This window comes from Sphingopyxis sp., from assembly GCF_035686825.1.
GTDB lineage: Bacteria > Pseudomonadota > Alphaproteobacteria > Sphingomonadales > Sphingomonadaceae > Sphingopyxis.
In genome coordinates, this window is record NZ_DASRYZ010000004.1 from 395,488 (window position 1) to 451,488 (window position 56,001).

56 protein-coding genes and 1 tRNA gene (2 of these 57 cut by a window edge) are annotated in these 56,001 nt (G+C 66.3%); 40 read left to right on the forward strand and 17 right to left on the reverse strand.

Translation table 11 applies throughout. The features are described 5' to 3' along the window. Both VFG17_RS10645 and VFG17_RS10650 read left to right on the forward strand, forming a co-directional pair. On the forward strand, window positions 1-269 hold the 3' end of the coding sequence (locus VFG17_RS10645; protein WP_325029438.1) for a cation transporter. It extends 352 nt beyond the left edge of the window; 269 of the gene's 621 nt are visible here — the last part of the coding sequence; its start codon lies off the left edge, out of view; the stop codon is at window positions 267-269. Between the two features lie 135 nt (window positions 270-404). Next, window positions 405-1,793, forward strand: a complete 1,389-nt coding sequence (locus tag VFG17_RS10650) for an exopolysaccharide biosynthesis polyprenyl glycosylphosphotransferase (protein WP_325029439.1) — start codon at window positions 405-407, stop codon at window positions 1,791-1,793. A gap of 12 nt (window positions 1,794-1,805) precedes the next feature. Here VFG17_RS10650 and VFG17_RS10655 read toward each other — a convergent pair whose 3' ends face one another. Genes VFG17_RS10655 through VFG17_RS10665 form a run of 3 tightly spaced genes read right to left on the reverse strand, consistent with a single transcriptional unit; the run spans window position 1,806 to window position 5,036 of the window. After that, window positions 1,806-2,807 carry a polysaccharide pyruvyl transferase family protein gene (locus VFG17_RS10655; protein ID WP_325029440.1) on the reverse strand — a complete coding sequence of 334 codons (1,002 nt, stop codon included), beginning with the start codon at window positions 2,805-2,807 and terminating at the stop codon, window positions 1,806-1,808. Continuing rightward, window positions 2,804-4,285, reverse strand: coding sequence for a lipopolysaccharide biosynthesis protein (locus VFG17_RS10660; RefSeq protein ID WP_325029441.1), 1,482 nt, complete (start codon window positions 4,283-4,285; stop codon window positions 2,804-2,806). Before VFG17_RS10660 ends, VFG17_RS10655 begins: the two co-directional genes overlap by 4 nt. Further along, window positions 4,275-5,036, reverse strand: a complete 762-nt coding sequence (locus VFG17_RS10665) for a glycosyltransferase family 25 protein (protein ID WP_325029442.1) — start codon at window positions 5,034-5,036, stop codon at window positions 4,275-4,277. Before VFG17_RS10665 ends, VFG17_RS10660 begins: the two co-directional genes overlap by 11 nt. 228 nt (window positions 5,037-5,264) lie before the next feature. Here VFG17_RS10665 and VFG17_RS10670 point away from each other — a divergent pair, with 228 nt between their 5' ends. The 4 genes from VFG17_RS10670 to VFG17_RS10685 are packed head-to-tail and all read left to right on the forward strand — an operon-like array spanning window position 5,265 to window position 9,293. After that, window positions 5,265-6,134 (forward strand): glycosyltransferase family A protein, encoded by an 870-nt coding sequence (locus VFG17_RS10670; RefSeq protein ID WP_325029443.1) that lies wholly within the window; start codon window positions 5,265-5,267, stop codon window positions 6,132-6,134. After that, window positions 6,134-7,099, forward strand: a complete 966-nt coding sequence (locus VFG17_RS10675; RefSeq protein ID WP_325029444.1) for a glycosyltransferase family A protein — start codon at window positions 6,134-6,136, stop codon at window positions 7,097-7,099. Before VFG17_RS10670 ends, VFG17_RS10675 begins: the two co-directional genes overlap by 1 nt. Continuing rightward, window positions 7,096-7,998, forward strand: a complete 903-nt coding sequence (locus tag VFG17_RS10680; protein WP_325029445.1) for an endonuclease/exonuclease/phosphatase family protein — start codon at window positions 7,096-7,098, stop codon at window positions 7,996-7,998. The genes VFG17_RS10675 and VFG17_RS10680 overlap by 4 nt, the downstream gene beginning before the upstream one ends. After that, on the forward strand, window positions 7,995-9,293 hold the full coding sequence (locus VFG17_RS10685) for an outer membrane beta-barrel protein (protein WP_325029446.1): 1,299 nt from the start codon (window positions 7,995-7,997) through the stop codon (window positions 9,291-9,293). Before VFG17_RS10680 ends, VFG17_RS10685 begins: the two co-directional genes overlap by 4 nt. A gap of 6 nt (window positions 9,294-9,299) precedes the next feature. On the opposite strand, the gene VFG17_RS10690 is transcribed toward VFG17_RS10685, so the two are convergent. Genes VFG17_RS10690 through VFG17_RS10700 form a run of 3 tightly spaced genes read right to left on the reverse strand, consistent with a single transcriptional unit; the run spans window position 9,300 to window position 11,766 of the window. Continuing rightward, window positions 9,300-10,025, reverse strand: coding sequence for a serine acetyltransferase (locus tag VFG17_RS10690; RefSeq protein ID WP_325029447.1), 726 nt, complete (start codon window positions 10,023-10,025; stop codon window positions 9,300-9,302). Beyond that, window positions 10,025-10,588 (reverse strand): polysaccharide biosynthesis/export family protein, encoded by a 564-nt coding sequence (locus VFG17_RS10695; protein WP_325029448.1) that lies wholly within the window; start codon window positions 10,586-10,588, stop codon window positions 10,025-10,027. Before VFG17_RS10695 ends, VFG17_RS10690 begins: the two co-directional genes overlap by 1 nt. Beyond that, window positions 10,585-11,766: a glycosyltransferase gene (locus VFG17_RS10700; protein WP_325029449.1), complete on the reverse strand. Its 1,182-nt coding sequence runs from the start codon at window positions 11,764-11,766 to the stop codon at window positions 10,585-10,587. The genes VFG17_RS10695 and VFG17_RS10700 overlap by 4 nt, the downstream gene beginning before the upstream one ends. A 183-nt stretch (window positions 11,767-11,949) precedes the next feature. Here VFG17_RS10700 and VFG17_RS10705 point away from each other — a divergent pair, with 183 nt between their 5' ends. Continuing rightward, window positions 11,950-13,110 (forward strand): acyltransferase, encoded by a 1,161-nt coding sequence (locus VFG17_RS10705; RefSeq protein WP_325029450.1) that lies wholly within the window; start codon window positions 11,950-11,952, stop codon window positions 13,108-13,110. A gap of 38 nt (window positions 13,111-13,148) precedes the next feature. Then, window positions 13,149-13,430 (forward strand): hypothetical protein, encoded by a 282-nt coding sequence (locus VFG17_RS10710; protein WP_325029451.1) that lies wholly within the window; start codon window positions 13,149-13,151, stop codon window positions 13,428-13,430. Here VFG17_RS10710 and VFG17_RS10715 read toward each other — a convergent pair whose 3' ends face one another. The 3 genes from VFG17_RS10715 to VFG17_RS10725 are packed head-to-tail and all read right to left on the reverse strand — an operon-like array spanning window position 13,431 to window position 17,021. Beyond that, on the reverse strand, window positions 13,431-14,603 hold the full coding sequence (locus VFG17_RS10715) for a glycosyltransferase family 4 protein (RefSeq protein ID WP_325029452.1): 1,173 nt from the start codon (window positions 14,601-14,603) through the stop codon (window positions 13,431-13,433). Between the two features lie 55 nt (window positions 14,604-14,658). After that, a complete protein-coding gene (locus VFG17_RS10720; protein WP_325029453.1) occupies window positions 14,659-15,672 on the reverse strand; it encodes an NAD-dependent epimerase/dehydratase family protein in 1,014 nt (337 codons plus the stop codon). Beyond that, a complete protein-coding gene (locus VFG17_RS10725; RefSeq protein WP_325029454.1) occupies window positions 15,669-17,021 on the reverse strand; it encodes a UDP-glucose/GDP-mannose dehydrogenase family protein in 1,353 nt (450 codons plus the stop codon). Before VFG17_RS10725 ends, VFG17_RS10720 begins: the two co-directional genes overlap by 4 nt. Window positions 17,022-17,332: 311 nt before the next feature. On the opposite strand from VFG17_RS10725, the gene VFG17_RS10730 reads away from it, so the two are divergent. From VFG17_RS10730 to VFG17_RS10750, 5 genes are all read left to right on the forward strand, one after another. Further along, window positions 17,333-18,598: an aldehyde dehydrogenase family protein gene (locus tag VFG17_RS10730; protein WP_325029455.1), complete on the forward strand. Its 1,266-nt coding sequence runs from the start codon at window positions 17,333-17,335 to the stop codon at window positions 18,596-18,598. Between the two features lie 69 nt (window positions 18,599-18,667). Further along, complete coding sequence (locus VFG17_RS10735) at window positions 18,668-19,606, forward strand: hypothetical protein (RefSeq protein ID WP_325029456.1); 939 nt, start codon at window positions 18,668-18,670, stop codon at window positions 19,604-19,606. A gap of 172 nt (window positions 19,607-19,778) precedes the next feature. Continuing rightward, on the forward strand, window positions 19,779-20,636 hold the full coding sequence (locus tag VFG17_RS10740) for a UTP--glucose-1-phosphate uridylyltransferase (protein ID WP_325029457.1): 858 nt from the start codon (window positions 19,779-19,781) through the stop codon (window positions 20,634-20,636). Between the two features lies 1 nt (window position 20,637). Then, on the forward strand, window positions 20,638-22,815 hold the full coding sequence (locus VFG17_RS10745) for a GumC family protein (protein ID WP_325029458.1): 2,178 nt from the start codon (window positions 20,638-20,640) through the stop codon (window positions 22,813-22,815). 44 nt (window positions 22,816-22,859) lie between these two features. Then, window positions 22,860-24,233, forward strand: coding sequence for a hypothetical protein (locus VFG17_RS10750; RefSeq protein ID WP_325029459.1), 1,374 nt, complete (start codon window positions 22,860-22,862; stop codon window positions 24,231-24,233). Here the strand turns inward: VFG17_RS10750 and VFG17_RS10755 are convergent. After that, window positions 24,234-24,309: transfer RNA gene (locus VFG17_RS10755), tRNA-Thr, on the reverse strand. Between the two features lie 75 nt (window positions 24,310-24,384). Continuing rightward, window positions 24,385-25,257 (reverse strand): hypothetical protein, encoded by an 873-nt coding sequence (locus VFG17_RS10760; protein WP_325029460.1) that lies wholly within the window; start codon window positions 25,255-25,257, stop codon window positions 24,385-24,387. Between the two features lie 63 nt (window positions 25,258-25,320). Between VFG17_RS10760 and VFG17_RS10765 the strand changes: the two genes are divergently transcribed. From VFG17_RS10765 to VFG17_RS10815, 11 genes are all read left to right on the forward strand, one after another. After that, the gene (locus tag VFG17_RS10765) at window positions 25,321-25,893 is read left to right on the forward strand and encodes a NifU family protein (protein ID WP_325029544.1); all 573 of its coding nucleotides are present in this window, start codon (window positions 25,321-25,323) and stop codon (window positions 25,891-25,893) included. Between the two features lie 26 nt (window positions 25,894-25,919). Continuing rightward, window positions 25,920-26,513 (forward strand): malonic semialdehyde reductase, encoded by a 594-nt coding sequence (locus VFG17_RS10770; protein ID WP_325029461.1) that lies wholly within the window; start codon window positions 25,920-25,922, stop codon window positions 26,511-26,513. 19 nt (window positions 26,514-26,532) lie between these two features. Next, the gene (tsaB, locus tag VFG17_RS10775; protein WP_325029462.1) at window positions 26,533-27,153 is read left to right on the forward strand and encodes a tRNA (adenosine(37)-N6)-threonylcarbamoyltransferase complex dimerization subunit type 1 TsaB; all 621 of its coding nucleotides are present in this window, start codon (window positions 26,533-26,535) and stop codon (window positions 27,151-27,153) included. Then, complete coding sequence (locus VFG17_RS10780; RefSeq protein WP_325029463.1) at window positions 27,150-27,632, forward strand: GNAT family N-acetyltransferase; 483 nt, start codon at window positions 27,150-27,152, stop codon at window positions 27,630-27,632. Before tsaB ends, VFG17_RS10780 begins: the two co-directional genes overlap by 4 nt. 107 nt (window positions 27,633-27,739) lie before the next feature. Then, on the forward strand, window positions 27,740-28,174 hold the full coding sequence (locus tag VFG17_RS10785) for a MucR family transcriptional regulator (RefSeq protein ID WP_325029464.1): 435 nt from the start codon (window positions 27,740-27,742) through the stop codon (window positions 28,172-28,174). Window positions 28,175-28,310: 136 nt separating this feature from the next. Then, a complete protein-coding gene (locus VFG17_RS10790; RefSeq protein WP_167918807.1) occupies window positions 28,311-28,736 on the forward strand; it encodes a Fur family transcriptional regulator in 426 nt (141 codons plus the stop codon). Next, on the forward strand, window positions 28,708-29,493 hold the full coding sequence (locus tag VFG17_RS10795) for a lysophospholipid acyltransferase family protein (RefSeq protein ID WP_325029465.1): 786 nt from the start codon (window positions 28,708-28,710) through the stop codon (window positions 29,491-29,493). The genes VFG17_RS10790 and VFG17_RS10795 overlap by 29 nt, the downstream gene beginning before the upstream one ends. Before the next feature lie 7 nt (window positions 29,494-29,500). Continuing rightward, complete coding sequence (miaB, locus tag VFG17_RS10800) at window positions 29,501-30,850, forward strand: tRNA (N6-isopentenyl adenosine(37)-C2)-methylthiotransferase MiaB (RefSeq protein WP_325029466.1); 1,350 nt, start codon at window positions 29,501-29,503, stop codon at window positions 30,848-30,850. Between the two features lie 130 nt (window positions 30,851-30,980). Then, a complete protein-coding gene (locus VFG17_RS10805) occupies window positions 30,981-31,988 on the forward strand; it encodes a PhoH family protein (protein ID WP_325029467.1) in 1,008 nt (335 codons plus the stop codon). A gap of 472 nt (window positions 31,989-32,460) precedes the next feature. After that, window positions 32,461-34,677, forward strand: coding sequence for a TonB-dependent hemoglobin/transferrin/lactoferrin family receptor (locus VFG17_RS10810; protein WP_325029468.1), 2,217 nt, complete (start codon window positions 32,461-32,463; stop codon window positions 34,675-34,677). 20 nt (window positions 34,678-34,697) lie between these two features. Continuing rightward, window positions 34,698-35,675, forward strand: a complete 978-nt coding sequence (locus VFG17_RS10815) for a DUF6607 family protein (protein WP_325029469.1) — start codon at window positions 34,698-34,700, stop codon at window positions 35,673-35,675. 287 nt (window positions 35,676-35,962) lie between these two features. On the opposite strand, the gene VFG17_RS10820 is transcribed toward VFG17_RS10815, so the two are convergent. Next, on the reverse strand, window positions 35,963-36,340 hold the full coding sequence (locus VFG17_RS10820) for a DoxX family protein (RefSeq protein WP_325029470.1): 378 nt from the start codon (window positions 36,338-36,340) through the stop codon (window positions 35,963-35,965). A gap of 205 nt (window positions 36,341-36,545) precedes the next feature. On the opposite strand from VFG17_RS10820, the gene VFG17_RS10825 reads away from it, so the two are divergent. From VFG17_RS10825 to VFG17_RS10865, 9 genes are all read left to right on the forward strand, one after another. Next, complete coding sequence (locus VFG17_RS10825) at window positions 36,546-37,004, forward strand: carboxymuconolactone decarboxylase family protein (protein ID WP_325029471.1); 459 nt, start codon at window positions 36,546-36,548, stop codon at window positions 37,002-37,004. Then, window positions 37,004-37,879, forward strand: coding sequence for a sigma-70 family RNA polymerase sigma factor (locus VFG17_RS10830; RefSeq protein WP_325029472.1), 876 nt, complete (start codon window positions 37,004-37,006; stop codon window positions 37,877-37,879). Before VFG17_RS10825 ends, VFG17_RS10830 begins: the two co-directional genes overlap by 1 nt. 39 nt (window positions 37,880-37,918) lie before the next feature. After that, window positions 37,919-38,425, forward strand: coding sequence for an rRNA maturation RNase YbeY (gene ybeY / locus VFG17_RS10835; protein WP_325029473.1), 507 nt, complete (start codon window positions 37,919-37,921; stop codon window positions 38,423-38,425). A gap of 18 nt (window positions 38,426-38,443) precedes the next feature. Then, on the forward strand, window positions 38,444-39,391 hold the full coding sequence (locus VFG17_RS10840) for a hemolysin family protein (RefSeq protein WP_325029474.1): 948 nt from the start codon (window positions 38,444-38,446) through the stop codon (window positions 39,389-39,391). A 41-nt stretch (window positions 39,392-39,432) separates the two neighbouring features. After that, on the forward strand, window positions 39,433-40,590 hold the full coding sequence (locus tag VFG17_RS10845) for a glycosyltransferase family 1 protein (protein ID WP_325029475.1): 1,158 nt from the start codon (window positions 39,433-39,435) through the stop codon (window positions 40,588-40,590). Between the two features lie 7 nt (window positions 40,591-40,597). Then, on the forward strand, window positions 40,598-41,917 hold the full coding sequence (locus VFG17_RS10850) for a replication-associated recombination protein A (RefSeq protein ID WP_325029476.1): 1,320 nt from the start codon (window positions 40,598-40,600) through the stop codon (window positions 41,915-41,917). 85 nt (window positions 41,918-42,002) lie between these two features. Continuing rightward, window positions 42,003-42,749, forward strand: coding sequence for a hypothetical protein (locus VFG17_RS10855; protein WP_325029477.1), 747 nt, complete (start codon window positions 42,003-42,005; stop codon window positions 42,747-42,749). Between the two features lie 15 nt (window positions 42,750-42,764). After that, the gene (locus tag VFG17_RS10860) at window positions 42,765-43,118 is read left to right on the forward strand and encodes a hypothetical protein (RefSeq protein ID WP_325029478.1); all 354 of its coding nucleotides are present in this window, start codon (window positions 42,765-42,767) and stop codon (window positions 43,116-43,118) included. 37 nt (window positions 43,119-43,155) lie between these two features. After that, window positions 43,156-44,499, forward strand: coding sequence for a serine hydrolase (locus VFG17_RS10865; protein WP_325029479.1), 1,344 nt, complete (start codon window positions 43,156-43,158; stop codon window positions 44,497-44,499). On the opposite strand, the gene VFG17_RS10870 is transcribed toward VFG17_RS10865, so the two are convergent. After that, complete coding sequence (locus VFG17_RS10870) at window positions 44,481-44,897, reverse strand: GFA family protein (protein WP_325029480.1); 417 nt, start codon at window positions 44,895-44,897, stop codon at window positions 44,481-44,483. The genes VFG17_RS10865 and VFG17_RS10870 overlap by 19 nt on opposite strands. Window positions 44,898-45,081: 184 nt before the next feature. On the opposite strand from VFG17_RS10870, the gene VFG17_RS10875 reads away from it, so the two are divergent. Beyond that, window positions 45,082-46,092, forward strand: a complete 1,011-nt coding sequence (locus VFG17_RS10875) for a glycosyltransferase family 2 protein (protein WP_325029481.1) — start codon at window positions 45,082-45,084, stop codon at window positions 46,090-46,092. A gap of 65 nt (window positions 46,093-46,157) precedes the next feature. Here the strand turns inward: VFG17_RS10875 and VFG17_RS10880 are convergent, their stop codons facing one another. Continuing rightward, window positions 46,158-46,499, reverse strand: a complete 342-nt coding sequence (locus tag VFG17_RS10880) for a hypothetical protein (protein WP_325029482.1) — start codon at window positions 46,497-46,499, stop codon at window positions 46,158-46,160. Between VFG17_RS10880 and VFG17_RS10885 the strand changes: the two genes are divergently transcribed. The 4 genes from VFG17_RS10885 to VFG17_RS10900 all read left to right on the forward strand — a co-directional run bounded on the left by VFG17_RS10885 (window position 46,488) and on the right by VFG17_RS10900 (window position 50,610). Beyond that, entirely contained in the window at window positions 46,488-47,762 is a 1,275-nt protein-coding gene (locus VFG17_RS10885; protein WP_325029483.1) for a hypothetical protein, read from the forward strand. The genes VFG17_RS10880 and VFG17_RS10885 overlap by 12 nt on opposite strands. 586 nt (window positions 47,763-48,348) lie before the next feature. After that, complete coding sequence (locus VFG17_RS10890) at window positions 48,349-48,843, forward strand: hypothetical protein (protein ID WP_325029484.1); 495 nt, start codon at window positions 48,349-48,351, stop codon at window positions 48,841-48,843. Continuing rightward, complete coding sequence (locus tag VFG17_RS10895) at window positions 48,833-49,528, forward strand: class I SAM-dependent methyltransferase (RefSeq protein WP_325029485.1); 696 nt, start codon at window positions 48,833-48,835, stop codon at window positions 49,526-49,528. Before VFG17_RS10890 ends, VFG17_RS10895 begins: the two co-directional genes overlap by 11 nt. Beyond that, the gene (locus tag VFG17_RS10900; protein WP_325029486.1) at window positions 49,489-50,610 is read left to right on the forward strand and encodes a glycosyltransferase family 4 protein; all 1,122 of its coding nucleotides are present in this window, start codon (window positions 49,489-49,491) and stop codon (window positions 50,608-50,610) included. The genes VFG17_RS10895 and VFG17_RS10900 overlap by 40 nt, the downstream gene beginning before the upstream one ends. A 16-nt stretch (window positions 50,611-50,626) precedes the next feature. Here the strand turns inward: VFG17_RS10900 and ptsP are convergent, their stop codons facing one another. The 3 genes from ptsP to VFG17_RS10915 form a co-directional block, all read right to left on the reverse strand. After that, the gene (ptsP, locus tag VFG17_RS10905; RefSeq protein ID WP_325029487.1) at window positions 50,627-52,924 is read right to left on the reverse strand and encodes a phosphoenolpyruvate--protein phosphotransferase; all 2,298 of its coding nucleotides are present in this window, start codon (window positions 52,922-52,924) and stop codon (window positions 50,627-50,629) included. A gap of 86 nt (window positions 52,925-53,010) precedes the next feature. Next, window positions 53,011-53,769, reverse strand: coding sequence for a hypothetical protein (locus tag VFG17_RS10910; RefSeq protein WP_325029488.1), 759 nt, complete (start codon window positions 53,767-53,769; stop codon window positions 53,011-53,013). A gap of 31 nt (window positions 53,770-53,800) precedes the next feature. Then, window positions 53,801-54,805 (reverse strand): NAD(P)H-dependent flavin oxidoreductase, encoded by a 1,005-nt coding sequence (locus VFG17_RS10915; RefSeq protein WP_325029489.1) that lies wholly within the window; start codon window positions 54,803-54,805, stop codon window positions 53,801-53,803. Between the two features lie 190 nt (window positions 54,806-54,995). Between VFG17_RS10915 and VFG17_RS10920 the strand changes: the two genes are divergently transcribed. Together VFG17_RS10920 and VFG17_RS10925 are read left to right on the forward strand one after the other, a co-directional pair. Then, window positions 54,996-55,166 carry a YezD family protein gene (locus tag VFG17_RS10920; protein ID WP_325029490.1) on the forward strand — a complete coding sequence of 57 codons (171 nt, stop codon included), beginning with the start codon at window positions 54,996-54,998 and terminating at the stop codon, window positions 55,164-55,166. A gap of 90 nt (window positions 55,167-55,256) precedes the next feature. Then, window positions 55,257-56,001: the start of a TonB-dependent receptor gene (locus tag VFG17_RS10925; RefSeq protein WP_325029491.1), read on the forward strand. Its footprint extends 1,679 nt past the window's final position; the window shows 745 of its 2,424 coding nt (coding positions 1-745); it begins with the start codon at window positions 55,257-55,259; its stop codon lies off the right edge, out of view.

The following is a 56,001-nucleotide window of genomic DNA, read 5'->3' on the forward strand; positions in this document are numbered from 1 at the left end:
TCGGCGCGCTGGCGTTCGCCGCCAATGTCGCGGTCGCGCTGATGCTCTATCGCTACCGAACGGGTGACGCGAACATGCGTTCGGTCTGGATCTGCTCGCGCAACGATGCGATCGGCAATATCGCGGTGATGGGCGCCGCGCTCGGCGTGTTCGGCACGGGACGCAGCTGGCCCGACCTCGCCGTCGCGGCGATCATGGCCGGGCTCGCGATCTGGGGCAGCCTCGAGGTGTTCCGGCAGGCGCGGGGCGAGCTCGCGGCCAGCGCCTGAACCCCCGGGCCGGACCTCCTCCGCACGGATCATCCTGTATCCGGCACAAGCCCGCGCTGGCGGCTTGTATTTCTGGCTTCCCCGGACATGTTGCATCGCAACAAGATTAGGTAAATCCAGGGAGTCCCCCATCCCATGACCAAGATCGATCTGGCGCTCGATGGTGCGCCCGTCCGAAGACCGCTCGCAAAGGTGGCACGGCGCGATGCCAAGATATGGCTCTGCCTCGCCCTGATGGGGCTCGACGCGGTGGCGCTGATGGCGGGCTTTGCGGTGACGTTGATCATCGAGGCGCCGCGCAGCATCTCGGACGGACTGTGGACGGCGATGTTCGGCGCGCTGCTCGTGCATGCGGCGATCGCCTTTCAGAACCAGGCCTATAACCCGCGCTGCCTGACCAAGCCGCTCAAGAGCTGCCGTCAGACGATGATCTCGTTCGCGACGACCCTGCTCGTTTTCCTGCTCGCCGCCTTCTCGCTGCGGGTGACCGGACAGGTTCCGCGCCTCGCGCTCGGCATGGGCATGGTGACCGCGCTGATTCTGCTCGTCGCCCAGCGGCTCCTCGTCTGTCATATCGTGGGCCGCGTTTTCGGCGAGATGACGGCCGAACTCGTGATCGTCGACGGCGCGAATCTGCCGCCATCCTATCTGAAGCGCGATATCATCGACGCGCGCGCGTCGGGGCTCCGCACCGACCTCGACGATCCCTATATGCTCGACCGGCTCGGCACGGTGCTGCAGGATTACGACCGGGTGACGATCGCTTGCGCGCCCGAGCGCAAGGTCGAATGGGCCCGTGCGCTGAAGGGCGTGAACATCCTCGGCGAGATCGTGATGCCCGAGATCGCCGAACTGGGGCCGCTGACCACGCGGCAAGCGGACGGGGTGACGACGCTGGTGGTGTCGTGGGGTCCGCTCAACCGCGCCAACCGGGTCAAGAAGCGCGCGCTCGACCTAGCGGTGACGATCCCGGCGCTGCTGGCGCTGGCGCCGTTGCTGGCGCTGGTCGCGATCGCGATCAAGCTCGATTCGGCGGGACCGGTGTTTTTCCGGCAAGACCGGATGGGGCGCGGCAACCGCATTTTCCGGATCCTCAAGTTCCGCAGCATGCGCGTCGAGGCGACCGATGCCAACGGCGCCCGCTCGGCGAGCCGCGACGACGACCGGATCACGCGCGTCGGCAAATTCATCCGGGCGACGAGCATCGACGAGCTTCCGCAGCTGATCAACGTGCTGTCGGGCGAGATGAGCCTGGTCGGGCCGCGCCCGCACGCGCTGGGCTCAACGGCGGGGAACGAACTGTTCTGGCGCGTCGACCGACAATATTGGCATCGCCACGCGCTCAAGCCGGGCATCACCGGGCTCGCGCAGATCCGCGGTTTTCGCGGCGCGACCAACACCAAGCGCGATATCGTCAACCGGCTGGGCGCCGACCTTGAATATCAGCAGGGCTGGTCGCTGCTGCGCGACGTTTCGATCCTGGTGCGCACGGCGCAGGTGCTGATCCACCGCAACGCCTATTGAGGCGCTGAACCCTCAGCCGTCGACGATCTGCGGCGCGACGCTGGCGAGCGCGGTTTCGAACGCCTCGGCGCGGCCGGTCGCGCGCATCAGCCCGCCATAGTCGCCCGTCCATTGATCGGCGAAGCCCGCGACCTTGCCATAGCTGTTGTCGAGCAGCACGTGCGGGATATCGAGCAGCAGCGAGAGGATATGCGCGTGGAGCCGGTCGGTGACGACCAGTTCGCCTGCCGAGAGCATCGCGAGCCCGCGCTGAAACCGCCATTCGGCGAGGCGCTGCTGCCGCGCGGCGCGCTGCGCCATCGGATCGCGGTTGAAAAGGCGGCCGAGCTTGAGCGACAGGCGCAGGCGGCGCTTCTGCGCGGCATCTTCCTGGAGCCAGTCGTCGGCGACCACGCCGGCGGGGAGCGCGCCGGCGCCGCCGGGCGCGCGCTCATGATCGGTACGGAGCAGCGCGAAGACGGGCGTGGTAGCGGGGCTCCGCTGCTGGCGGCCCAGCATCAGCGCGGCATCGGGGCAGAGCCGGACCCTGCAGTCGAAATGCCGCTCGGCAAAGGCGAGCGAGCGGGCATCGCGGACGAGCAGGGTGAACTGGCCGTGATCGCGGATCGCTTCGGCCATCTCGGCCGCGGCGGCGGGGTCGGCATAGTGGATCGACTGCGGCATCTGCATGATCGGACGGCCTCGGTGCGTGCGAAGAAGGTGCAGACGGAACGCTTCATGCTTGGGCCACAACGTCCCCATATTGCCGCCGCCGTGGATCAGGATCGGCCCGTCGCCGATCGCCGTGCTGCAGGCTTCGTCGTCGAAATCGGCGATCGCCGAATAATAGGCGGGGAGGCGGCGCGCCTTGCGCAGATAGGCCATTTCGCCGAGCCAGATCGCCGAGTCTCCCACATTGGAATGGTCGGGAAAGTCGACGAGGGCGAGCCGGCCCGCCGGCAGCACGGCATCGAGGACGCGGGCAAAATGGTCGGCGAGTTCGCCGACGAGCAGGTCGGCGCTTTTCATGGTCATATCGGGCTCTTTCTGAGCTGTCTGGAGAAGGAGAGGAGGCGGCCGCGCCACGTCCCGGAGATGGCGAGTAGCGCGATACCGTAAAAGGTCGCCCCGACCGCGGTCAGCAGCAGCAAGGCTTGCCAGCCCGCGAGGTGCCCATCGAGCAGCCGCATCGCCACCGCGAGCGCGACGCCCATCAGCGAGGAGGCGACGAGAGGAGGGGCGACCGCGCGCAGGCTGTCGGTCGGCCGGATGCCCGAGGCGCGGCGGAGCAGCCAGATCTGCATCGGCAGCGTGAGATAGGCGCGTCCGACATAGGAAACCGCGACCGCGAAGAGCCCGAAGGGCAAAGCCGCGAGCGTCAGCGCGACGCCGAGCACGAGCTGGGTGGTCGAAAGCGAGATCAGGCTGCGCGACGCGCCGAGCACGCTGAGCGAGGGCGAAGCGAAGAAATTGAGCGTGAAGGGCACCGCCATGAAGGCGAAAATCTGGGCGAGCTGACCCGCCTCGGCCCATTTGGCGCCGAACACGGTCGGGATCGCGATCGGCGCGAGCGCGCCGAAACCGACCAGCGCCGGAAAGGACAGCGCCGAGGCGCGCGAAATCATCCAGCGATAGGCACGGCGCAGTTCGGCGGGATCGTCCTTGACGCGCGCGAGCGTCTGCACCGCGACCTGGGTGAAGGGCTGGATCGCGCCGCGGCCGATCAGCTCGACGGTGCGCCAGGCGGTGCGATAAATGCCGACGGCGGCGAGCCCGATTCCGGCGCCGATCGCCATTTCCTGCACGCGGACGGTGGCGAGGAAGGCGAGCTGGACATAGATCAGGCTGGCGTTGAGCATCAGATTGCCGCGCAATATGGCCCAGTCGAATTGCCAGCCGGGCTTCCAGTCATAGGAGGCGCGCGACAGGATGAGCCCGACGATCTCGGTGACGAGGCGCTGGATCACGAGGCTCCACAGGCCAAGCCCCGCAAAGGCGGCGACCACTGCGGCGGTCCCGCCGATCAGCCCGCCGACGACCGAGCGCAGCGCGGTGGTGCGGTGCCCGAACTCGCGCAGGCGCAGAGCCATATGCGTTGCGCCGAACGAGGAGATCGGCAGCGTCAGGCTCATCACCGCGAGCGGCAGCGCGATATCCGGCGCGCCCATCCAGTTGGCGATGGGTTGGGCCAGCGCCATGATCAGCAGGGCGGAGAGGAAGGAAAAGGCCTGCTGCGAGCGATAGATGGTGTCGAGGAAGGCCGGCGTGATGTCCTTCTTGCGCGCGATCGTCTGCACGAGGCCGGCGGTCGCGATGATGCGGAACGCCTCCGCCGTCACCGCCATCACCGCAAAGGCGCCGATGTCCGCTTGCGCCAGCAGGCGCGCGAGGATGACGAAAACGACGAAGGAGAAGATTTGGTCGGAGAGGAAACGCGTCACCGTCCAGCCGATCGAACTGCGGCTGCGTGCGCGTAACCCCGCGTCGAAGCGGGTGGGGAGGTCAGCGCTCAAGCAGGCGCCTCGCTTTCAGCATCCGCATGCGCGCGCGCTCGATATGGCGCCAGAGCTTTTGCCTTGCCGAATGATAGAGCGGGTCGTTCTTGGGAACGAAGCGCGAATTGCCGATGTCCGAGACGATCGCCGCCTCGAGGATTGGCGCCGGATAGAGCGCGAGATTGGGCAGGCCATGCGCCCACGACCGGTCCATCTCGTCGTCGATCGGGCGGCGGACGATGCGGCAATGCTCGACTAGTCGCCGCGCGCCCGCGAGCGTGATCGCATAGCCCTGCGTCCCGTAAGCGAGCCCGACCAGCTCGACGACCGCGCGCGAATGCTGGAGGAAGTCACGCTTGACCACGCGCTGCCACGTCGGCCGCTTGGCATAGAGCCGCAGATAATCGATGCCCTCGGCGTGAAGATCGGTGCGCGCCAGCGGCTCGAGATAGGCCCAGTCGACGACGGTATCGTCCTCGAGCACGATCGCCTGGCGCACGCCGCGGTCGACCATGTCCTGCCAGATCGAGAAATGGCTCGCGTAGCAGCCGATCTCGCCCTTGCTCATCGCGCGGCCCTTGTTGCGGCGGATCGCGGCTTCGTCGATCGTCATGCCCGGCGCGGGCCCCGTGCAGGCGTCGAAAAAGCGCCAGGCGAGCGACGTGTCCGCGGCGCGCGCGGCGAAGGCGGCCCGGCGGGCTTCGGCGGATTCGAGCGACACCACCAATATTTCGGCGGCTTCGCCCGATTCGGGCAGGAATTCACCCACGGATATACGTCTCCTATTCACCGCCGCCGCCAAGCCTGTGCGGTGCAGAACGGGCGACCGGCCCGACGCGATCCTTGGTAGCTGGCAATTATTTGCGAGCGAAGGCACCCCGGCTCCGGTCGTCCGGTCAACAGGGCGGCTCGTCTTCGCAGGTGCAGCATAAGGTTGACCTGAATGGGGCGACGACCCGATTGGGATGCCTGCGGGGGCACTGAAACAGGCGAATCCATGTTTGAAGTCGCAGTCGTCATACCCGTATGGAACGGCGAAGCGGTACTCGGCCGCTGTCTCGACGCGCTCGCGCGCCAGACATTGCCGCGCGAGGCCTATCAGATCATCGTCGTCGACAATGGGTCGAGCGATGCGACGCGCGAGGTCGCGCGGAGCTATGCCGGCGTCGAGCTGCTCGAAGAGCCGCAGCCCGGCTCCTATGTCGCGCGCAACCGCGGGATCGAGCGGGTTCGCGCACCGATCACCGCCTTCACCGATGCCGATTGCGAGCCGGCCCCCGACTGGCTGGAACAGGTGGTGCGCGCCGCGGGGATGAACCCCGGGTTCGGCGTGCTCGCGGGCAAGATCGAGCTGTTCGACGAAATCGCGCCCGAGCGCGAGGTGTTCGGCGATTATGAGCGGCTTTTCAGCTTTCCGCAGGCGCACGCGTCGCGCGGCAATTGCGCGACCGCCAACTGGGCGAGCGAGACGGCGCTGCTGAAGGCGCTCGGCGGGTTCGACGCGGCTTTGAAATCGGGCGGCGATCGGCAGATGGCGCTGCGCATCCGGGGCGCCGGCCGACCGCTCATTTATGTGCCGGCTATGGTCGTCCGCCATCCGGTGCGCGCGAGCCGCGCCGAGCTGGTGCGCAAGCGCCAGCGGCTGAGCGGCGGGCGCTGGGACCGTACCGTGGGGCGCCCGCGCCTCGTTCATGTGCTCGGCATAACCGCCGTCGATACGGTGCGGCGATTGCGCCGGGCGGCGATCACACGCGAGCTGTCGCTCCGCCGCCGGCTGGCGGTGATGCTGCTGACGTTGCAGCTCGCCGGGGTGGCGGTGAGCGAATTCCTCAATCTTGCGGGGGGACGAAAGGCAGCACGCGACTGATGACGATGTCCCGCTCCGCTCCGCGCTTTTCCGTGGTGATGCCGCTCTATAACAAGGCCGCGCATGTCCGCGCGGCAATCGCGAGCGCGCTCGCGCAGAGCTACCCCGCGCATGAGATACTCGTGATCGACAATGGCTCGACCGACGGCGGGCGCGAACTGGCGGCCGCGATCGGCAATGCGGGGATCAAGCTGCTCGATCTCGCGACACCGGGACCGGGCGGTTATGCCGGGCGCAATGTCGGCATCCGCGCGGCGACCGGAGACTGGATCGCCTTCCTTGATGCCGACGATCTTTGGGAGCCCGATCATCTCGCGGTGCTCGCCGAAGGCATCGCCGCCGACCCCGATGTGCGTGCGGCGGCGACGCGGTTCGACCATGTCTTCGAAGATCGCTCGCAGCCGCAGCGGATTGCGCCGCAGCTCGATCACGCGCGCAGCCTCGACTTGGCGGAGTTCCTTTCGGCCTGGCTCGCGGTGCGCGAATGCCCGATGTGGACCGGCGCGATCGCGATCCGCCGCGACACGCTGTTCGAGGCGGGGCTCTTTCCCGAAGGGCGCGCGGTGCGCGGGGGCGACAAGGATTTGTGGCTGCGCGTGCTTGCCAAGGGCGCGCTGTGTTACGACCCGCGTGTCACCGCGCGCTTTCACCGCGACAGCGACAACAAGGTCAGCAAGTCGACCACGACGCTCGACCTGCCCTGTCTGGTCGAAACCGCGCGGGGGATGCTTGCGGGCGCGCCGCCGCGCGAGGCCGCCCTGCTGCGGCGCCTCGTCAATCAGGAGATCGCGCATTACGCCCGCTATGCGATGAAATATCCCGGGCGGACGGCGATCCGGGTCGGCGATGTCTATCTGCCCGAGGGGACGGGCACGGCGGCGCTGCTGCTCGCCGCGAAACTGATCCCCGCGTCGCTCCGGCAGTCGGGCCATGCCCTGCGCAACCGGCTGCGCGCGCGCGCGTGAAACCGATCCGCGCCTTCGGCTCCCTGCTGACCGGCGGGGGGATCGTCGCTGCGTGGCTGTCGCTGGTGCCGGCGCTCGACCCGTTCGCGTCGTTCCTGCCGCTCTTTGGGGCGGCGATCATGCTGGGGCTGCTGTTCGCCCGGTGGCGACCGGGCCCTACGATCGCGGCCGCTTTGCTGGCGCTGGTGCCGGTCGCGATCGGCATGGCGCCCGAATGGCTGCGTTCGATTCCCGCCGCACCTTCGGACGCGCCGCGGGTTCATATGCTGACGCACAATGTCTGGGCGGGCAACACCGACCCCGCCGGCACCGCGCAGGCGATCATCGATGCGAAGCCCGATGTGGTGATGCTGCAGGAGGTGAACGGCAGCTTCCGGCCGATGCTTGCGGCGCTGAACCAGCATTTCGCTCATGCGACGCGGTGCCCGCGCGGCTGCGACCTCGCCATTTTTTCGCGCTGGCCGATCGCCGATGGCGATTATTTCCTGAAGGACGCGACCGGCCGCAAATTCGGCCCCGCGCTGCTCTGGGCGCGGATCGCGCCGCCGGCCGGGAATCCGTTCATGGTGGCGACGCTTCACTATCCCCGGCCGACGTCGCGCGATCAGGCGGTGCGCAGACACGACGTGGCGCGGGCATTGGCACGGATCGATCGCGACGCCTTGATCGTTGCAGGCGACATGAACCTGACCCCTTGGGCCGCGGCGATGCGTGAACAGGACCGCGCCCTTGCTCCTCTCACCCGCATGACGCGCGCGCCCAGCTGGCCGCGCGCGCTTCCCGTGCTGCCGATCGATCATCTTTACGCCGGCCCCGATTGGGGGCTGGTGTCGGCGCGGCAATTGCCCGCGACAGGATCGGATCATCGGCCGATTCTCGTGACGTTGGCGCGCCGGTGAAGCGCGCTCTTTCCATCGCGCTGCTCGGCAGCTGCGGCTTCGCCGCGCCCGCCCTCGCGCAGCAATCGGACGCGACCGACGGACTCGGTTCGGTGTCGAGCGAGAACAGCTTTGGGCGCGACCGCAATATCAGCGTGCTCGAACGTCGCCGCCCCGACTACACGGCGGAGCCGATCCGTGTCGGCTCGCTCGAACTGATGCCGCGCATCGCGGTCGGTGCGGGCTATGACGATAATCTCTATGCGCAGCCCGATGGCGAGATCGGCGACGCCTATCTGCGCATCCGCCCGCGCATCTCGCTGGTGCGGCCGTCGCCCGACCTCAAGCTGTCGCTCGAGGGCGAGCTCGACCTCTTGCGCTACGCCGACCGGTCGAGCGAAAATGCCACCCAATATGCGGTGAACGCCGGCGCGGCCTGGACGATCAGCAAGTCGGACACGCTCGACGTCACGCTGCGCAACGGACGCTATAGCCAGGAACGCGTCTCGCCCGATAGTCCGACGCAGGCGTCGCGGCCGATCCGCTTCACGCTGAACGGGGGCACGGCGACCTATACGCACGTCTTCAACCGGCTGCGCGTGCGCGGCGCGATCGATGTCGAGAACCGCAATTACAGCGACAGCGTGACCCCGGGCGGCGATCCGATCGACCAGGATTTTCGCGACCACACCAGCTACACCGGCACCGCGATCGGCGAATATGCGCTGAGCCCCAGCGTCGCGCTGTTCGTCGCAGGATCGCTGGGCAAACGCGACTATCGCGAACGCAGCGGCCCGGTCGCGGCGCGCGATTCGACCGGCTTCGACCTTGCCGCCGGGGCGAGCTTCGAACTGGGGCGCAAGGCACGCGGGTCGCTTCGCCTCGGCTATCTTCATCAGGATTATAAGGCGGCCGAGTTCGAGGATGTTTCGGGCTTCCTCGTGCGCGGCGAGCTCGCCTATTTCCTGACCCCGCTGGTGACGATCACCGGTACCGTCGACCGCGGCATCAAGGAAACGGGGGTCAACGGCGCAACGGGCTATCTTGCCACCAATATGACGCTGCGCGCCGATTACGAATTGCTGCGCAACCTGATCATCAGCGCGGGCGGCGAGCTGGAAAAGCGCGATTTCAACAATATCGACCGGCAGGACGACCGCTGGACCTGGCGCGCCAACGCGTCCTATCTGGTGAGCAAGCGGCTGGCGCTGCGGTTCGATGTGCAGCGGCGCACCCAGTCGAGCTGGGGTTTCAACGCGGGCCGCGAATTCACCGACAATCGCGTTTCGGTCGGCGTCACTTTCTCGGGTCTGTAGGCCCGATCAGCGGGGCCTCGTCCGTGACCCGTGGAGCGCGCCTTCGCAGGCGGCGAGCAATTCGGGCGGGGCGAGGCGGTTGATATAGCCCTCCGATCCCTGATCGGAGAGCAGTTTAGCGGGGATGCCGCCGACCACGCCGCGTTCGGGCACGTCCTTCGTCACCACCGCATTGGCGCCGATCGCCGCCTCCGCGCCCACGGCGATGCCGCCGATGACCTTGGCGCCCGAACCCAGAAAGCTGCGGTCGCCGATCACCGGCGCGCCGCGGCGGCTGCCGCGGTTCATATAGCCGAGCACGACGCCGTGGGTGATGTTGACATTGCTGCCGAGCACCGCGTCGCCGTGAAAATAGAAGCCGCCGAAACGGTTGAGGAACAGGCCCGGCCCGATTTCCATATATTCGGGAATCGCAAAGCCATATTTGTAGCGTGCGCGCAGCAGCAGCCACTTGGCGAGGGGGTAGAGACCGAAGGCCTTGGCGGGCTTCAGCTTGAGCCAGCCGGTCGTGCGCATCAGCACCGTATATTTATACCCGGGGGTAAAGGCATAATGGCGTGCAAAGGCGCCGAAGCCGGTGCGGCCGGCATACCGATAGAGGTCGGCAGCGAGCAGTGCCTTGAGCTTCGCGAAACTCACCGGACAACCGCGCAAATGCGGCTTGCCGGTCTCATCGGCGACGGGCTCGTCGAACGCCGGAGCGGGGGCGAGCGATGCGCTGGCCATATCCATCAGAAATAACGCTCGCCGAAACGGATCGTGTCGCCCGGAAGCACCGGGAAATCGGCGGTCATCTCATATTCGCGTTCGCCGGCCTCGCCCGCGCGCTTCAGGAAGACGCGCTTCTCGTTGGCGCGATAGGTGAAGCCGTCGGCCTTGGCGACCGCGCCGCGAATGGTGAGGCCCTGCGTATAGGGATATTCGCCCGGCTTATTGACTTCGCCGAGCACATAGACGGGCCGGAAGCTCGCGACCTGGACCGAGACTTTGGGCTCGAGCAGATAGCCTTCGCCGAGCTTCGTTTCGATCGTCTTCGACAGCTCGTCGGTCTGGAGTCCCGCGGCCTTGACCTCGCCAATCAACGGAAAAGCGATCGTGCCGGCGGGCGACACTTCGAAATCGCCGGTCAGCGTTTCTTCGCCAAAGGTCGCGATCTTGACCTTGTCGCCGGGCGAGAGGCGGAAGGCCTCGGCCGGCGGCGCCGCCACGCCACTGCCCGCGAGCGGCGCCTGCCCGGCGCACGCGCCGAGCATCGCGAGCGTGCCCGCCAAGGCGATCTGCTTAAGCCATTTCATGAAATCACTCCCGGACTTGATGCTGCAATGTCTTTGGATTCGGCCCCTGCGCGGGGTCTGACGAGCGCCTCCTCGATCCGCGCCCAATAATTCGCCGCGGCCTGCTCGACGCCATAGGCAAGCGAGCGGGTGCGCGCGCGCTTGCCGCATTCGCTGCGGTGCGGCTCGGTGAGAACGCGGCGCAAGGCGGCGGCGAAGGCTGGCACATCATCGGTCGGCACCAACGCGCCGGCTTCGACATCGATCCCGCCGCTGATTGTCTCGCGCGGCCGGTCGGCCAGAATCTCGGACGGGCCGGAGGCGCAATTGGTCGCGACGACGGGCACGCCGCACGCCATCGCCTCGACCAGCCCGTTCGGGAAACCTTCGGCGTTCGAAGGCATCGCATAGGCCTGTGCGCGCGCCACCACCGCGAAAGGGTTGGCGACGAAGCCGGGCATATCGACCCGGCCCGCAATGCCGAGCGATGCGGCGAGCGCCTCCAGCGCACCCCGCTCGGGCCCTTCGCCGAGGATGACGAGGCGCTCCGGCGGCGCGGCCTGGGCATAGGCGCGCAGCAGTAGCGGAAAATTCTTGTTGGGAACGAGCCGTCCGGCCGCGGCTATATAGGGCCCGGCGGGGTTAAAGGCGGGTGGCTCGGCCGCCAGTTCGGCGATGCGCCGATGGTCGACCGGATTGGCGATCGCCGACATGCGGCTCCGCGCGACGCCGAAATTGGCGGCGAGATCGTCGACGACGCCTTCGGACACGGCGATCACATGCGCGGCGCGCGGATAGACGAGGCGCACCATCGCCTTGGCGGCGAACGCGTTGCCGAGATGGGCGCTGGTGTTCACCCGTTCGCTGATCAGCCATGGCTGGCGGCGCCCCGCCATCGCCCAGGCGTTGGCGATATTGGCGCGGGTGAGGAAGCTGAGCGTCGCGTCGGGCTTGAGCCGTCCGGTGAGCGCGCGCAGCCCGGTCAGGCTCGGCCGCAATCTATGCCGCGCGTCGAGCTGATGGACCGCGACCCATTCGGGGACGTCATAGGCGCGCGGCTCGTCGTCGAGGAGCGCGAGATGAATGTCGTAGCGCGCGCGCCACGGCTCCGACCCGCCGAGCAAGGTCGCGAGCACGCGCTCTGCGCCGCCGCCCGCGAGCGAGTTGATCGCGAACAATATCCGCTTTCGGTGCAGCATGGATCCTCGCTGGAGTGGGTGCGGAATTCGCTTCGGAAGAACCCCTACCACGCCGATTTGTTGCAGTGCACACAGGCGCGCCCGCTTCATCGTCCGCGGGGGGCATCTGGCCGATTCGAGCGGGTTTTGCCCGGCGATATGTCTATCACCGGCGGCATCGATGAACGTTTGCGGAGGTGTGGTATGGACATTCGGCGGGTCGAGTGTCTGGACGGCTTGCGCGGCGTCGCGGCGCTCTGGGTGCTGCTCGGGCATATGATGATCCTCACCGGTTTCCGGCTGCCGCTGATGAGCAAGCCCGATCTCGGCGTCGACCTGTTCATCCTGCTCTCGGGCTTTCTGATGATGTTCCAGTATCGGCTGCGCGCGGACAGCGAGGACTGGACCGCGCCCGGCACCTGGGCCTCCTTCTGGACGCGGCGCTTTTTCCGGCTGGCGCCGCTTTTCTATGTGACGCTCGCCGCCGCGCTGATCGCGGGCCCGGCGATCTATGAGGGCCGCGTCGCGATCGACAGCTTCCTCGGCCAGTCGTTGCAGCCGTCCGAACGTTATCTCGACGGCAGCCTCACGAACATCGCGCTGCATCTGAGTTTCCTGTTCGGATTGCTGCCCGATTATGCCTTCCGCACGCCGCTGCCCGACTGGAGCCTCGGGCTCGAGATGCAATTCTACCTGCTCTTTCCTTTCCTGGTGCTGCTCGGACGGCGGCTCGGCTGGATCGCGTCGGCGCTCGTCGCGGCCGGCGGCGGAGTGGTCGTCGCGCTGCTCGCCGGCGCGGCGGGCCTCGACTATCCGATGCCGTCCTTCCTGCCGTTGAAGCTCCAGCTTTTCCTCGCCGGCATGTTGCTCGCCGCCGGTGCGGGCGAGGGCCCCGCGCGGCTGTGGATGCGCCTCGGCGCGGCGATGCTGCTCGCCGCGATCCCGATCGGCGGCGATCAGGATCTGCTCCATTTCGCGGTCCGCGAGTTGCTCGTCTTCGGCTTCTTCGCGCTGGTGCACCTGCGTTCGCTCGGCGTCATCGACTGGATCTCGCGGCTCTTCGGCAGCCGGCCCTTCTACTGGCTGGGCGAGCTTTCCTATGGCACCTATCTGATCCACCTCCTGATCCTGCAGCCCGTCGCGGCGGCGGTGATCGGACGGTTCGGCACCGGACTCGGCGCGGTCGAGCGCTTCATGCTGACGTGCGCGATCGTCGTCCCGGCGACCTATGCTCTTGCCTTTGTGACCTACAAGCTGGTCGAGCTGCCCGGGCAGCGGCTCGGGAAGGCTGTCATCAAACGAGCCGTCGGGCGCGGCACGACGCGCGCGCATCAGACCGTTCCCGAAAGGATCGCCGCGCCGTGACGGCTGGACTGCCTCTCGCTACCAATGGAGATTATCCGATGGACCGACGAGCATTGCTGACGTCAATTGCCGGCGCAGCCGCTGCCGGTGCCTGCACCCGACGCGATAACGACGACGCTGGGGCCGACTATTCCGGCCGCCCGACGCTGGCGATCGATTCCGAAGGGCCGGGGCGGTGGCGCATCCGCAGCTGGCAATGGCGCGCGAACGCGTGGCGGCCGCTGATCGCGCGGGCGCGGCGAACCGGCGGCAAGATCGAAATCGGCGGCGCGATCGACGCGGCCGACCGGGCCGAAGTGATCGCCCGGCTCAGCGCGTAACTAGCCCCCCGCCGTGCCCGGGGTGACCGAAGGACGCGGGACCGGCCGGCGCGGCGCAAGCGCGGCGCGATAGACTTCGAGCGTCTCCGCCGCCGCCCTGTCCCAGCTGAAACGCGCGCGCACGGTGTCGCGATCGACCTGGAAGTCGGCGCAATCGGCGTTCAGCCGCGCGGTGAGTTCGGCGACGTCGCCGACCGCGAAATAATTCACGCGATCGAGCCCGATGTCGAGATTGGCCGGAATGTCGCTGAGCAGCATTCGCGCTCCGCAGCTCGCCGCCTCCAGCGCCGCGATCGGCAGACCCTCATGATAGGAGGGCATCACGAACAAAGCGCAATGTTCATAAAGGCATTTCAGCGTCGCGCGCGACTGCACGCCCGCGAAGATCACGCGGTCGCTCGCGCGTTCGAGAAGCTCGCGGGCATATTCGCTTTCGTGATCGGCCGAGCCCGCGATCACCAGCTTGGCGGTGCAGTCGGACCTTTCATAGGCGTCGATCAGATCGTGCAGACCCTTTTCGGGCACAAGCCGCGCGACGGCGAGGAGGAAGTCGCTGTCCTCGATCCCCAGCCGCTCGAATATCAGCGCGGGATCGGCATCGCCGGGCAGGTCGGAGGTGCCGTTGGGGATATAGGAGACAGCCTGCGCGCGCTGCGGGAAACTCTTGCGCAATTGCGCGGCGAGCGAGGGGGAAACGGCGATGACCCGATCGGCGAAGTTGAGCGCCAGCCACTCGCCGGCGCGCAGCGCGCCGCGTGCGAGCAGGCCCCATTTGGCGCGGTGATAATCGGTGCCGTGGTGCGTCACGACGACCTTCAGGCCGAGCAGCCGCGCGACCGGCGCCAGCAATCCGGGACCGATCGCATGGATATGGATCAGCCCGGCGCCGCGCTTGCGCGCCGACAGCACGGCGAGGAAGGTCGACACGATCGCTTCGAAATGTTGCGAGCGCGGGCAGGGGATGCCCACGATCTCGACCCCGCGATGCTCGCCCACGGGCTCGGGCAGATAGGGCGCGCGGCCGAGCACGACCGAACGGTGGCCGGGCCACAGCGCCTTGATCCGCGGCAGCAGTTCCTCGCAATGGCTTTCGATCCCGCCCATGACATGCGGGAAGCCGCGCAGGCCCGTCACGCAGATCACGGGCGACCCCGCACGATTACCGGCAGACATATTTGTCCATTGCAGCATCATTAAACTCCAAAAGCGCCCGGCCGGATTTCCCGGCTCAGGCCACCGCTGCCATCGGCCCTCTTCCACCATTTTCTATTTCGCTGAGATACCAGTCGACGAACCGCTCGATCCCGCGGGAAAGCGGCACCTTGGGGCTGTACCCGGTGAGCGCGTTGATCGCCGAGATATCGGCATAGGTCGCGGTCACGTCGCCCGGCTGCATCGGCCGCATCAGCTTGACCGCGGGCCGGCCGAGCGCGCGCTCGAGCATGGCGATCATGTCCATCAGCCCGACCGGATTACAGTCGCCGATGTTGAGGAGCCGGTGTTCGCCGTCCGCCGGCGGCCGGTCGAGCACCCCGACGACGCCGTCGACGATGTCGTCGATATAGGTGAAATCGCGCGCCATCCGGCCTTCGCCGAACACCTCGATCGGTTGGCCGAGCAGGATCTTCTGCGCGAAGCCGTAATAGGCCATGTCGGGCCGGCCCCACGGTCCATAGACGGTGAAGAAGCGCAGCCCGCTGAGCGGCAGTTTGTAGAGCGTGGCATAGCTCTGGCTCATCAATTCGCAGCTGCGCTTGGTCGCGGCATAAAGCGAGACCGGCGCGGTGCAGGGTTCGTCCTCGCGGAACCCCGCGCCGCCGATCGGACGGTCGCCATAGACCGAGCTCGACGAAGCATAGACGAGATGCTCGATGTTGCCCGCGTGGCGCGCCGCTTCGAGCACCGCGAGATGGCCTTTGAGATTACTGTGCTCATAGGCGAACGGGTTTTCGAGGCTGTAACGCACGCCCGCCTGCGCGGCGAGATGGACGATCCGGCGAATGCCATTCGCCTCGACCAGCTCGCTGACCAGCCCGGGGCTGGCGATGTCGCCGTCGATCAGCCGGAAATTGAAATTGTCCGCCAGCCGCGCGGTGCGCGCTTTCTTCAGCGCGACGTCATAATAGTCGGTGAAGCTGTCGAGGCCGATCACGCGCTCGCCGCGCGCGAGCAGGCGTTCGGACACCGCATGGCCGATGAAACCGGCGGCGCCGGTGACGAGGATGGGGCTGTCGTCGGTCACGCCGCGCGCCTTTCGCTCGAAACGCCGGCATCGTCGTCGGGATCGCCCGGCCGCCCGATGCCGACATAGCGCAGGCCCGCCGCTTCGGCCTGCGCGGGGCGATAGATGTTGCGCAGGTCGACGAGCAGCGGATCGGCCATCGCTGCCTCGAGGCGTGCGAGATCGAGCGCGCGGAAGGCATCCCATTCGGTGATGATCACCGTCGCCGCCGCGCCCTGCGCCGCGGCATAGGCGGAGGCGGCATAGTCGACATCGCTCAGCACAGTCCTGGCCGCGTCCATGCCCTCGGGGTCATAGGCGCGAACCTTGGCACCGGCATCCTGCAGCGCCTGGATGATCGCGATCGAAGGCGCGTCGCGCATGTCGTCGGTGTTGGGCTTGAAGGTCAGGCCGAGCACCGCGACGGTGCGGCCGCGAACCGGCCCGTCGATCGCTGCGAGAATCTTGCGGCCCATCGCGCGCTTGCGCTGCTCGTTGACGGCGACGGTCGCCTCGATCAGCCGCAGCGGCGCGTCATGGTCCTGCGCCGTCTTCATCAGCGCGAGCGTGTCCTTGGGGAAGCAGGAGCCGCCGTAGCCCGGACCCGCATTCAGGAATTTGCCGCCGATCCGATTGTCGAGCCCGATGCCGCGCGCGACCTCCTGCACATCGGCGCCGACCTGTTCGCAGAGGTCCGCCATCTCGTTGATGTAGGTGATCTTCATCGCGAGAAAGGCGTTCGCAGCATATTTGATCAGCTCGCTGGTGCGCCGCCGGGTGAAGACGATCGGCGCCTTGTTCAGCGACAGCGGGCGATAGACCTCTTCCATCGGCGCGCGGGCGCGCTCGTCCTCGATGCCGATGACGACGCGGTCGGGGCGCTTGAAATCCTCGATCGCCGCGCCTTCGCGCAGGAATTCGGGGTTGGAGGCGACGGCGAACTCGGCCGCGGGATTGCATTCGCGAATGATCCGCTCGACCTCGTCGCCGGTGCCGACCGGAACGGTCGACTTGGTGACGATCACGGTGAAGCCGCTCAATGCCCCGGCGATTTCGCGCGCCGCGCCGTGGACGAAGGAGAGGTCGGCATGGCCGTCGCCGCGGCGGCTCGGCGTGCCCACCGCGATGAACACGACGTCCGCGGCGCCGACCGCTTCGGAAAGCTCGGTGGTGAAGTCGAGATTGCCCGCTGCGACATTGCGCGCGACCAGACTGTCGAGCCCGGGCTCATAGATGGGAATGCCGCCGGCCCGAAGCCGGGCGATCTTGTTCGCATCCTTGTCGACGCAGGTCACGTGATGGCCGAAATCGGCAAAACACGCGCCCGAAACGAGCCCGACATAGCCGGACCCGATCATTACGATACGCATTACGCGTTGCTCCCTTTTATATGAAGGCGATTTTGCTGCGCTTGCGAACAATCATCGCGCCAGCCCCTCGCACGTCAACTTGCCAGCTTTGAGAAGAGGCAATTGAAAGGCGAGCCGAATGGGACTGCAATCGCGATTCAAAATGACACAAAACTGAAAAAGGGCGCCCAATTATAAGCAGATGGCTCGCGGCTTTGGCCAAACGAAGGTCGGACGCTTTGGCTGCAATGCGACGAAACGCTTCGACTTGAACTTGCCACGCGTCGGCGCTGGATTAGAAGCTGGATGCGATAAACTGTGGGAAGGGCAGGATGCTGGAAGCGCAACGCGCGGCATTTTTCGCCGACCTGCCCGTGTCGCTGGCGGTTCGCCGCGACCGGCTGGGGCGGGCGATGCGGATGATCGGGGAAAATGCCGGCGCGCTGTGCGCCGCGCTCGCTGTGGACCAGACGAATCAGGATGCCGAGTCGGCGGAGCGCACCGAAGGGGTGCCGGCGCTGGCGGTGCTGCGCGCGGCGCTGGACCGCGTCGGGCGCTGGATGCGCCCCGAAAGCGGCCGCGGGCTGCTCGCGCGGCTCGGCGGCGGCGATTATGTGGAATATCTGCCGGTCGGGGTGATCGGCATATCGGTGCCTGCCGCGCTGCCGCTGCTCCAGACGGCGGATATCCTCGCGAGTGCGCTCGCCGCGGGCAATCGGGTGATGCTGAAATTCGATGCCGCCTCGCCGCAACTGGGCGACCTGATCGGTCGGCTCGCGCCCGATTATTTCGATCCGCTCGAACTGGCCGTCGCGCCGGACGGCGCCTTTGCCGACCTCGCCTTCGACCTGCTCGTGACGAGCGGCGAACAGGGCGACGGCGTGACGATCGCGCGCTCGGGCAAGTCGCCGGTCATCTTCGGGCGCTCGGCCGATTTTGCACGGGCTGCGGACAAGGTGATCGCGGACAAGCGCGTCCGGGGCGGACGGGTGCCGCTGGCGCCCGACTATCTGCTCGTGCCCGACGAGCAGGAAGAGGCGATCGCCGCCTGGCTGTGGCGCGCGGCGATGCAGCCGGCGGCGAACGAAGCGGCGCCGACCGCTGCCGAGCAGGCGCGATGGACGCGGCTGCTGGACGATGCGCGCGCGCGCGGCGGCGAAGTGATGACCGCACAGCCGCGCGGGACCGACATGCCGCTCCACATCGTCCGCCATGCGAGCGACGACATGCTGGTGATGCAGGAGGATATCGAGGGGCCGATCCTGCCGCTGCGCAATTATGCGCGAATCGAGGATGCGATCGCCGCGATCCACCGCCGAGCGCCGCCGCATGCCATCACTTATTTCGGGCGCGACGCGGCCGAGCGCCGGCATGTGCTGGACCGCACCCTGTCGTCGGCGATCGCGATCGACGGGCGCGCGCTGTCTCCGGCGAAGGCGGGCACGGGCATGACGCTCAATATCGGATCGGGGGAGGCGGGTTTTCGCCGGTTCAGCCGGGTTCGGCACGTTTATCGCCCGCCCTTCCTTGATTTTTCGCGCCGCTTGGCGGCCGGGGGCGGCGACGATCTGGCCGGGGTGCCACCCGCGCTGCGCTGATCCCGGACACGCCACGCCGCGCCGCATCGCGCTCGTTTTGGCCGGCGCTCTCCGCCTAACCCGCCGGGCATGGCCGACAAGCCCTCCCGCCGCGCCGCGAGCGCGGTTCCGATCGCCGCGCACGGCGAGCCCGTCTATGCCGTGCGCTCGGGCGCCTCATATCGCCGCGTGCGTGCGCGCGACGTCGGTAACGGCCTGTTCGTGATTCGCGAGCCGGTCCGCGACGTGCGGATTTCCGACATCAGCGTGGCGGGCGGCTATCGCGTTATCGAAAATACCGCGGCGCCCGATCTCGAGTCCGCCGGCATCGTCGGCCTCCATGTGCGCGGCGCGCGCGCGCGCGATCTCGAACGCAGTTTCGCCCGCATCCGGTACGACAGCCGCGACGGCGTGATCGAGGATGTCAGCGCGACCGGCATGCTGACCACCGGTGCGACCGACCTTCCCGTCGGCATCGGATTCGCCGACACCGCGCATGATTTCCGGATCGAACGCTGTTCGATGCGCGGATTTCAGTGGAAGCGCCGCGACAGGCAATATTGGAACGGCGACGGTTTTTCGACCGAGCGCGGGAACGCGCGCTTCCTGTTTCGCCAGTGCGCCGCCTGGGACAATAGCGACGGCGGGTTCGACCTGAAATCGACCGAGACGATGCTCGACGATTGCATCAGCGGCCGTAATGCGCGCAACTTCCGTCTATGGTCGAGCATCCGCGCCACCCGGCTCAGCAGTGTCGATCCTCTCAAGATCGGCGGCATCGGCGATACCAATCATTTTTCGATCATGGCGGCGAAAGGCGCGGACGAGCCGCTCGTCATCACGATCGAGCATCTGGTGGTGAAGAGTGATCGCGGCTGGCCGATCTTCGACGTCCATAACGGGCCCGCCAGGATCATCATCGGCTCGCACGATATCCAGGTGCCCCCCGGAACGCCGCTGGTCCGCCCGCGCGGCGGGGGTTCGGTGCCGGGCGGCGTGACCTTCAAGGGCGACCCGCCAAAGCTGTGAAGCCGAAGCTTCGGAATAGGCCGGACGCACTTTGGACACGCTTCGACGCCGGGCTCTTGCTGCAATGCAGCGTAAGGGCGCAGACCGCGCCCGTCAGCACGCGGCGATCGTGTCTGGCGAGCCGAATACTGGTTTTTGGGGGGGAACCCAGTGACCAGAAAAGGGTGGAAAAATGCGAAAGATACGCAAGGCCGTGTTCCCCATTGGCGGCCTTGGAACCCGGTTTCTTCCGGCGACCAAATCCATGCCAAAGGAGATGCTGCCGGTCGTCGACCGGCCGCTCATTCAATATGCCGTCGACGAGGCGCGCGAGGCGGGCATCGAACAGTTCATCTTCGTGACCAGCCGCGGCAAGAGCTTGATCGAGGATCATTTCGACCACGCCTTCGAGCTCGAGGAAGCGATGGCGCGGCGCGGCAAGTCGCTTTCCGCGCTCGACGGCACCCGCCCCTCGCCGGGCGACATCACCATCGTGCGCCAGCAGGAGCCCCTCGGGCTCGGTCACGCCGTATGGTGCGCGCGCCGCCTTGTCGGTGACGAGCCCTTCGCGGTGCTGCTGCCCGACGATTTGATGGTCGGCGAGCCCGGTTGCCTCAAACAGATGGTCGAGGCCTATAACGACCTGGGCGGCAACCTGATCTGCACCGAGGAAGTGGCGGCGGACCAGACGCATAAATATGGCATCGTCACCCCCGGAGCGCAGGCGGGGCCGATCACCGAAGTGAAGGGGCTGGTCGAAAAGCCGGCGCCCGATGTCGCACCGTCGCGGCTCGCGATCATCGGCCGCTATATCCTCCAGCCCGAGGTGATGGACGTGCTCGGCAGTCAGGAGGAAGGCGCGGGCGGCGAGATCCAGCTCACCGACGCGCTGGCGCGGATGATCGGCCAGCAACCCTTCCACGGCGTCACCTTCGACGGGAAGCGCTATGACTGCGGCGACAAGAGCGGCTTCGTGACCGCGACGCTCGCGCTTGCGCTTCGCCGTCCCGACATCGCGCCCGCGGTCCGCGCCTTCCTGGCTGCCGCGTGACATGGATGCACTTTCACGGCGTACCCCGCTCCCTAGGGACGCGGATCCGCAGGTCGATCGCGGCGCGCTGATCGACCTGCGCCATATCGGCGGGATTTTGCGCCGGCGATGGATGGTGCTGTGCGCGGCGATGGTCGCGGCGATTATCGTCGCGGCCGCCGCCTATCTCGTCGCCGAGCCGCGCTATCTCGCGACCGCGCAGGTCGCGCTCGAACGCACGGCCGAGCGCGTGATCGACGTCGATGCGGTGACCCCGACCGCCGATCCCGATTCGGCGGCGGTCGACACCGAAGTGCAGGCGCTGCGCTCGCCCGAACTGATCGGGCGGGTGGTCGACCGGCTGCGGCTCGCGCGCGATCCCGCGTTCAATGAGGCTGCGGGGCAGGGGGCGCCGGCGGCGCAGCCCGACCTGATCGGGCGCCAGCGCGCGATCGGCACGCTGCTCGGCGCCCTGACGGTAAAGCGCGACGGGCTCTCCTATGCGATCAGCGTGTCGTACGAAGGGAATACGCCGGCGCAGGCGGCGCAGATCGCCAATGCGCTGGTCGACGACTATGTTTCGGGGCAGGCGGGTTCGAAGGCCGAGGCGACGCAGCGCGCGCAGGGCTTTCTCGAAAAACGGCTTGAGGACCTGCGCACCCAGGTGCTCGGCGCCGAGCGGGCGGTCGCCGACTATCGCGCCGCGCACAATCTTTTCGCCGTTTCCGAAGCCAGCACGGTGACGCAGCAGGAATTGTCGGGTCTTTCGACGCAGCTCGCGCAGGCCAAGGCGGAAAATGCGGCGGCGCAGGCGCGGCTTTCGGCGGCGCGCGCGCAGGTGCGCGGCGGACGGAGCGGCGAGGAGCTCGGCGACTCGCTCGATTCGCCGGTGGTCAGCCAGCTACGCGCCCAGCGCGCCGAGGCGGCGCGCGAGGTTGCGGCGCTCGAAAAACGCTATGGCCCGCGCCATCCCGCGCTCGTCCAGGCGCAGAACCAGCTGCGCACCGCCGACCAGCATATCGCCGCCGAGGTGAAGCGCATCGTCGCCAACGCGTCGATCCAGGCGAGCATCGCCGGTCAGCGCGCGGCGTCGCTCGCCGGCTCGGTCGCGCAGACGCAGGGCAAGCTCGCGAGCGACAATGAAGCGTCGGTGCGGCTGGCCGAGCTGGAACGCAACGCCGAATCGTCGCGGACGCTCTATCAGGCGTTCCTCGATCGCTATCGCCAGACGGTCGCGCAATCGGGGCTCGAACGCAGCGATTCCTATATCGTCAGCCGCGCGCGCGTCCCCGGCGCGCCGAGTTCGCCCAACATGCTGATCTATGCGGCGATGGCGGTGGTCGGCGGGCTCGGTATCGGCGTGCTGCTCGTCGTCCTGCTGCAATTGCTCGAGCGAGGGCTCGAGACGAGCGACGCGATCGAGGAAGCACTGGGACTGGCGACGCTCGCCTCGATCCCCGACGCGCGCACCTTGCCCGGCTATCGCAAGTCGGGGTTGCCGGCGCCGCCCGCCGAACTGCTGATCAAGCGGCCGCAATCGACCTATGCCGAGGCGTTCCGCGCCTTGCGCACCTCGATCCAGTTCGCCGAGGCGGCGAAGCCGGTCCGCGTCGTCGCGATCACCTCCGCTGTGCCCGGCGAAGGCAAGACGACGACCGCGATGGGTCTTGCCCGCGCGATGGCGGCGGCGGGCGGCAAGGTGCTGCTGATCGACGCCGACGCGCGTCGGCGCGCATCGAGCCGCCAGTTCGCCGAGGGCGCGACGCTGGGGCTCGACGAAGTGCTGGCGGGCGAGGCGACGCTCGATCAGGCGATCGTCAAGGACAGCCTGTCGGACGCCTGCCTGCTGCCGCAGCGGCTCGATTCGAAGGGTATCGGCCTGACCGAGAGCCCGCGGCTCGCCGAGTTGATCGAGCAGGTGCGCGACCGCTACGACCTCGTGATCCTCGATACGCCACCGGTGCTGCCGGTCGATGAGGCGCGCGTGATCGCCAGTATGGCGGACGGCGTGGTCTTCCTCGTACGCTGGCGCAAGACGCCGTCGAAGGCGGCGTCGGTGGCGCTGCGGCGGCTGTACGACGTCCATGCCGAAATGCTCGGCGCGGTGCTGACGCTGGTCGATGTGCGCGAGCAGGAGCGCGCCGGCTATGAGGATGGCGGCACCTTCCTCAAGGCGTACCGCCACTATTATGCCGACTAGGTCGTGACGTCATTCATGAGTTCACGACCTAGCCGGGCGGCGCCGTGACCGCGCAGGCGCTGCCCTATGGCCCGGCCTTCGGGCCCGGCATATTGCTGCCCGTCACGCTATTGCTGCTCGTCCCGCTCGTCGTCGCGGCGCGGCGGGCGGGCGGCATGGCGGGGGCGTTCGTGGTCGTTGCGCTGTGGTTGCGCACCACCGCGGGCGCCTATCATCTCTATATGTTCCAGCCGCTCGCCGGCGGGCTCTCGGGCAATGCGCTGCTTTCGGTCGCGGTGACCGGGTTCGGGCTGCTTTTCGTCGTGCGGCCCGCCAATCTGGCGCTCAAATGGCTGCTGCCCGTTTATCTGCTGATCCTGCTCGCGCTATTCAGCGCCGGCCTGAACGGCGATCTGGTCGGCGGCATCAATGTCGCCGTCAAATATGCCTATATGATCGTGATCCTGCTCGCGGCCTTCCAGGCGCTACGCCGCGATCCCGAGGCGCGCTTTCTGACCTGGGCGATGGTTTCCTTCCTGCCGCTGCTCGTCTTTCAGGCGCTGTCGCTGGCGCTGAATATGCCCAAGGGGGCCGAGGATGGCGACGGGCTCGTCTGGATCGGCGGCTATAATCACGAGGCGGCCTTTTCGGTCGCGCTGCTGACGGGGTTCCTGGTCGGCGGCCTCGCACGGTCGGCGCCGCGCGCGGTGCGTATCGCCTTTCTGTCGGTGACGCTCATTGCCATTCTGCTCGCGGGCTATCGCACCACGATCCTCGCGCTCGCGCCGCTCGCGCTGGCGATCTTCCTCGGCGGGCTGACGATGAGCGTGCGGCGCGACCAGCGCGGCGCGATGGCGGTGACGGCGACCGTCGCGGGGGTGCTGCTCTTTGCGATCGCGGCCCTGCTCTACCGTGAGAGTTTCGCCGATCTCGCCGCATTCCTCGCGGACCCGGCGGCGCTGATCAAGACGCCGCGCGACTTCGACCTGCTCGAACGGCAGGTGATGTCGGGCCGGCCGCTCATTTGGAGCAGCTATATCTATGCCTGGGCCGACGGCACGCCGCTCCAGCATCTGTTCGGCCTCGGGCCCGAAAGCTGGGAGGGCGTGTTCAAGGTCTATCCGCACAACACGCTGGTCGCGACGCTCTACGAACTCGGCTGGTTCGGCGTGGCGGCGATGATCGCCTTGTGGACGGTGATGTTCGCGGCGGCGGCGTCGGCGCGCGGCGATCGTTTCCTGCTGATCGCCGCCCATTTCGCCTTCTTTCTGCTCAACATGGCGACGATGCCCTTCTGGCAGGTCGAGGGGCTGGCATTTTATGGCCTGCTTTGCGGCTATACCGTCCATGCCGCGCGCGCGGCGGCGCAGCAGGGGACAGCTTCCCAGGACCGGCGCGCTTACCGATTTCCTGAAGGCCGCGGGGTTCGGGTGCGATGATGGTGCCGGCTACAGGATTCGAACCCGTGGCCCCCTGATTACAAATCAGGTGCTCTACCAACTGAGCTAAGCCGGCGCTCGCGTTCCCCTAAGCATTTTTCGGTTCGATGGAAACAGCGGACATGCGGGAAAATGCCGCACGGCGGAATCGTCAGACGATGCCGAACGTCCAGCCTTCGGTTCGGGCGAGGGCCGGGGTCAGCGGCGACGGCGACCAGGGGGCGTTCTCGCTGGCTATCGCGCGCAGCCAGGCGGCGGTCAGCAGCGCGTCGCTCGCATGGTCGCTGACCGGGCCGGTGAGGCCGGCGGGGGCCGATCCCAATGCCGCGAGCGCCGCGTCGAGCGCCGCCCCGTCGCGGATCTTGCTGCGCCCCGGCGGCAGGCCGGCCGCTCGTGCGGCAAGGCTGGTATAGATTTCGACGAGCAGCGGGCTGCGGGCCGGAACCGGATCGAGCGGCCATAGCGGTATCCGGCCCGACAGCCGGTGCAGCAGGCGCATACCCGCGAGACTCGCCTTGCCGACCTGTGCCGCGCCGACAAGGTTGAAATTGCTGACGCTCGCGGCCTGTTTGGTCGCGCGCTGATATTGCTCGACGACCCGCAGGCGACCAGCGCCGGGCGCGAAAAGATCGCCGACCTCGCCCTGGCCGTGGCGAAAATGGCGCCGCGCGTCGGGATGGCCAAGAAACCCGCCGGCTTCATAATGCGGATCGCCATGCGCGAGCCGCTCGACCAGCGACCAGAGCGCCCGAATATCGGCGGGGCTCTCGCTCCATTCGGGAAAATAGGCGCCCGCGTCAGCGAAGGCGAAGGCGGCCGAGAAATCGAAGCCGATCAGCACGTCCTCGCCCGCGGCGGCGACATCCTCCAGCCAGGCGAGGATTTCGGCGCGCGACCAGATATGGCCGGGCCGCACGAGCGCGGGCGCTGCCGCGCCGCTCGCGACCGCAAGCGCGATCCCGCGCTGGCGCTCGCCGCGGGCACCCGACCAGTCGATGGCGGCGAAATGGGTGAAGCGGCGCATCGACGCGCCCTAGCGTATGTGTGTCACCTTGCACAAAGCGTGAATGCCCCCCACATGCGCCCCATGCTGATCGAAACCGAATCGACGCCCAACCCCGCGACGCTCAAATTCCTGCCCGGCCGGGCGGTGATGGAGACGGGAACCCGCGACTTCGCCAGCCCCGAGGAGGCCGAAGCCTCGCCGCTCGCGAGCGCGCTTTTCTCGCTCGGCGACGTGACGGGCGTCTTCTTCGGCCGCGATTTCGTGTCGGTGACGATCGCCCCCGGCGCCGAATGGGCCGATGCGAAGCCCGATGTGCTCGGTATCGTGATGGATCATTTCCTCGCCGACGTGCCGCTGTTCAACGCCGCGAGCGCGGGTTTTTCGGTTCCGGCCGAGGATGCGGGCTTCGCCGACGATCCCGCCGACGCCGACATCATCGAACAGATCAAGGAACTGATTGAAACGCGCGTGCGCCCCGCGGTCGCCAACGACGGCGGCGACATCATCTATCGCGGTTTCGACAAGGGCAATGTGTATCTGAAGATGCAGGGCGCCTGCGCCGGCTGTCCCTCCTCGACCGCGACGCTGAAGAATGGCATCGAGTCCCTCTTGAAACATTATGTTCCCGAGGTAACGGCAGTTCACGCCGTCTGATTATTTTTACCTCGAGGAGTTAGCCCATGAGCGAGCCGCTTTCCGACAGCGCTCTCGACCAGCTGTTTCGCACCGCGCGCACCTATAACGGCTATCTCGACAAACCCGTCACCGAAGCGCAGCTGCACGCGATCTGGGATTTGATGAAGTTCGGGCCTACCAGCGCGAACAGCCTGCCGGCGCGGATCGTCTGGTGCGTGTCGGACGAAGCGAAGGCAAAGCTCGCGGCGCACGCCATCCCGGGGAATGAGGAAAAGATACGCGCCGCACCTGTCACCGCGATCATCGCGATGGACACCGAGTTCTACGAGCATCTGCCCGAATTTTTCCCGCATACCGACGCGCGGAGCTGGTTCGCGGGCAACGATGCGCACGCGGAGACGACGGCGTTTCGCAATTCGAGCCTGCAGGGCGCCTATTTCATCCTCGCAGCGCGTGCGCTCGGGCTCGACACCGGGCCGATGTCGGGTTTCGACAATGCTGCGGTCGATCGGGCTTTCTTCGCCGACGAGCCGAAGGTGAAGAGCAATTTCATCTCGACGCTCGGCTATGGTGATCCCGCGACGATCTTCGAGCGCAGCCCGCGCCCCGATTTCGCGCGCTTCAACCGCATCGCCTGAGCGGCGCGCGCTGCATCCCATGCGCCACCTGGTCATCGATTCGGCGAGTGAAGCCTGCTCGGTGGCGCTGCTCGAGGCGGGCGCGGTCGTCGATCATCGCCACGAAGTGATCGGGCGCGGCCACGCCGAGCGCCTCGTTCCGCTGATCGCCGAACTCGTGAATGGCGGCCGCGCCGACGTCATCGCCGTCGGGTGCGGCCCGGGCAGCTTTGCCGGGGTGCGCATCGGCGTCGCCGCGGCGCGCGCGCTCGCGCTCGGCTGGCAGGTGCCGGTGCATGGCTTTTCGACGCTCGCGCTGGTTGCCGCCGCCGCGGCGGACGGCATCGCGGCGGCGAACGGCGCGCTCGTGGTGATGGAGGGCGGCCACGGCCAATGGTTCGTCCAGCCCTTCGCCGCCGACCTCGCGCCGCGCGCCGAGCTTCGTTCGCTGCTTCCCGATGACGCCATCCAGCTTGACGACGCGCTGGTCGTCGGCAATCGCGCCGAGGCCTTTGTCGCGAAACGCGGCTCGGGACGCGCGCTGGCGATGCTGCCCGACGCGCGCGCCTTTTTGCGCCTGCCCGCGAGCGCGATCATCGACACGCCGAGCCCGATCTATGGCCGCGCCCCCGACGCCAAGCCGATGGCGGCCCCGGCATGACCGTCGCCATTCGCCTCGCCACCGCGCGCGTCGGCGATCTGACCGCGGTGATGCGCGTGATGGATGCGGCGTTCGAGCCCGCCTATGGCGAGGCATGGACCGGCGCGCAGCTCTTGACGCTGTTCGCGCTGCCATCGGCGCGCGTGTGTCTGGCGTGGGAGGGCGAACAGGCGTGCGGCTTTTCCGCCGCGCGGATCGCGGGCCCCGAAAGCGAGTTATTGTTGCTCGCGGTCGATCCGCAGTTTCGCGGCCGCGGGATCGGGCGATTATTGATCGACGACTGGCGCGCCTGGGCTACCGCAGAGGGTGCCGAAGACTATTTCCTTGAAATGCGGGCCGACAATGACGCGGTTCATCTTTATGAACGCGCGGGCTTTACAGAGTGCGGCCGGCGTCCGGCCTATTATCGCGGCAACGACGGCAAGCTCCGCGATGCCATTACGATGCGGCGGCCGGCAGGCGAGAGTCGAGCCGACTGATCCGTCATTGCGGAATTACATCCAAAGTGGCAATAATCCATCCGGCGGAAGAAAAAATCCAATATTCGCCGGATACTTCTGGGTAATCGACAACAAGGAATAGTCTCATGTCCGATCAAGCCGACACCAATGAGATGCTCGTTACGTTGACCGCCGACATTGTCGCGGCGCATGTCAGCAACAACAGCGTCGCCATTTCAGACCTCTCCATTCTGATCAACAATGTCCACGCCGCGCTGTCGGGCCTCGGGAGCGAACCGGTCGTGGAAGAAAAGCTGGTGCCGGCGGTTTCGATCCGCACCTCGGTCAAGCCCGACTATATCGTTTGTCTCGAGGACGGCAAAAAACTGAAGATGCTGCGCCGCCACCTGATGACGCATTATGGCATGACCCCCGACGACTATCGCGCCAAATGGGGCCTTGCCGCCGACTATCCAATGGTCGCGCCCAACTATGCCGAAAAGCGCCGCGCGCTGGCGAAGGAAATCGGCCTCGGCACCAAGGGTCGCGGCGGCGGGCGCAAGCGCAAAGCCAAGGCCTGATATTTCCGATAAATCGCTCCGGTCGGAGCAGGGAAGGGCGGCGTTCGCAGGGGCGCCGCCCTTGTCCTATTCGCGGGGCGTCCCTATACAGTTTGTAACAAAGACAGACACGGCTGCATCTGCAGGAAAGGCAAGCATGTCCGGCAATATCGATCTCGAAGCCCTGTGCCACGAAAAGGGCCTCCGCATCACCGAGCAGCGCCGCATCATCGCGCGCGTCATCTCGGATTCGGAGGATCACCCCGATGTCGAGACGCTCTATGAGCGCGCGTCGAAGGTCGACAGCGGCATCTCGATCGCGACCGTTTACCGCACCGTGCGCCTGTTCGAAGAAGCGGGCATCCTCGACCGCCACGATTTCGGCGACGGGCGCTCGCGCTACGAAGCGGCGCCCGAGGCGCATCACGACCATCTCATCGACGTCGAAACGGGCAATGTGATCGAATTCGTCGATCCGGAGCTCGAGGCGTTGCAGAAGGTGATCGCCGAACGGCTGGGCTTCCGCCTCGTCGACCACCGCATGGAGCTTTACGGTGTCGCCATCGATCGCAAGCGCGACTGATCGCAGCGCGATTACCTGGCGGACGGTCGCCCGTCTCGCCCTGATGGTGCTGGCGCTGCTTTTTCTGATCGTCCCGCATCTTCTTTACCGTGCCGTCGGCCGTCCCTCGCCGATGGTAATGGCTTTCCTCAACGCCGCCGGCTGGATCGCGGGGCTGCGCATCCGCACGACGGGTACGCGGCTCCGGCGCGACGTGCTGTTCGTCTCGAACCATGTCAGCTGGCTCGACATTCTGGCGCTGGGCGGCGCAGCGCGCTCGGCGTTCGTGTCGAAGGCCGAGATTGGCTCGGCGCCGCTCGTCGGCTGGCTCGCCGACCAGAACCACACCGTCTATGTCCAGCGCGAGGCGCGGCGCGAGATCCACAATCAGGCGAACGACCTGCGCAATGCGCTCGCGCGCGGCCGCCCGGTGACTTTGTTCCCCGAAGGCACGACGGGCCCGGGCGACGGCCTGCTGCCCTTCCGCGCGTCGCTGTTCCAGGCGGTGATCCCGACGCCGCCGAAGCTGCGCGTCCAGCCGGTCCTGCTCGACTATGGGGCCGAGGCGAACGACATCGCCTGGCTTGATCCCGAATCGGGGCTCGACAATTTCAAGCGGCTGCTCGCGCGCAAGCGCCCGGTGCATCTGACCATCCATTATCTCGAGCCGCTGCCCGATACCGTCGAGGGCGACCGCAAGCTGCTCGCCGAAGCGGCACGCGCGGCGATCGCGGCGGAAATCGCACGCTCTTCCGCCAGCCCACCGCATCGCCTATAGCGCGCCGATGAAATCCGACTCTCCCCCAAATCCTCAAAAGACTTTTCACGTCAAATCCTTCGGCTGCCAGATGAACGTCTATGACGGTGAGCGCATGGCCGAGATGTTGGGCGCAGAGGGCTATGTCGCGGCCACCGATGGCGCCGACGCCGATCTGGTCGTGCTCAACACCTGCCACATCCGCGAAAAGGCGGCCGAGAAGGTCTATTCGGACATCGGCCGGCTGAAGCGCGCCGACGGCAGCACGCCGACGATCGCGGTGGCCGGCTGCGTCGCGCAGGCCGAAGGCGCCGAGATCGCGCGCCGCGCGCCGAGCGTCGATGTCGTCGTCGGCCCGCAGGCCTATCACCGCTTGCCCGACCTGATCGCACGCGCCGAGCGTGGCGAGAAGGCGGTCGACCTCGACATGCCCGCCGAGAGCAAGTTCGGCGCGTTGCCCAAGCGCGCCGGCGGTCAGCGCCCGACCGCTTTCCTCACCGTGCAGGAAGGCTGCGACAAATTCTGCACCTATTGCGTCGTCCCCTATACGCGCGGCGCCGAGATCAGCCGGCCGTTCGCCGACCTGATCGGCGAAGCGCGCGCGCTCGTCGCGGGTGGGGTTCGCGAGATCACCTTGCTCGGGCAGAACGTCAACGCGTGGGACGGCGAGGACGAGAAGGGCCGGGCGATCGGGCTCGACGGGCTGATCCGCGAACTGGCGCGCGAGGACGGGCTCGAACGCATCCGCTACACCACCAGCCACCCGAACGACATGACCGACGGGCTGATCGTGGCGCATGGCGAGATCGACAAGCTGATGCCCTTCCTCCACCTGCCGGTGCAGGCGGGCAGCGACCGCATCCTCGCGGCGATGAACCGCAGCCATTCGGTGGACAGCTATCTTCGCGTCATCGAGCGCGTCCGCGAAGCACGCCCCGACATCGCGATTTCGGGCGACTTCATCGTCGGCTTCCCCGGTGAAACCGAGGAGGATTTTCAGGCGACGCTCGCTATCGTCCGCGCCACCAATTACGCGATGGCGTACAGCTTCAAATATTCGCGCCGCCCCGGCACGCCCGCCGCGACGATGGACGGCCAGATTAGCGAAGCCGACATGAACGACCGCCTCCAGCGGCTGCAGGCGCTGCTCAACGAGCAGCAGCAGGCGTTCAACGAAGCGACCGTCGGCCGCACCACGCGCCTGCTCCTCGAACGGGGGGGCAAGCTCGATGGTCAACTCATCGGCAAATCGCCATGGCTCCAGTCGGTTCACGTCATCGCGCCGGGATTGAAGATCGGCGACATGGTCGACGTGCGGATTGCTTCGGCGGGGCCAAACAGTCTCGGTGCCGAACTGCTGATGGAAGCGGTCGCCTAGTGCCACGGGCGGAAGCTGTCTCCGCGAAGACACACTCCGTCTTTTTCCGTCGTATCCCGAACCCGCGGGAGATGGACTCGCGCCTTCGCGGGACTACAGTCGCCTTATCGCCAGAAGGAGCCTTGCCCACGTGTCCAAACGCCCGCTGACCGCCTCCACCCCCGCCGAACCCGGCGACCGCGTCCGACTGACGGCGGAATTCGAGCGCACACAGCTTTTGGGCATTCTCTTCGGCGAGTTCGACCGCAACCTCGTCGCGATCGAGAACCGCCTCGGCGTCTATATCTCGGCGCGCGGCAACCGCGTGCAGATCGAGGGTGAGGCCGAAGCTGCGGCGCGCGCGCGCGACGTGCTCACCGATCTTTATGACCGCATTGAAAAGGGGCAGGAGGTCGATGCCGGCATGGTCGACGGCCTGATCGCGATGTCGGCGCAGCCGACGCTCGACGGCATCATCCGCCACGACACGAGCGAAGCGCCGCCGGTGATGATCCGGACGCGCAAGAAGACGATCGTCCCGCGCGCGCCGTCGCAGGTTCCCTATATGCAGGCGCTCGCGCGCGACGAGGTGATCTTCGCGCTCGGTCCCGCGGGCACCGGCAAGACCTATCTCGCGGTCGCGCAGGCCGTCGCGCAGCTCATCACCGGCAGCGTCCAGCGCCTGATCCTGTCGCGCCCCGCGGTCGAGGCGGGGGAGAAGCTCGGCTTCCTCCCCGGCGACATGAAGGAAAAGGTCGATCCCTATCTGCGCCCGCTCTACGACGCGCTCCACGACTGCCTGCCCGCCGAGCAGGTCGAGCGCCGGATCGCGAGCGGTGAAATCGAGATCGCGCCGCTGGCCTTCATGCGGGGGCGCACGCTCGCCGACGCCTTCATCATCCTCGACGAAGCGCAGAACACGACGATCCCGCAGATGAAGATGTTCCTGACCCGCTTCGGCATGAACAGCCGCATGGTCATTTGCGGCGACCCGAAACAGGTCGATCTGCCGATGCCCGCGACCTCGGGCCTCGCCGACGCGGTCGCGCGGCTCGAAGGGCTCGAAGGCATCAACGTCAGCCGCTTCACCGCCGCCGACGTCGTCCGCCACCCGATCGTCGGGCGGATCGTCGAAGCCTATGAGGGGCCGGGGGCGTAACGCGAACGATGCCCGTTTTGCGGTGGGAAGCTGCCACTGCTTTATCCATCTTTGTCATCCCGGGCTTGACCCGGGACCCGCCTTTTCTTCCTGACGACGGCGAAAAGGCAAGGCAGGCCCCGGGTCAAGCCCGGGGTGACGAGGAAGGCCAGAACGGTCGTTGACGGGTATTCCCTATTTTTCGTCATCCCCGCGAAAGCGGGGACCCAGAGCGTTCGTCGGCTTGCCCATCGCTGGGTTCCCGCTTTCGCGGGAATGACGAGGTGAGGGACGGGCAACTAGCGGTCGAAAGCGGTCTCGAACCCCGCGATCCATGACCCCCTTGAGAATCGTTCCGGACGACACCCACCTAGCCTGCTCCACCTCCACAATATTTTCGAGAACGATTCGCAATAGCATCTTGACCCCCTGATTACGCGCGCCTAGAGCGCCGCTATTGCGAGTCAATCGCAAGATAATCAGGGGAAGAAAATTGACCAGCCATAATCTGCCGTCCTTCAGTCGCCTTGCCGCCGGCAGCGCGCTGGGCCTTGCGCTCGCCGCCACCGCCGCGCCGGCCTTTGCGCAGGACAATGACGGCGAATATTGGCTGGCGCGCAAGAATCAGCTCGTCGTGACCGCGACGCGCACCGCGGTGAAGGCCGAAGACCTGCCCGTCACCGTCAGCGTCAAGACCGACGAGCAGATCGCCGACGAACTCGTCACCGACATCCGCGACCTCGTCCGTTTCGAACCCGGCGTCAGCGTCCAGCGCCAGCCCGCGCGCTTCGGCGCCGCCTTGGGCTCGACCGGGCGCGCCGGTAACGAGAGCTTCAATATCCGCGGCATCGGCGGCAATCGCGTGCTGATCCAGGTCGACGGCGTGCGCGTCCCCGACGGCTTCAGCTTCGGCGCGCAGGCGTCGGGCCGCGGCGACTATGTCGACCTCGGCCTCATCAAGTCGGTCGAAATCCTGCGCGGTCCTTCGTCGGCGCTTTACGGCAGCGACGGGCTTGCCGGCGCGGTCAGCTTCATCACCGCCGACCCCGCCGATTTCATCGAAACGGGCAAGACTATCGGCGGTCTCCTCCGCGGGGGCTACAGCAGCGCCGACGAGGAATTCAGCGAAACCGCGATCCTCGCGGGGCGCAGCGGCGACTGGTCGCTGATGGCCGCCTATACCCGCCGCGACTGGCAGGAGCTCGACAACAAGGGCGAGGTCGGCGGAACCGGCGCGCTGCGCACCGAGCCCAACCCGCAGGACGGCCGCTCGAACGCCGCGCTCGCCCGCATCGTCTATGACCCCGCGAACGGTCACAAGCTGCGCCTGACGGGCGAATATCTCGACACGCACCTCTACACCAACGGCCTGACGGGCCTCAGCGCGTCGGTCGAACGGCTCGAAGGCTTCGACAGCGGCGAACGCAAGCGCGTCTCGCTCGACTGGAGCTGGGAAGGCGAGGGGGCGATCGATTTCGCGCGCGTCGCGCTTTACTGGCAGGACGGCGAGGACAATCAATATACCGAAGAGGATCGGACGTCCGCCGCCGACCGCACGCGCCTCAACACCTTCGAGAACCGCGTCATCGGCGCCGCCGCCGATGCGCGCGCCGACTTCGCGACCGGCGGACTCGCGCATCGGCTCGTCTTCGGCGGCGACATCAGCAAGACGCGCCAGCGGGGCCTGCGCGACGGCACCGTCCCGCCCTTCGGCGAAGTCTTTCCGACGCGCGCTTTCCCGAGCACCGACTTCACCCGCGCCGGTCTGTTCGCGGGCGACGAAATCAGCATCGCCGACGGCCGCTTGATCCTCTATCCGGCGCTGCGCTTCGACTGGTACGACCTGTCGCCCGACGACGACCCGCTGCTTCCCGCCTTCAGCGGCGCGGGGCAGGACGGGTCGCGCCTGTCGCCCAAGTTCGGCGCGCTGTGGAAGATCACCGACAGCGTGCGGCTGTTCGCCAATTATGCGACCGGCTTCAAGGCACCGGAGCCGGGGCAGGTCAACCAGTTTTTCGAAAATCTCGCCTTCGGCTACACATCGGCGCCGAACCCCGATCTCGGCCCCGAACGCAGCGAAAGCTTCGAGGGCGGCATCCGCTTTTCCAGCGATCATGTCAGCCTCGACGTCACCGCCTTTTCGGCGCGCTACAAGGATTTCATCAGTCAGGAAGTGGTGAGCGGCAGCTTCACGCTCGCCGATCCCGCCGTTTATCAATTCGTGAATCTCGACCGCGCCCGCGTCAAAGGCGCCGAAGCGCGGTTCGAGGGGCGAGCGTCGTCCGGCCTGTATACGACGCTCGCCCTATCCTATGCGAAGGGCAACGAGATATTGCCCGACGGCACGCGCGCGCCGCTGTCGACGATCGATCCGCTCAAGCTCGTCGCGGGCGTCGGCTATCGCGAGCCCGCGGGGCGTTTCGGCGGCCAGCTGATCATGACGCACAGCGCGCGCAAGGAAGCGTCGCGGACCGAGGGCGTCTGCGCCCCCGGCGAATGCTTCCGCCCCGACGGCTTCACCATCCTCGACGCGACCGCCTTCGTGCGAATTGTTGAAGGGCTGACGCTACGCGCCGGCGTCTTCAACATCCTCGACGAAAAATATGCGTGGTGGAGCGACGTGCGCGGGCTCGCGTCCACTTCGACCGTCACCGACGCCTATACGCAGCCCGGCCGCAATGTGAGCGCCTCGCTGAGCTTCCGCTTCTAAACAAGAAAAGGACTGCACCGATGAAAAATTATCGCAAGATCGCCGTCGGCCTGTTGCTGCTCACCGCCGCGCTGCCCGCCGTCGCCTCCGCCCACCCGCCGATCGCCGCCGAGGACGCCGCCGCCAATTTCGAGCAGGACCGCGCCGACATTCTCGCGATGGCGGGCAATTATCGCGTCAGCTTCAACATGCAGGAATCGACGCGCTGGGACCCCGGTTATGAAGTGCTCGAACCCAAGAAATCGGGCGGCCACGAAGTCGTGCGCGTGATCGAGGACACCGGCCGCAAGATCATACTCCAGCATATGCTCGTCATCACCGGCGACGACGACAAGAGCTTCGTGATCAAGCATTGGCGGCAGGACTGGGAATATGAGCCCGCGAAGATCCTCGCCTATTCGGACCGCAACACCTGGGCGTGGGAAGACGTCCCCGAACGGATGCGCACCGGCCGCTGGTCGCAGACCGTCTATCAGGTCGACGACAGCCCGCGTTACGCCGGCTGGGGCCAGTTCGAAACGCAGGGCGGCATCCGCCGCTGGCGTTCGAGCTGGACGTGGCGCCCGCTCGCGCGCCGCGACGCCGTGCGGAGTCCGGTCTACGACCGCTACCTTTCGATCAACCGCCACCAGCCCTCGCCCGACGGCTGGATCCACTGGCAGGACAATACCAAAATGGGGACGAAGGACGGCAAGCTGGTGCCGATCGTCCAGGAATATGTCCTCAACACCTATACCAAATACGACCAATATGACGTGAAGGCCGCAGACGATTATTGGGCGGCGACAAAGGAATATTGGGCCGCGGTGCGCGCCGAATGGGACCGCGTCGCCGCAACCAAGGGCGGCATCGCGATCGAGGAAAAGGCCGATACCGGCACGGTGATCAGCGGCCGCCTGCTCGAAATGGCCGACGAGGTTCAGGAAAAGAAGCTGACGACGGCGAAGGCGATCGCCGAGGCGAAGAAGCTGATCGAAACGAACACGCAGGGGCTCTGACGACCTTCACCATGTGAAGCCCGCACCTGGGGGCGGCTCGAAAGGGCCGCCCCCTGTTTTCTTTGCGGACTAACGTTCCTCTGCGTCCAAGTGCAAAATCGTCGCGTGCCGAACAAACAGGGTGAATGCGATAAACGTCAGAAAGCCGAGTATTTCTTTCCAGAGTCCCTCATAGTTTCCGTCCGAGACGGCGGAACCGATACGCACAGCCATGGCGATCGCTATTCCGCCAATAATGATCGGCACACATATATTCGTCATTGTACGGATTAGCTTTTCCAAGACGCCTATTTCTTCGCCCCATCCACACTCCAGATCCCCGCGCCGCGCGTCGCGATGAACAGGAAGATGAAGCAATAAAGCGCGATCGTCTCGCCGCCGTTGACGATCGGATAGAGGCCCTTGCTTCCGTGCATCATCCAATAGCCGACCGCGGCCATGCCGCTGGCGACGAAGGCCGCGGGGCGCGTGAACAGGCCGATGACGATCAGGGCGCCCGCGACGAGTTCGATGATTCCCGCGGCATGCAGCATCGGGTTCAGCGGCATCGGGAAGGCGACCGGGAAATTGAAGAATTTCTGCACGCCATGCGCCAGGAACAGCAGCCCCGCGACGATGCGCAGCAGCGCATAGGCCTGCTCGCCGAAACCACCCAGAAATTTCATAAGCTTTCCCCTCCTGCCAAGAACGGGGCGATGCTAGTGCAGCTTGGCGAGGGCTGAAAGCGCATTATCCGAAACCGCGCGTTTCCGGGGCCTTTGGGCGTGGAACGGCAAAAAACGACCGGCCGGGAAAAGTTTTTCGCGCGCCATGTCACATTCGCCGCGCCTGTCTCGTCATACCGGTACAACCCCCCGAAGGAGACACGATATGTCCAAGGTAACCGACCCCTTTGCCGCCTCGCCGCAGCTCATGAAGCAGTGGATGGCGGTCAGCCTCGCCGCGCAGGAAAGCCTGGAGAAGAGCCTGATCGAGTTGGTGAAGATCCGCTCGTCGATCCTCAACGGCTGCGCCAACTGCATCAACATGCACACCGCCGAAGCGCGCGCGAAGGGCGAAACCGAACAGCGCATCTATCTGCTCGCCGCATGGCAGGAAGCGCCGGTCTATACTGACCGCGAACGCGCCGCGCTCGCCTGGACCGACGCCTTGACCCGCCTTTCGCAAGGGCACACACAGAAGGAAGCGCGCGAAGCGCTCGACGCGCATTTCACCGCGGAGGAACAGATGAACCTGACCGTGATGATCAATGTCATCAATGGCTGGAACCGGATCGCGGTCGGCTTCGAGCTCTTTTACGAGGGCGGCGCGCCGGCGAAGGCCGCCTGATGACCCCCGAAGGCGTCCGGGACGGCGTCGATGCGGAGGACGCGGCGGTCAGTTTCGACCCGCTGCGCCCGCTCCTCACGCGCGTCGCCTACCGCATGCTCGGCTCGGTCGCCGATGCCGAGGATGTGGTGCAGGACGCCTTCATCCGCTGGCTCGGCACCGACCGCGATGCGGTGCGCGAGCCCGCGGCTTTTCTCCGCCGCACCGTGACGCGCCTCTGCCTCGACCAGATCAAGTCGGCGCGGAACAGCCGCGAGACCTATATCGGCCCCTGGCTTCCCGACCCGCTGGTCGAGGAGGAGGAAGAGGACGACGTCACGCTGCCGCTGATGCTCGCGCTCGAACGGCTCTCCCCCTTGGAGCGCGCGGCCTTCCTCCTCCACGATGTCTTCGGCGTCGGGTTCGACGAGGTCGCGAAGACGATCGACCGCGATCCAGCGGCGACGCGTCAGCTCGCGGCGCGGGCGCGCACCCACGTCCGCGACGCGCGCCCGCGCTACAAGCTCGAAAAGGAACGCGGGATCGAAATCGCCAACGCCTTTTTCGCCGCCTCGCGCAGCGGCGACATGGGCGCGCTCGGCGCGCTGCTCGCCGCCGACGTCGGCATGTGGGCCGACGGCGGCGGCAAGCGTCCGGCCGCGATGGAACCGATACTCGGCCACGACGTCGTGCTCAAACTGCACCGCGGCCTCGCGGTCCTGTTCGGCAAATATGGCTCGACGCTCGTCCACACCGGCATGATCAACGGCCTGCCGGGTTTCGTCACGCGCGAGGCCGACGGCGAGCTGCAGACCACCGCGCTCGACATCGAGGACGGCCGGATCGTGGCGATTTATGTGATGCGCAATCCCGACAAGCTGCGGCACATGCATTAACGCTGTGCAACATCGGTCCCTGCCGGTAGTTGCCGCATCATGCTTTCGGTCGAAACCCATGCCGCGACCCCGTGGCCCGACGCCCTCGATTGGGAGGTGCGCGCCGCGGAGGCGGCCGCGGCGGCGCTCGCGCTGACGCCCTTCGCGGCGCTTGCGGACGCCGCGCCGCTGGTCGAGATCGCGATCCGTCTCACCGACGATGTCGAAGTCCATACGCTCAACCGCGATTTCCGGGGCAAGGACAAGCCGACCAACGTGCTGTCCTTTCCGCAGGTGCAGGACGACCTGCTCGAAGGACTGGCGAATAGCGATGACGGCGAAATCCTGCTCGGCGACATCGTGCTCGCGCGCGAAACCTGCGAGCGCGAGGCGGAAGAGAAGGGCATTTCGGTTGCCGATCATGCGACGCACCTGATCGTCCACGGCACGCTCCATTTGGTCGGATACGACCATATGGACGACGCCTCGGCGGCGGCGATGGAGGCGCTCGAAGTGAAAGCCCTTGCATCGCTGGGCATCGCCAATCCATATGCGGATCAGGATTAACAGGGAAAAGCTGTAAAAATGCCCGACGACCAGGGATCTTCGAACCGATCGGAAGAGGACAGTAGTAGTAGGTCCGGACTGCTGTCCGGACTGCGAAACCTGCTGTTCGGCGGCGACAAGGAACCGTCGCTGCGCGAACAGATCGAAGAGGTCATCGACGAGGCCGAGGAAGAAGGCGACGACCGGCGCGGCAGCAATATCGTCGGCGACCTGTCGCCCATCGAGCGCAAGATGTTGCGCAACCTCCTCCATTTCGGCGAACAGACCGTCGACGATGTCGCGGTGCCGCGCGCCGACATCATCGCCATCTCCGAAAGCGCGCCCTTTGCCGAGGTCGTCGCGCTGTTTGCCGAAGCGGGGCACAGCCGCCTGCCGGTCTACCGCGAAAATCTCGACGAGGTGGTCGGCATGATCCACGTCAAGGACGTGTTCGCGGTACTCGCCGAGGGGCGCCCGCCGCCGCCCTTGCTCGATTTGATCCGCCAGCCGCTCTACGTCCCGCAATCGATGGGCGTGCTCGATCTTCTCGCCGAAATGCGCGCCAAGCGCACCCACCTTGCCATCGTCATCGACGAATATTCGGGCACCGAAGGCCTGCTGACGATCGAGGATCTGGTCGAGGAAATCGTCGGCGAGATCGAGGACGAGCATGACGACGAGCCCGAACCGCTGATCGTCGCGGGCGAAAATGGCTGCTGGGACGCCGATGCGCGCGCCGAACTCGACGATGTCGGCGAGGCGATCGACCCTCGTCTGGCTGAGATCGAAGAGGATGTCGACACATTGGGTGGGCTCGCCGCGGTCCTCGCGGGGCATGTTCCCGAGGTCGGCGAGATCCTCCTCCACCCGAGCGGCTGGCGGATCGAGGTGATCGAGGCCGACGAGCGCCGCGTCCATCGCCTGCGCCTCCACCCGCCCGTCGAGGTTGATCTCGAAGCACCGTCGGAGCGGAGCGAGGAGTTTTGACGCAATTGCCAATGCACGGTTAAAGGATTAGGCGCGACCGGATGGAAGTTTCCGACCTTCGCATCGCCCTGTTCAGCGGCAATTACAATATGACCACCGACGGTGCGAACAAGGCGCTCAATCGCCTGGTCGGTTTCCTGCTGGCGCATGGCGCGGCGGTGCGCGTCTATTCGCCGACCGTCGCCAACCCCGATTTCGAGCCGACCGGCGACCTCGTCAGCGTGCCGTCGATGGCGATCCCGGGGCGGAGCGAATATCGCATTCCGCTGAGCTTTTCGCCGCGCGTCCGCCAGGACATCACCGCCTTCGCGCCCAATATCGTCCATATCTCCAGCCCAGATCGCGTGTCGCGGCAGGCGGCGGCATGGGCGCGGCGGCGGCGGCTGCCGGTCGCCTGCTCGGTGCACACGCGGTTCGAAACCTATTTCCGCTATTATAATCTATCCTTCCTCGAACCCGTCGTCGTCGCCTGGCTGCGCAAGCTCTACCGCAAGTGCGACGCGCTGATCGCACCGTCCGAAAGCTTCGCGCAGGTGCTGCGCGATCAGCGGATGAATTACGACATCGGCATCTGGACGCGCGGCGTCGAGCAGGGGGTCTTCAACCCCGGCCGGCGCGATATGGCATGGCGCCGGTCGCTCGGTATCGGCGACGATGTGCCCGCCATCGCGTTTCTCGGTCGGCTCGTGATGGAAAAGGGGCTCGACGTCTTTGCCGACGCGATCGACGTGCTCCAGCGGCGCGGCGTGCCGCACAAGGTCGTCGTGATCGGTGAGGGGCCGGCGCGCGAATGGTTCGAATCGCGCCTGCCCGACGCCAGTTTCGTCGGCTTTCAGGGCGGGGAGGACCTCGCCCACGCGTTGGCGTCGTGCGACATCTTCTTCAACCCTTCGGTCACCGAAACCTTCGGCAATGTGACTCTTGAAGCCATGGCGTGCGGGCTGCCGGTGGTGGCCGCCCGCGCCACCGGCAGCGCGAGCATCGTCAAGCATGGGCAGACGGGCTATCTCGTCGCCCCCGGATCGATCACCGGCTTTGCCGACCATCTCCAGCATTATTGCCGCGACACCGGGCTCCGCGCCGAACATGGGGCGGCGGCGGTGCGCGAAAGCGGCGCCTATCAATGGGACGCGATCAATCAGGCGGTCGCCGACACCTATATCCGCCTGATCCGCCAGAAACAGCGGCGCGGGGGCTGAGCGTCCGATGGCCGGGGATCTGTTCGGCGAGGGCGCACCCGACCAGCGCGACAGCGCCGCGACCGGCCCCGCGCCGCTCGCCGAGCGGCTGCGCCCGCGCACGCTCGCCGATGTCGTCGGGCAGGAGCATCTGACCGGGCCCGAAGGCGCGATCGGCCGCATGGTCGCCGCGGGGCAATTGTCGTCGATCATCCTCTGGGGCCCGCCGGGAACGGGCAAGACGACGATCGCGCGGCTGCTCGCCGAGGCGGTCGGCATGCACTTCGCGCCCCTGTCGGCGGTCTTTTCGGGCGTTGCCGATCTCCGACAAGCCTTCGCCGATGCCGAAAAGATGGCGGCGGCGGGCAAGCGCACCCTGCTCTTCGTCGACGAAATCCACCGCTTCAATCGCGCGCAGCAGGACGGTTTCCTGCCCTATGTCGAGCGCGGCACCGTCGTGCTCGTCGGCGCGACGACCGAGAATCCAAGCTTCGCGCTCAACGCTGCGTTGCTCAGCCGCGCGCAGGTGCTCGTCCTCAATCGGCTGGGCGAGGGCGCGCTCGGCACGCTGATCGAGCGCGCCGAGGCCGAGATCGGCCAGCGGCTGCCGGTGACCGACGCGGCGCGCGCGGCGCTGATCGCGAGCGCGGACGGCGACGGACGCTTCCTGCTCAATCAGGTCGAGACGCTGTTTTCGGTGACGATCGAAAAACCGCTCGACCCGGCCGAGCTCGCACAGTTCCTTCATCGCCGGATGCCGGTCTACGACAAGGACCGCGACGGCCACTACAATCTGATTTCGGCGCTCCACAAGGCGCTGCGCGGATCGGACCCGCAGGCGGCGCTCTACTGGCTCGCGCGGATGCTCGTCGCGGGCGAGGAGCCGCTCTACGTCCTCCGGCGACTCACCCGCTTCGCGAGCGAGGATATCGGCCTCGCCGATCCGCAGGCGCTGGTGCAATGCCTCGCCGCGAAGGACGCCTATCAGTTCCTCGGTTCACCCGAGGGCGAGCTCGCGATCGTTCAGGCCTGCCTCTACCTCGCGACCGCGCCGAAATCGAACGCGGCCTATGCGGCGCAAAAGGCCGCGTGGGCGGCGGCGCGCGAAACCGGCAGCCTCGCGCCCCCCGCGAACATTCTCAACGCCCCGACCAAGCTGATGAAAGATCTGGGTTATGGCGCGGGCTATAGTTACGACCATGACGCCCCCGACGGCTTTTCGGGCGACAATTACTGGCCCGACGAAATGGCGCCCGCGGACTTCTATCGCCCCGTCGATCGCGGCTTTGAAAAGCGCATCGCCGAGCGCCTTGCCTGGTGGGATGAGAGGCGCCGCGCGAAGGACTGAGACTGGGGTCTTTCCGAGCCTTGCCCCGTGCCCTCGAGGATATAATTTCGCCCCGTCGGGTCGCGCCGGAACTGGGGTAGTCATCATGGCATTGGCGCTTGTCCTTGCCGCCGCAGCGACACCGATTCTGTCCTGTCCAGGCGGCACCATCGAAACCACTTGCACCGCGGCGGAGGTGACCGCGAAGATCGCGCTGACCCGCGCGCGCCTCGCCAGTATCGCGCAGCGGTGCCTCTATGATTTCGGCGGCAAATGCACCGTCGAGGCAAGCGGGCGGATCAACACCGCGGACCGCTCGACCACCCTATTGTGGCAAAAGCTGCTCCTTGCTCCGCGTGACGGCGCCCAAACACGGATGCTCGTGCTTGTCGCGCAGGACAAGGCGGGCAAGCCGACGCTCGCGGGCTTCGCCGAAAGCTCGGGATCGATCGGCACGCCCGATCTGGTCGTCGACAACGACCGGCGGCGGCTCGTTCATGTCGGCGGCACGCTGGCGGGGAGCGGGGGCGGCAATGCCGACGCGCTCTTCATGAGCGATGCCGCCGCGCCCAAATGGCGGCGAGTCGATCTGTCCGACTGGTCCGAACAGGGCGGCAAGCTGCTGCCGACCGGCTATTGGCTGCGCGGCCCGGCCGCGTTCGCGTTCGCCGAGATGGCCGCGTCGGCCCCCGTCGCGCGCGACGGCGACGGCAATTGCTGCCCGCGCGGCGGCAACGCCATGTTCGACCTCGACATTCAGGACGACCGGCTGGTGTTGACGCGCCTGCGCTTCCAGCCCATGCAGCCCCTGGGGCGCGACATAGAGGTCACCGCCGGGACATTGGAAGACTGAGCTGCACCGGGCAAGATGGCGTTTAAATTCGACAGCTGGGATGATGTGGTCGCGTTCGCATGCGCGCTTCCCGATGTCGAGATGCTGTCCTTTTATGGCACCCCCTGTCCCAAGCTCAATGGCAAGGCGCTCGCCTCGCCCGGTCGCGAGCCCGGCAGCTTTGCGGTCATGTGCAAGCCCGACGAAAAGGAAATCCTGCTTGAAACCGATCCCGACACCTTCTGGCAGACCCCGCATTATCAAGGATGGCACGCGCTGCTCGTCCGTTTCGGATCGAACGACCCCGAACGGGTCGCCAACGTCTTGCGCCGCGCCTGGTGGGATCGGGCGAAAAAGGCGCAGCGGCGGGCGTTCGGCGATCGTCCCTGACCTGCTGCACCTGCTCGGTGCCGCGCTCCTCGCCGGTGTGGCGCCCGCGGCGGCGCAGGCGCCGAAGCCCGATGCCGAACTGGCCCGCGCCTGGGCGGCGGGCTATCGCGCCGCTTTCACTTGCTCGTCGCTGTGGAACGGTGCGGGAAAGTCGCTCGCGGCGATCGAACGCGACGAGCTCACCGGCATCTACCCCGAGATCGAGGCCGACGTCCGCGCGCTCGAGGCGGAGGTCGATGAAGGAGCGAAGCGCGTCAGCGTGACCTGGCGCGACGACATGCCCCCGCGCATTGCCGAATGGAGCGGGCGCGAAGGCTGCGTCACGCTACCGATCGGCGCACAGCCCAGGCCGGCGAGCCAGCCGCTCGAACGGCGCCCCGATCTCGATGCCCAGCCCTGGCCGATGGGCGACAAGGGTGCGCGCTGGCCGGCTTCCAAGGGACAGACGAAGTTCGAGCAAGCGACGAGGGATATGGCCCGCTTCGGCGGCCGCACCAGTTCGCTGCTGATCGTCAAGAACGGCCGCATCGCGCTTGAGCGCTATTGGGGCGGGCATGACATTCACAGCGCGCAGCGGACCTTCTCGGTCGCCAAGTCGATGGCCGTGACCTTGATCGGTCATGCCGTCGAGCAGCGCCGGATCGACGTGACGCAGCCCGCGCTCATCGCCGAGTGGCAGACGCCGGGCGACCCGCGCGCCGCGATCACGACCGAGCAGTTGATGCGCATGGCGAGCGGGCTCACCAGCGATACCGCGGGCAACCGCAGCGACGCCATCTATATGGGCGGCGCATCGGTGCGCCAGTGGACGACGCAATGGCCGCTGCTCAATCCCCCGAACAGCCGCTACCGCTATGCCAATAACGACACGTTGCTCGCGACGCTGTCGCTGAAGGCCGCGCTCGAAAAGGCGGGAACGCCGCTCGATCCCGCCGCCTTCTTCGACCGGCTCGGCATGACGCGCACCTTCGCCGAGCATGATGGGGACGGCGATTATATCCTGTCGAGCCAGGTGTGGACCAGCGCGCGCGATCTCGCGCGGCTCGGCCTGCTCTACCAGAACGACGGAGTGTGGCAGGGCGAGCGCCTGCTTCCCGCCGACTGGCGGCGCTTCGTCACCACGCCCAGCGGTCCGCAGCCCGACCGGGATTTCGGCTATGGCGCCGGCTTCTGGCTGCTCGCCAAGTCGGACGGCATCCCCGCCGACGCCTTCGGCGGTTTCGGCAACCGCGGCCAATATCTGATCGTCATCCCGTCGCGCGCGCTCGTGATCGTTCGCCAGGGCTATGACGACGGCAAGGTCCGGCTCGACATCGCGAAGCTCGTCGCGGCGGTCGTCGCCGCCGACGATAATGACCGCCGCTATTCGAAGGGCGGATAGCGTTCGAAGGCGGGCAGGTCATTGAGCTTCTCCATCCAGCCGATGCGTTCGGCGGTCTGGATCTGCGCCTGCGCCGGGATCTGGTCGGGATCATCGAGCGTCGCGCTTTGCACGTCGATCTGCCCCGGAAACATCGCCTCGTTGGTATAGAAGAGCCCGGTGCCGCAATTGCCGCAGAAATGGCGGCGGCCATGCTCCGACGAAGCATAGATTTTCGCGGTTCCGCTGATCTCGATCTCGTCGTTTCCGACGAGCGCCCAGCCGACGAGCGGTGCACCCGAATGACGGCGGCAATCGCTGCAATGGCAAAGCGCATGATGCTGCACGGCGGTGCTCATCGAATAGCGGATTTCGCCGCAATGGCACTGGCCGCTGGCACGGGGGGCTTGGTCGGTCATCTCTCTCTCCTTATGGAATCGATGGGAACATATCATAAACATATTGACCTCGGCAATGACGCGAGAGGTAAGCATTAGCGCGATGTTAACCACAAGCTCCTAAGCCGCAGAGACACGGATTTTGGGGAATTTCCATGGATCAGAGCGAACCGGCCAAGCGGACGCCGAGCCGAGGAACGGCACGATGAAGCTCGTCATCCAGATTCCCTGCCTGAACGAGGCCGAAGATCTCCCCGCTACCCTTGCGGCCTTGCCCCGCAAGATCGACGGCATCGACGCGATCGAAATCCTCGTCATCGACGACGGCAGCACCGACAATACGGCGCAGGTCGCCCGCATGTGGGGCGTGCATCATGTCGTGCGCCACCGCACCAACCGCGGTCTCGCCGCGGCGTTCCGTTCGGGTATCGATGCCGCGCTCGCGGCGGGCGCCGACATCATCGTCAACACCGACGCCGACGGTCAATATGTCGGCGAGGATATCGCCCGGATCGTCGCGCCGATCCTCGACGGCCGCGCCGACATCGTCGTCGGCGATCGCGGCGTCGCCGACAATGCGCATTTCGGCCCGGTCAAGCGCCGGCTGCAGGAACTGGGCAGCAGGGTGGTTCAGCGCCTCGCCAATGTGCGGATTTCGGACGCGGTCAGCGGATTTCGCGCGATCAGCCGGGAAGCGGCACAGCGCATCAACATCACGACCGAGTTCAGCTATACGACCGACATGCTGATCCAGGCCGGCCGCAAGCGGCTGTCGATCCTGAGCGTGCCGATCCGTACCAACGCCACGCTGCGCCCCTCGCGCCTGTTCAAGTCGATCCCGCGCTTCATCGTCAATACGGGCATCACGATGGCGCGCGCCTACACCACCTATAACCCGCTGCGCGCCTTCGTCGGCCTCGGGCTGGTCATCGCTTTCGTCGGCGTCGTGCCGATCGTGCGCTTCCTGATCTTTTTCCTGCAAGGCGGCGGCGACGGGCACATCCAGTCGCTGGTGATCGGCGGCGCACTGCTGGTGCTTGGCGCGATGGTCGCGGTGATGGGCCTGCTCGCCGATCTGATCGCCGCGAACCGCAAGCTGATCGAAGCCGGCCTTGTCCGCTTGCACAAGATCGAGGCGCATCTGGACCTCGCGAGCGGCGGTGCTACGGACCCGGTCGCCGGCGAGGCTCGCGGGAAGCGCCGGGCCGCACGCTGACCATGGCATCGCGGGCGCATGGACAATCTATCGCGGTGGGATTGCGTCGCCCGACCGCCGTGCATCTATTGTACGCGATGCTGGCACTGGTGCTGCTGCTCCAGGTCGAGCTCGTTTTTTCCAAAAGCGTGAACTGGGACGAATTTTTCCATTTCAGCCAGATCCACCAGCATCTTCTCGGTCGCCCGGCGCCGTGGCTCCAAGCGCCCTTCGTCGCGCTGTTTTTCTGGGTGCCCGCGCTGCCTGGCGACAATATCGATCATATCCAGCTGATCCGGCTGCTCATCCTTCCGTTCGAAATCGTCACGATCGCGGCGATCGCGGGAATGGCGCGCCGTTTCGCCGACCGCGAAACGGCGCTGCTGTGCGGTCTGATATATGCGACCGGCGGCTATGTGTTCCTGCACGCCTTCGCGCTGCGCGCCGACATGATCGCGGCGGCGCTGCTGATGGCGGCGCTGTGGCTGATCCTTTGCCGTCCGCTGCGTGGCAGCAATATCGCCTTGATCCTTTTGCTTGTCGGATTGGCCTTCGTTTCGACGATCAAGGCAGTGCTTTATGCGCCCGCTTTTCTGGGCGTCCTGCTGTTCCGACTGGAACGGCCGGGCCATCGCCGGGCGCTGGCTGGCGCGGCGCTTCTGGTCGCGCTGGCGGGGCTGTCGCTGCTCTGGCTGGCGCCGCATCTGCCGACGACCGGGCCGGCCGGCGCGTTGCGCGACATCGGCGATCTGGGACGCGCTTCGATCGACCGCATGTTTTCGGGCGGCGTCTTTCCCCAAGGGGTCTGGCTCGTGCTGCAGATCGCCTTTGCCCCGCTGCTGTCGGTCGCCATCCTCGCGGCGATCCTTCATGCCTGCTGGCCGGGTCGCGGCTGGATGGAACGCATCCTCTTTCTCTCGCTCCTCGCGCCGCTAGCGACGGTGACGATCTATCGCAATGCCTTTCCCTATCATTTCGCCTTCATCCTGCCGCCCGCCGCCGTCGCCATCGCGCCGGTGGTGGGCTGGCTCCGCCGGCGCTACGGAGTGGTCGCGGTTTCGTTCCTTCCGCTCGCCGGCTCGCTATTGTTGTCCCTTAACCAGGACCGGGACGTGCTGTCCCGCCAGCGGGCGATCCAGACCGGCATCCAGACGATATTTCCCGTGCCCGTCGCCTACATCGATAACAGCGGGATGGCGGGAAACTTTCCGCGTGCGGTGAACCACTTCGCCAGCGGATGGGCGCTGGATAATTATTCCCGGTCAGGGGAGCCGATTTTCAGCGATGCGCTGGAGGCCGAGCCGGTCCCGATGCTTCTGGCCAATAATGTGGTTCTGCGGGGTATTTTCTACGACACAAATTTCGATAGTGATCTTCACCCGGCAGACGACAGAATCCTGCGCGAGAATTATATTCCGCATTGGGGACGGGTGTTCGTTGCCGGCAAGGCTATTCGACCGGGTGAGGACGAACTCCTCGTTCATGTCAGGGTGCCCGGCATCTATACGGTCGAAGGCGGGGCCGTGACGATCGACGGGCATCGCCATGCCGTCGGCAATCTTGTCCGCCTGTCGCGCGGGAAGCATGTGATCGGCGGCGGCCGGACCTCGGCCGCGGTCCTCCGCTGGGGCGATCATCTGGAACGGCCGGCTTTCGCTTGGCCGGAGGGATTGATGTACACTGCCTATTAGGCGCCAAGGAACCGTGGCAGTTTCGACGCGCCGTCGCGGCATTTAGTAAACGTCAATATTTTCGATTTATTTACCATAGACGAGATTTGATGATCACCCGGACCCGCATGTCCTCTGACGGCAAAGTGCAGCTATGACCGCTATTCCCCTGTCGCAGAGACTGGACGAATGCTTGGTGTCGCTATTGGACAGGCTTGCGGTGCTTGCGCGGTCGCGTCGTCGCTGGCGGATTCCCCTGTTGCTGGTCACCGGGGGGCTTTTCTTCGCCGGTGCATATTGGGCTTTCAGCACGCTTCCGATTTCGCCGACCCAACTGCGCGTGACGCCGCTCCTGATCCTCGCCGGTCTGATTCTTCCGTCCCTGGTTTACGGCGGGATCGGGCTGTGGCTGCTCGCCCGAAGCGCAGGCCTGTCGATGCCGGTCGGCAGGGCGACCGTGATTTCGGCCTATGCCTATCTTGCCGAGATGCTCCCGCTGCCTGGGGGAGCCGTGGTTCGCGCGGCCGCATTGATCCAGGCGGGGTCCGCCCCGCGGCGTAGTTCGGCGCTCGTCATCTTCACCGCGATCCTATGGATATCGCTCGCCATGTTCGCCGCCGGGCTGACATTGCTGCCCGTTTCGGCGCGGTTCGCGATGCCGCTGCTGTCGATCGGGGGTCTCGTCGGCGGCGCGATATTTCTGTGGTTATGGTCGATCGCCGGCGCTGCAATCGCCTTGCAAACGCTGGCGCATCGCATAGCCGGCATTCTTCTTACCGCGCTGCGCCTGACGTTCGCTTTTGCGGCCTTGCACATGCCGATCGGTGTTTTGCAGGCATTTCCCTTCGTTCTTGCCATATTGCTCGGCTCGGCCTCGTCGGTGGCTCCCGCTGGGTTGGGGATAAGCGAATCCCTCGCGGCGCTTGCCGCGACCGCGAGCGACTATCCGGCGGGAATCGCATTCCTGGCCGTCGGCATCGACCGCCTTTTCTGTATCGGCGGATGCGCCGTTCTCGCGCTTGGCACCGAAATTGGCACGTCGCTGCGATCGGCAGGAACGCGCGGCGTTGTGGCGCGGGAAAGGGACGGCAATGAACGCTGACGACAAAAAAACGCTCGATCCCGGCGTCGCGCTTCACAGCGGCGATTATGTCGAGCGCTACAACGCCAAACCCTTGCACCGGGTGCGCAACCTCGTCCGTCGGATGGCCGTCGCGGAGGATGCGAAGGTGGCCGATTTCGCTTGCGGGAACGGTATGTTGCTCCATGCGCTCGGCGGCAAATATCGCACCTATGACGGGGTGGACTTTTCTCCTGATTTCATCGCCTCGGCGAATGCGTGGGCCGAGCGCGAAGGTTGTAGCAACTACCGCTTTCACTGCTGCGATATCCGCGACTTTTGCGGCCGCCTTCCTGGGCATTTCGACGTGGCGGCGACGCTCGATTTTTCCGAGCATGTCGACGACGCGCTCGCTATCGACATATATACGGCCATCCGTCGCTCGTTGCGACCGGGCGGCGTTCTCTATCTGCATACGCCCAATCTCGATTTCTTCATGGAACGCGCCAAGCAGATCGGCATCATTCCGCAGTTTCCTGAACATATAGCGATCCGCAACGGCGACCAGACCGCCGCGCTATTGGTTGCGGCCGGCTTCGACCGCGCGGCGATCGATATCCAGACCATTGCCCATTATAATATCCTCAAGCTCGTGCATCCGCTCTCCGCTATGCCCGGTCTCGGCGGATGGTTTGCGGCGAGGCTCTGGATCGCGGCGACCGCCTGATTGTGCATATGACGGAGAGGTCCATTCTCTTCCTCACCCGGAAATGGCCTCCCGCAGTGGGAGGCATGGAAACCTATTCCGTCAAGCTGACGCAGGCGCTTGTCCGGTGCACCGACGCGCCCGTGCAAGTGATGGCGTTGCCCGGGCGTCGTAACGGATTGCCTCCAACCGCGATCAGACTGCTGGCATTCGGCGTCATCTCTGCCCTGCGCCTTTTGCTCCGGCACCGACCGCCGGCTATTCTGCACGTCGGCGATCTTGCATTGTGGCCGCTGGGATTGTTCGCACGGCTGCGGTCCCGGCGAACGCAAGTGGTGATTTCCGTGCACGGCACCGACGTAGCCTATCCCCGGCGCAAGGGGTTCGGGCCGCGCGCCTATGGATATTATCTGCGCACCGGCTCCCGTCTGATGCGACGGGCCGGCGTCATTGCGAATTCGGACGCGACGCGCGATGTCGCCGCGGAAACGGGGTGGCGGACAAAGCAGGTCGTCCCGCTTGCGACCGATTTCGCGGGTCCGCCGCCGACGGGCGAATGCGACCCTTATATATTGTTCGCCGGCCGGCTGGTCGAACGAAAGGGATGCGCCTGGTTCGTCCGGAATGTCCTTCCTCTCCTGCCGTCGCATATTCGGTTGAAGGTTGCCGGCACGGGCTGGGACGAGAGCGAATGGCAAGTATTCGACGATCCCCGTGTCGATTTTCTGGGCAGCCTTGATAGCGAGGCGCTTGTCGAGGCCTATCGGCGCGCCTGTTGCGTCGTAGTCCCGAATATAGAACCCGGATCGGGGGAATATGAAGGCTTCGGCTTGGTCGCGACCGAGGCAGCAGCAGCGGGCGGTGTGGTCGTGGCGTCGCGAACGGGCGGCTTGGTGCAAGCCGTCGAAGATGGCATCACCGGCATACTCGTCACCGCGGGCGACGCATCCCGGTGGCAGGCGGCGATTTACCGGATCGCTTCATGGACTCCCGGGGAAAGACAGGCCTTCCTCCTGAGATCGATGGAATTCTGTCGGAGCTATTACAGCTGGGACCGCGTTGCGAGCGAAACGTTGCGGGCCTACGGCCAGCGACTATCCTAGCTGGGAGGCTACACTATTAATCGCCCAGATCGACATCATGCCTTTCGGCCCAGTCCCGATACTGGCCGCGCGGGTCGGCCGTGGGCTGGGCGAGGATCGCCGGCATGTCGGCGCGCAGCGCGCCGAGGTCGAGCGAGCGGATCATCGCCTTCACCGGGCCGACGCCGGCCGGCGTGATCGACAGCCGCTCGATGCCCGCGCCGAGCAGCGCCATCGCTTCGAGGGGCCGTCCGCCCATTTCGCCGCACACGCCCAGCGCGACCTTCGATCCGGACACGGTGCGGACGACGCGCGCGAGGTAGCGCATCACGACGGGGGAGAGCCAGTCGTAACGCTCGGCGAGCCGCGGGTGCGCGCGGTCGGCGGCGAACAGGAACTGGGTGAGGTCGTTCGTGCCGACCGACAGGAAGTCGAGGTGCGGCAGCATCAGGTCGAGCGTTTCGAGAAGGCCTGGCACCTCGAGCATCGCGCCATAGCGGATCGCCACCGGCAATTTCTTGTTGTGGCTCGCAAGCCACGCGCGCTGGCCGACGAACAGGTTGCGCGCCGCTTCATATTCCCACGGCTCGGACACCATCGGAAACATGACGTGGAGCGTGCGGCCGGCCGCCGCTTCCATCAGCGCGCGCGCCTGAACCTTGAGCAGCCCTTCGCGTTCGAGCGCGAGGCGCAGCGCGCGCCAGCCCATCGCCGGATTTTCCTCCTGCGCGGTGTCCCCGACGTTCATATAGGGCAGCGCCTTGTCGCCGCCGATGTCGACGGTGCGAAAGATCACCGGCCGGTCGCCCGCCGCGTCGAGCACGTCGCGGTAGAGCCGCTGCTGGCGGTCGCGCGACGGCAGCGTCGCCGAGACGAGGAACTGGAACTCGGTGCGGAACAGCCCGATCCCGCGCGCGCCCGTCAGGTCGAGCGCGGCGACATCTTCGCGCAGCCCCGCGTTGATCATCAGCTCGATCGGCACCCCGTCCTTGGTGACCGCGGGCAGGTCGCGCAGCGACGCGAGGTTGGCGCGGCGCTTCTGCGAAATCTCGAGCTTGGCGTCGAACGCATCCTGCACCGCCTGCGTCGGGCGGACATGGAGCTGCCCTGCCGCCGCGTCGAGCAGCAGCAGGTCGCCCTCGCGGATCGAGGCCCGTACGTCGCTGACGCGGCCGATCACCGGCACCCCCATCGCGCGCGCGACGATGATGACGTGGGCGGTGAGCGATCCTTCCTCGAGCACGACGCCCTTCAAACGGCGGCGATCATATTCGAGCAGTTCGGCGGGACCGAGGTTGCGCGCGATCAGGATCGAATCGTGCCGAAGGCCCATTTGCGCCGCGGTGCCCATCTGCCCCGACACGATGCGGATCAGCCGGTTCGACAGATCCTCGAGGTCGTGCATGCGGTCGCGCAGCAGCGGGTCGTCGATCTGGCGCATCCGCATCCGGGTGCGCTGCTGGACGCGCTCGATCGCCGCTTCGGCGGTCAGCCCGCTGTCGATCGCCTCGTTGATCCGCCGCGACCAGCCCTCGTCATAGGCGAACATCTTGTAGGTCTCGATGACCTCCTCATGTTCGCCGCCGACGCCGAAATCGGCCGAACTCGCCATGCGGTCGATCTGTTCGCGCATCTTGTCGAACGCGGCGTAGACGCGGTGGCGTTCCGCCTCGGTATCGTCGGCGACCGTATGCTCGATCGTGATGCGCGGCTGGTGGAACACCGCGACCCCCGCGCCCATGCCGTCGACCAGCTTCTGGCCACCCAGCCGCTGCGCCGACTGATCGGCGGCGGCGGCATCGGTGCGCGCGGCGGTGTCGACCAGGTCGGCGTTGGCGATCAGTTCGGACAGCACCATCGCGACGGTCTGCAGCGTCTCGATCTCGATATCGTCGTAACGCCGCGGGTCGGCATGCTGGACGCAGAGCACGCCGACCGCGCGCTCGCGGCGGATGATCGGCACCCCGGCAAAGCTGTGGAACAATTCCTCGCCGGTTTCGGGGCGATAGGAAAAGTCGGGATGCGCCGCCGCTTCGTCGAGGTTCAGCGTCTCGATCTGGTCGGCGATCATGCCGACCAGCCCTTCGCCGAGGCCGAGCCGCGTGACGTGCACCGCCTCCTGCTTCAACCCGCGCGTCGCATAAAGTTCGAGCGTGCCGTCGCGCAGCAGATAGATCGAACAGACCTCGCTATCGAGGCATTCGCCGATGATGCCGACGACCTGATTGAGCTTGCCCTGCGCATTGACGCGCGACGCCATGACCTCGTGCAGTCGGGTCAATATGGTGCGCGCCGATTGGGCGGCCGACGAGGGCGGTGGCGGGGCGTTGGTCATCGCAATCCTGCTAACAGAAGGATGCGGGGCGCGCCAATACCCCGCGCGCGATTGTTTATTCTACCGTCCCGAGGCGCGAAAAACCTTCAGGGATTTCCGGTCGGACTGGTCGGGGCCGTCGTCGGCGCGACCGGCGTGGAGCCGGTCGTGATGGCGGGGCCGATGGGCGTCGCCGGAACCGGTGTCGTCATCATGGCCGGCGGCGGCGCATATTTCGCGTCCCAGGCGATCACGTCGGCCTGATACTGGGCATAGGCCTCGTAAAATTGCTTGAACGGCTCGTCGAGCCGCGCGAGGTGCGCGGGCGACTGCTCGACGAGTTGGTCGGTCGGGGTGGTCGAGACGATCTGCGCAATCTCGTTGGCGCGCGAACAGAAAGCGCGCTGCGCGGGCGGCTGCGCGAAATAGTTGAACAACTGCGTCGACAGGCGGTCGCGCGGCGCGATGCCGTTATTCTTGTTTTCCTTGCCGAGGTCCTTGATCACCGTTTTCTCGGTCGACTTGATCACCTTGCCGTGCGTCTTGATAATATTGTTATAGGCGGAAACCAGCGTCGTTTCCTCGGCGCCGCGGCAACCGATGGCGGCGACGTTCAGCCCGATCTTGAGCTGCCAGAAGGCGCGGTCGCCGGTGACGCCGCTGTTCGCGGTGACGAAGCGTCCGTCGATCCCGCGCCCGGGGAGAATCTGCGTCAGCGCCGCATTGCCCGGCGGCAGCGGCCGCGGCGGGATGGTGACGACGACCGGCGGGGGTGGGGGCGGCGGGGGCGGCGGCGGGGGTTTCGGCGCACAGGCGGCGACGCTTGCCAGCAGGCCGGCTACGATGATCTTACGCGACAAATTCATACCCACTCCCCAACCGCATCACCATGCGGCATCAACCCCGAGCGTGCAACGCGGCTTCGGCCTGTTGCACCAGAGATGCGACAATTGCTGCCGCGCTCTCTTCTTCGGATACCATACCCACAGATTGCCCTGCCATTAACGAACCATTTTCGACGTCGCCGTCGATCACGGCGCGGCGCAGCGCGCCCGCCCAATAATGCTCGATTTCGAGCTGCGCTTCCATCATGTCGACCTCGCCCTTGTCGAGCTTGTTCGCGACCTCGCGCTGCTTCGTCGTAAAGGCTTCGGTCCCGGCATTTTTGAGCGCGCGGACCGGGATGACGGGCAGGCGCGGATCGATCTGGACGCTCGCGACCGCTTCGCGCGCCGACGCGCGCATGAAGGCTTTTTTGAAGTTGGGATGCGCGATGCTCTCGGTGGCGCAGACGAAGCGCGTGCCGAGCTGAACCCCCGACGCGCCCATCTCCAGATAGGCGGCGATCGCTTCGCCGCGGCCGATGCCGCCGGCGACGAAAACCGGGACTTCGTCGGCGAGCGTCGGCAGGATCTCCTGCGCGAGCACGCTCGTCGAGACGGGGCCGATATGGCCGCCCGCTTCCATGCCTTCGATCACCAGCGCATCGACGCCCGAACGGACGAGCTTTTTGGCGAGCGCCAGCGTCGGCGCGAAACAGATGACCTTCGCACCCGACGCCTTGATCGCCTCGAGGCTGCCCTTGGGCGGCAGGCCGCCGGCGAGCACGACATGTCCGACGCGATGCTTGGCGCACACCTCGATCAGTTCGAACAATTGCGGGTGCATGGTGATCAGGTTGACGCCGAAATTTCGCGTCGCCAGCGCCTTGGTCCCGGCAATTTCGGCATCGAGCAACGCGGGCGTCATCGCGCCGCACGCGATCACGCCAAAGCCGCCGGCATTGCTGATCGCGCTGACCAGATGGCGTTCGGAAACCCAGCTCATCGCGCCGCATAGGATGGCGTAGTCGCTGCCGAGAAGCTCGGTTCCGCGGGCCATCAGATCGTTAATTTTGCTCATTGAGGCTGCCTTTGCCAGCACTCCGACTCGCGCGCAATCCCTCGCGTTATGACGTCCCTCCGCCCGTCGCACGCATGAATCCATTGGGCGCGACAACCGAACCTTTCGGCGCAAAAAGCAAATCCATCATTGTCAACTAAATCACTTGGCATATGCTTGTGGGGCAAATCCAAGAGGGAAAGGAATGATCATGAGCGCTATCAACGAGGTCGCCAAAGGCGGCTCCGAAGAGGTGCCGCGCGCCATCCAGACGGTGCTCGATGCACTCGACAAGCTGAAGTTCGGCGCAATCCAGCTCACCGTGCACGAAGGACGTCTGGTGCAGGTCGATGTGACCGAGCGGCACCGCTACCCCAACTGATTTCAATCGCTCCCAACGGGGATATTCCCCACCTATATGCCGCAGACCGGACCACCGGATGTGGCAATTTTCTTGCAACAGGAAATTGTCATGACCGCAAAATACCCGTCTGTCCGCCGGCGCGTTCCGGCCAGCCTCTTCACGCTTTCTCTGGCTCTGGCGTTCGCCGCATCGCCCGCCGCCGCCGCGGAAACCGCCGACGACACCGCCGCCGCCGATGACGCCGCGACGCAGGTCGAGGGCGGAAGCTACGGCGGCGAGATCATCGTCACCGCGCGCCGCCGTCAGGAAACCGCGCAGGACGTGCCGATCGCCATCTCGGTCGTCGACGGCGAACAAATCGACAATACGGGCAGCTTCAATGTCGGCCGGCTGACCCAGCTCACCCCGACGCTGCAATTCTACTCGTCGAACCCGCGCAACACAGCGGTCAACATCCGCGGCATCGGTGCGCCCTTCGGCCTGACCAACGACGGCATCGAACAGGGCGTCGGTATCTATGTCGACGACGTCTATTATTCGCGCGTCGCCTCTTCGACCTTCGACTTCCTCGACGTCGCGCAGATCGAAGTGCTGCGCGGGCCGCAGGGCACGCTTTACGGCAAGAACACGACCGCCGGCGCGATCAACATCACGACCAACCAGCCGACCTTCGATTTCGAAGGCAAGGCCGAGGTCAGCATCGGCAATCTCGATTTCAAACAGGCGAAGGCCGCGATCTCGGGGCCGCTGTCCGACCAGCTCGCGGCGCGCATCGCGGTTTCGTCGACCAGCCGCCGCGGCACGATCTACAATGTCACGACCGACCGCTATATCCAGAGCCAGGACAATATCG

What these genes read in the sequence shown, in the direction of transcription:
- VFG17_RS10705 (WP_325029450.1), top strand. Translation starts at nt 11,950, where the DNA reads ATGGACATTCGGCGGGTCGAGTGTCTGGACGGCTTGCGCGGCGTCGCG.
- VFG17_RS10785 (WP_325029464.1), top strand. Translation starts at nt 27,740, where the DNA reads ATGTCCGATCAAGCCGACACCAATGAGATGCTCGTTACGTTGACCGCC.
- VFG17_RS10670 (WP_325029443.1), top strand. Translation starts at nt 5,265, where the DNA reads ATGTTTGAAGTCGCAGTCGTCATACCCGTATGGAACGGCGAAGCGGTA.
- VFG17_RS10710 (WP_325029451.1), top strand. Translation starts at nt 13,149, where the DNA reads ATGGACCGACGAGCATTGCTGACGTCAATTGCCGGCGCAGCCGCTGCC.
- VFG17_RS10840 (WP_325029474.1), top strand. Translation starts at nt 38,444, where the DNA reads ATGCCCGACGACCAGGGATCTTCGAACCGATCGGAAGAGGACAGTAGT.
- VFG17_RS10675 (WP_325029444.1), top strand. Translation starts at nt 6,134, where the DNA reads ATGACGATGTCCCGCTCCGCTCCGCGCTTTTCCGTGGTGATGCCGCTC.
- VFG17_RS10855 (WP_325029477.1), top strand. Translation starts at nt 42,003, where the DNA reads ATGGCATTGGCGCTTGTCCTTGCCGCCGCAGCGACACCGATTCTGTCC.
- VFG17_RS10875 (WP_325029481.1), top strand. Translation starts at nt 45,082, where the DNA reads ATGAAGCTCGTCATCCAGATTCCCTGCCTGAACGAGGCCGAAGATCTC.
- VFG17_RS10690 (WP_325029447.1), bottom strand. Translation starts at nt 10,025, where the DNA reads ATGGATATGGCCAGCGCATCGCTCGCCCCCGCTCCGGCGTTCGACGAG.
- VFG17_RS10790 (WP_167918807.1), top strand. Translation starts at nt 28,311, where the DNA reads ATGTCCGGCAATATCGATCTCGAAGCCCTGTGCCACGAAAAGGGCCTC.
- VFG17_RS10780 (WP_325029463.1), top strand. Translation starts at nt 27,150, where the DNA reads ATGACCGTCGCCATTCGCCTCGCCACCGCGCGCGTCGGCGATCTGACC.
- VFG17_RS10890 (WP_325029484.1), top strand. Translation starts at nt 48,349, where the DNA reads ATGTTCGCCGCCGGGCTGACATTGCTGCCCGTTTCGGCGCGGTTCGCG.
- VFG17_RS10725 (WP_325029454.1), bottom strand. Translation starts at nt 17,021, where the DNA reads ATGCGTATCGTAATGATCGGGTCCGGCTATGTCGGGCTCGTTTCGGGC.
- VFG17_RS10770 (WP_325029461.1), top strand. Translation starts at nt 25,920, where the DNA reads ATGAGCGAGCCGCTTTCCGACAGCGCTCTCGACCAGCTGTTTCGCACC.
- VFG17_RS10820 (WP_325029470.1), bottom strand. Translation starts at nt 36,340, where the DNA reads ATGAAATTTCTGGGTGGTTTCGGCGAGCAGGCCTATGCGCTGCTGCGC.
- VFG17_RS10695 (WP_325029448.1), bottom strand. Translation starts at nt 10,588, where the DNA reads ATGAAATGGCTTAAGCAGATCGCCTTGGCGGGCACGCTCGCGATGCTC.
- tsaB (WP_325029462.1), top strand. Translation starts at nt 26,533, where the DNA reads ATGCGCCACCTGGTCATCGATTCGGCGAGTGAAGCCTGCTCGGTGGCG.
- VFG17_RS10740 (WP_325029457.1), top strand. Translation starts at nt 19,779, where the DNA reads ATGCGAAAGATACGCAAGGCCGTGTTCCCCATTGGCGGCCTTGGAACC.
- VFG17_RS10825 (WP_325029471.1), top strand. Translation starts at nt 36,546, where the DNA reads ATGTCCAAGGTAACCGACCCCTTTGCCGCCTCGCCGCAGCTCATGAAG.
- VFG17_RS10745 (WP_325029458.1), top strand. Translation starts at nt 20,638, where the DNA reads ATGGATGCACTTTCACGGCGTACCCCGCTCCCTAGGGACGCGGATCCG.
- VFG17_RS10760 (WP_325029460.1), bottom strand. Translation starts at nt 25,257, where the DNA reads ATGCGCCGCTTCACCCATTTCGCCGCCATCGACTGGTCGGGTGCCCGC.
- VFG17_RS10655 (WP_325029440.1), bottom strand. Translation starts at nt 2,807, where the DNA reads ATGACCATGAAAAGCGCCGACCTGCTCGTCGGCGAACTCGCCGACCAT.
- VFG17_RS10830 (WP_325029472.1), top strand. Translation starts at nt 37,004, where the DNA reads ATGACCCCCGAAGGCGTCCGGGACGGCGTCGATGCGGAGGACGCGGCG.
- ybeY (WP_325029473.1), top strand. Translation starts at nt 37,919, where the DNA reads ATGCTTTCGGTCGAAACCCATGCCGCGACCCCGTGGCCCGACGCCCTC.
- VFG17_RS10850 (WP_325029476.1), top strand. Translation starts at nt 40,598, where the DNA reads ATGGCCGGGGATCTGTTCGGCGAGGGCGCACCCGACCAGCGCGACAGC.
- VFG17_RS10900 (WP_325029486.1), top strand. Translation starts at nt 49,489, where the DNA reads ATGGTTTGCGGCGAGGCTCTGGATCGCGGCGACCGCCTGATTGTGCAT.
- VFG17_RS10870 (WP_325029480.1), bottom strand. Translation starts at nt 44,897, where the DNA reads ATGACCGACCAAGCCCCCCGTGCCAGCGGCCAGTGCCATTGCGGCGAA.
- VFG17_RS10845 (WP_325029475.1), top strand. Translation starts at nt 39,433, where the DNA reads ATGGAAGTTTCCGACCTTCGCATCGCCCTGTTCAGCGGCAATTACAAT.
- VFG17_RS10715 (WP_325029452.1), bottom strand. Translation starts at nt 14,603, where the DNA reads ATGTCTGCCGGTAATCGTGCGGGGTCGCCCGTGATCTGCGTGACGGGC.
- VFG17_RS10700 (WP_325029449.1), bottom strand. Translation starts at nt 11,766, where the DNA reads ATGCTGCACCGAAAGCGGATATTGTTCGCGATCAACTCGCTCGCGGGC.
- VFG17_RS10765 (WP_325029544.1), top strand. Translation starts at nt 25,321, where the DNA reads ATGCTGATCGAAACCGAATCGACGCCCAACCCCGCGACGCTCAAATTC.
- ptsP (WP_325029487.1), bottom strand. Translation starts at nt 52,924, where the DNA reads ATGACCAACGCCCCGCCACCGCCCTCGTCGGCCGCCCAATCGGCGCGC.
- VFG17_RS10735 (WP_325029456.1), top strand. Translation starts at nt 18,668, where the DNA reads ATGGCCGACAAGCCCTCCCGCCGCGCCGCGAGCGCGGTTCCGATCGCC.
- VFG17_RS10895 (WP_325029485.1), top strand. Translation starts at nt 48,833, where the DNA reads ATGAACGCTGACGACAAAAAAACGCTCGATCCCGGCGTCGCGCTTCAC.
- VFG17_RS10915 (WP_325029489.1), bottom strand. Translation starts at nt 54,805, where the DNA reads ATGAGCAAAATTAACGATCTGATGGCCCGCGGAACCGAGCTTCTCGGC.
- VFG17_RS10920 (WP_325029490.1), top strand. Translation starts at nt 54,996, where the DNA reads ATGAGCGCTATCAACGAGGTCGCCAAAGGCGGCTCCGAAGAGGTGCCG.
- VFG17_RS10730 (WP_325029455.1), top strand. Translation starts at nt 17,333, where the DNA reads ATGCTGGAAGCGCAACGCGCGGCATTTTTCGCCGACCTGCCCGTGTCG.
- VFG17_RS10815 (WP_325029469.1), top strand. Translation starts at nt 34,698, where the DNA reads ATGAAAAATTATCGCAAGATCGCCGTCGGCCTGTTGCTGCTCACCGCC.
- VFG17_RS10650 (WP_325029439.1), top strand. Translation starts at nt 405, where the DNA reads ATGACCAAGATCGATCTGGCGCTCGATGGTGCGCCCGTCCGAAGACCG.
- miaB (WP_325029466.1), top strand. Translation starts at nt 29,501, where the DNA reads ATGAAATCCGACTCTCCCCCAAATCCTCAAAAGACTTTTCACGTCAAA.
- VFG17_RS10860 (WP_325029478.1), top strand. Translation starts at nt 42,765, where the DNA reads ATGGCGTTTAAATTCGACAGCTGGGATGATGTGGTCGCGTTCGCATGC.
- VFG17_RS10910 (WP_325029488.1), bottom strand. Translation starts at nt 53,769, where the DNA reads ATGAATTTGTCGCGTAAGATCATCGTAGCCGGCCTGCTGGCAAGCGTC.